Genomic DNA, 57671 nt, shown 5'->3' with positions numbered 1-57671 from the left:
CATTTTCTTGGGACCATAAGCTGTCCAAATTTTTGCTTCTGCATCCAAAACATTTGGTTCATCTGAAAACATATCCCAATAAAATATACCAATATTCCACCCAGCTTTAATCCATGCATCTGCTATATTAATATCTATACCATAGGTAGGGTCGTTTAATTTATAGTTAAATGTTTCTCTAAAATTCCTAATACCAGTGTCTTTCTCCCATCCATGTACATAAATTACAGTAGGTTTATTTGGGTCATAGTAAGGATTAACTTTACCTTCTTCAAATTTCACTGATTTATTGCCTAATCCAAACCAATATAATCCATAATCTGGTCTAGGTGCCTGAGCTGTATTATATGACAATTCCCCTGCTTTTGCATAATTGTAATTAATTATCTTAAAAGTAATTGTTACTACTAACATGAAAACCAGTAAGGCCTTATTTATCTTTCTAACATTCATTTCTCTATCTCATATCATCTAAACTCCGCAAAACTGCACAAGTTTAGATGGCTGGGGTACTTAAAATCCGCCCTTTTAAGACTGTCTCAGCCCCAGCAGGCGGTTTTTGAGACAGCCTTAACTTTTAGTCCATGAGAAAACATATTTTTGTTTAGACCTTACTGTTTAACAGAACCAAGTATACCCTGAACAAAATACTTTTGTAATCCAAAAAATACTATTATCATCGGCAAGGTTGCTAAAACAACTGTTGTCATAATAACCCCAAAGTCTGGGTTGTATCCAGATGAAAGAGTCGACACAAGTAATGTCATTGTCTTTTGTTCGTCACTCTGCAAAACAATCAAAGGCCATAGATAAGAATTCCAGCTCGTCATAAAAGAATATATGGCAGCTGCCGCATATGTTGACTTCATTGATGGAAATACAATTGACAAAAATATCCTTAGCTCACTTGCTCCATCAACTCTTGCAGCCATAATTATCTCTTTGGGATACAGCTTAAAACTTTGTCTAAAGAAGAAGATTAAAAACACTGAGGGTAACATTGGCAGGATAACGCCCCAGTGAGAATCTAAAAGATTAAAAGCTACCATTAATCTAAAAAGTGGCACCATTAAAGCAGCAAATGGAATCATCATTGTTGCCAGTAATATTGCGTATATCTTTTCACGAATCTTTGATGGATAAAATTCAAATCCATAAGCTGCCATAGATGATATTAAAAGTGATCCAATAACTATAGTTAATGAAATTTTAAAGGAGTTTATTATAATTCTACCTACTTCATAGTTACTAAAGAGATTATTGAAATTTTCTATTAATGCATTTCCAAATGTTAATTTACCTTTTATTATATCAACCGACTTGTTGGTCATCCCTACTATCATCCAGAAAAAAGGAAATACAGATACAATCGACATTATAATGAGAAAAATATAAACGATCAAATTTTTAATTTTTGTATCTTTCTTCATTCATTTTCACCTGCCAACTTAAATTGAATAAATGACAATATAGCAACAATTATCACTATGATATAAGAAATTGCTGCGGCATAACCAAAATTAGGCATATACTTAAAGCAAATATTATATATGTAAACAGAAGGCGTCAGTAGCGAATCTCCAGGTCCTACGCTCGAACCCGTAACAACACCTGCAGCTAAATTTATTGGTTCGTCGAATAATTGCAGAGTCCCTATTGTAGACATGATAGAAGTAAAAACAATAATTGGTTTTAGCATTGGAATAGTTATTTTGAAAAATTGGACAACTTTATTGGCTCCATCTATTTCAGCTGCTTCATATATCTCGTAAGAAATATTTTGTAAACCTGCCAAATAAAAAATCATGTTATATCCAGTCCATCTCCACGTTAAGGCAAATATAAGTGTTACTTTTGCCCAAAATGGATCCATAAGCCATGGTATAGGCTCTTTTATCAAATGCATTGATAATAATGCTTGATTTATTAAGCCGTCAGTACTAAACATCATTTTAAACAAGACCGTATATGCTACAAGAGATGTTACAGCTGGAAGGAAAATTGCAGTTCTAAAAAGACCTCTGAATTTTATTTTTTTGTCGTTAAGAATAACAGCTAAAATTAGAGCTAAAATTAACATTATGGGAACCTGAATTATCAAAATAATTAATATATTTTTTAGCGAAAGTATAAATGTGTTGTCTTTAAACAGTCTTATATAATTGCCTATTCCTACAAATTCTTGTACAACACCCTTTGTACTGAATGTAGAAAGATACAGTGAATATATGATAGGATAAAAAAGAAATAAACCTAATCCTATAATAGAAAATAAGCTAAAAAACCAACCCCATAAATCAATATATCTTTCATATGAAATTTTCTTCATACCTATCTGCCCTCCATTTTTGTAAGGGAGAGAAACAATACCCATGTAACAGGTATTGCTTCTCTCCAAATTTCTTAGACTATTGACCAACTTTATTCTTAAATTGTTCTTCTGCTTTCTTCAAAGCTGCATCCACTGATAATTTCCCTGAATATACATCTGGCATCACTGCCATAATTGCACTATCTGCTTCGTAAGTGTACAAGCCATAATTAACAGAAGGTATATTCTTCATCCAATTAGAGAAGTGTACAAATATTTTTTGGCCTCCAAAGAATGGGTCACTTGCTGTATAAGCTTTTCCTTTTTGAGCTGGTAAATATGTCCCTACTGCTCCTCTTTCAATCAAAATCTTTTGATAGAAGTCTATATCTTTAGCATATATTTGTTTAAGAAAATCTATTGCAATATCTCTGTATTTTGAATTTTGCAAAACATACCAACTTGACCCACCAAGATTTGATGCATTAACTGAACCTTTTATATTTAGACGTGGAACAGGAGCAACTGCCCATTTCCCACTTTGGCTCTTTTCAGCTTTTATTGATCCTATAATCCATACCCCTGTAACAACTGATGCAACTTCACCATTATTGAAGGATGCTACCCATTGATTCCATCCACTAACCTTTTTTGCAATACCTGAATCTACTACTTTTTTGTAAGAAATTAAAGCCTCTTTTAATACAGGGTTATTAGCAATATCAACTTTACCATTTTTATCAAAATACCATCTTCCAGCAGATTGCAACATTATTCTCATCAAGCCACCATCATAAGGATCAAATCCTACCATATACTTTCCAGTCTTTTGTTTTATTATCTTGCCCATCTCAATAAATTTGTCCCATGTAATATTTATTAAATCATTTGCTTTAAAACCAGCTTTTGAAAAGTAATCGCTTCTGTAGAACCAGCCAACAACACCTGAATCAAATGGCACACCATACACTTTTCCTTTGAGTGTCATTAAACTAACTTTATACTGTGCAAAATCTTTATAATTGAAATGCTTTGTTAAATCTGCAAAAGCTCCTGGATAAGAAGTTAGATACTTTTGAGCATTATAATCTTCGATTAAAACTATTTCTGGAAGTCCTGTTTTAACTCCTGATGCAAGCACAGTATTTAGTTTTTGTTCCACATCAGCTTTTGCCATATTAGCAATTTCAAATTTCACTTTTGGATTTATCTTTTTGTATCTATTACTTGCTTCATTCATAATTGCTATATTAAAGTTTGGGTCCCATGCCCAAATAGTAATTTTGCCTTCTTTAGTAGCAGCTTTTGTAACATTACCGCTATAAACTCCACCCACTAACACAAGTGATAAAATAACCAAACTCACAATTGCAATTGAAATTACTCTTTTCATTCTAAAATTCCTCCTTCTCACTATTTTTTTCATTCAAGACTCCCTATATATCACTTTTATGAGAACTGTGATGCTATTTCATATCATCCACCACCTCCTCCTTCATTAAAAGTTATAAAAATATTGAGGGCAAACTGATGGAAACAAAACAAAAAAAGTTCTCCCTTGGCATAAATTGCACACCGGCATTTTTGCCACTGGGAGAACTTCTCCTTCTTCTCCGTTCTCTCTCATTCAATTATTCTATATTCATTTTTTAATATAGGCAAAAATTTATACAAATTCTTAATGCTATTTGCTTGTTTGCTGCATTACTCTATATTTAATTTATTATTTTTGCGTATATTTTCCTTGCACCTTTGTTTATATTATAATATTTTAGTCCTACAATGTCAATATATTTTATCACATTTTCTCGAATAGGTGTAGAGATATTTACCACAGCGAAAAACGTGCACAAAAATGATGAAAAGTAAAGAGTTATAAAAAGAAATGCTATTTTCAAAAAACAGGAAAGATCAAACCAGATTAAAAAATGAACTCGCATATAGTAGAATGATAAATATTTTCTGATGATTCATGCTTGTTGGTATACAAAACAAAAGATAAATTTATGGAAAGAACTCAAAGATGGCAAGATACAAGGATATTTTCAGAAAAGTGGGTACTTTTTGCTCCTTATTTAGTAATGAATTGATGGTAAATATGTCCTCACCACATGCCTTTTATAACATTTTACTTATCATCATTTCATACATTTCAATTTCACAACATTTATTCTTGGTTGTATATAAAATCCCACAGTTTTTCAGCACTGGTAGACACTCCAACTGCACCTCTTCTTAGTGCTTCTAAAACTTCATCTTCTTCCTCTACCAAACCGCCAACAATTACTGGATAATTTACACTACTACAAATTTTTTCGGTTACCTTTGCAATAACACCTGGTAATATTTCTACAGCATCTGGATTTACACCTTTTATAGCTTTTTCAGCTGTTTCTTTTGCTTGACTATCAACTATGAAAATCCTTTGGATAGTAAACAAACCTTCTCTTTTGGCTATAGTAACAAGATTACTTTTTGTAGTAATTATCCCATCAGCCTTAACTTCTTGAGCAATAAATTTTACACCTATCTCATCCTTTCCAATACCTTCCATTAAGTCAATATGTATAAATACTTTTTTCTGCATCTTTTTCAAGTAACTAACAATATATTTTATACTCAAAATATCTCCTTTTAATAAAAACACCCACTTTACTGGTTTTTGTTGGAGGTCATCTATTTTTTCTAAATCTCTAATAGCAGCTATTATGGGGTTTTTAAATAAATCATTTAAAATACTCAATAATTTTCCACCTCTTATTAAATATCATTTGAAGAAAACTCATAATAAATCATCTTTTTTTCATCCTAGTATTATCAGCTAAATAATATCATGATAAAATCTATTTTTCAATATAAAGGTGTTGATTAAAGATATACTAATCGAATTAAATACGAAAGACAGCGATTAATTAAACCAAAAAGTTGTTAAATAGAAAATATAACTATTAATGTCAAAATAGTTATGGTAGAAATAAACAAATATTTTTATTCTTGAGATATTAAGGCTTAAAAACACACCAACCATAAGAGAAAAATAACACAATTTATGATATTATTAAACCACAAAAAAAAATTTTTGAAGATCCTTTTGTTGTCAAGAAAACAGCATAAAAAGTTTAGGGAGATATAGATTCAACATCTTTTAATTAAAATCAAGAATAAATATATTTTTTCATAGATGTGCTTATCTATAAACATTAAATGTTTTTGGTACATAGAATTATAAAATGTCCAGTAACTTTTAAATAAATAGTTTTCAAAACCAAATAAAAAAGGCTACCGCAACCAGATTTTTTGTTATGACAAACGGCAGCCTTTTTTACAAACACAAAATTTTATTCACACCACGCACGGCTAAGATAATTTTTGATTTCTTTTGCATCCTTCTTTTCGCCCACAATCTCAAATGTCCCTGTGAACTTTATGTCTTCTGAAGATGCTCCTACCATGACCTCAACAGTGCCAAGTGAAATTACCCTATTCATATCATAATCATAGTACGCAAACTGGTCGGGGAAGATTTCAAATACAACCTTCTTCTTTTCGCCCGGCTTTAAGTGTACTCTCTTGTAAGCTTTGAGCTCTTTTACAGGGCGGGTTACCAAGAACTCTTCTTTTCTTGTGTAAAGCTGAACTATTTCATCGCCTGCGTACTTGCCTGTGTTCTCAACCTCAACTGAGATTTTAATGCTCTCATCCATAGAAATCTTTTCTCTTTCTATTACAAAGTTTTTGTACTCAAAAGTTGTGTATGAAAGTCCATAGCCAAACGGCAAGAAAGGCTTTGTTGACATCTCAACATAGTCCCCATGCCAGCAGGACTTTCCACCAGACGGTTTGTGCCCGTAATAAACCGGAACCTGTCCTACATCCCTTGGGAAGGATATTGCAAGCTTGCCACCCGGGTTGTAGTCGCCGAAAAGAACATCTGCTACAGCCTCTGCTCCTTCTTCGCCCGGGAACCATGCTTCCAAAATAGCTTTTGCTTTCTGCCAGATGCCTTCCAGCGCAACAGGTCTTCCATTTACAAGCACAACTACAATATTCTCGTTCACCTTTGAAACCTCTTCAATGAGCTTTTCCTGCACTCCAGGAAGTTTTAAACTTGCCCTATCTCTTGACTCACCTGATGTGCAATCAAGCCTCAAACCTGCCTTGTCACCAACAACCAAAATTACTACATCTGCACCCTGTGCTGCCTTCTTTGCTTCTTCAAAACCAGATTCATCTTGAGTATTAACATCACAGCCTTTTGCATATACAACCTCAGCTTTGTTTTGAACTCTGTCTTTTATAGCCTCTAAGATAGATTTCATATTGATTACTTTTCTTACAAACTCTTCTTCATTGCCAACACCTTTGTCTTCCTTTATGAAGAACATCTCAAGTGTTGCTATGTGTGCTGGATACGAATAGTCACCCAAGAGGTTTCTCACAGAGTCTGCATTTGGTCCAATCACTGCAATCTTCTTTACATCCTTTGAAAGTGGCAGGAAATTGTCATTCTTCAAAAGTACCATGGACTCTTGAGCAACCTTTCGTGAAAGCTCTCTTTGTTCTTTGTTGTCAAAAAGCTCCAAAATACCTTCGGTTTTGATATATGGGTTGTCAAAAAGACCAAGCCTGAACTTCATCTCTAAAACTCTTTTTACAGCGGCATCGACAACCGCCATGTCAAACTTTCCTTCTTTTAATGCTTTTATAAACTCCTCTGTGAAACATTCTATTTTTGGCAGCTCAATGTCAAGCCCTGCCCACAGTGAAATGTATGCTGCCTCTGCATATGTTTTTACTGCCTTGTGGTAGTCAAGGATATTTCTTACACCTGCATAGTCTGAAACATATATGCCGTCAAATCCCCACTCACCCCTTGCAATGTCTGTCAAAAGCTTTCTATTTGCATGGCAAGGAATTCCGTCAATCTCATGATAAGCTGGCATGATAGATTTTAGTCCTGCAACCTTTACTGCAACCTCAAACGGGTAAAGATACACTTCTCTGAGTTCTCTTTCAGGAATGTGGACAGGCGCCCAGTTCATTCCGCCTTCTGACATTGCATACCCAACAAAATGCTTACCTGTTGCAACTATACCGTCTTTTATGTCATCACCCTGGATGCCTTTTACATAGCTCACAGCCATATTTGCAACAAGGTAGGGGTCTTCTCCAAACGTCTCTTCAACCCTTCCCCAACGCGCATCCCGTGCAACGTCAATGAGCGGAGCTAAAGCCTGGTGAGCTCCAACTGCTTTCATCTGAATTCTTATAACCTTTGCAAGCTCTTCAACAATCTCATTGTCAAACGTGCAGGCAACGCCGATGCTCTGTGGAAATACAGTTGCACCTTTTGCCATGAAACCTGAGCACGACTCTTCATGAATCATAGCAGGAATTCCAAGCCGTGTGTTTTCAACCAGAAACTTTTGAATTTCATTTGCAGTCTTTGCTGTCTCTTCAGGGCTCAAGTTGCTTGCGCCTGCAACTCTTGTTATTTGCCCAATTCCGTGTGGTATAAGCTTTTTAGCTTTCTCAGGCGAAAACTTGTCGTTTTCCATGATGTCCTGAACAAGCACGCTTGTGAGCTGATACACCTTTTCTTCAACTGTCATCTTCTGTAAAAGCTCGTTTACCCTTTTTTCAATTGACACCTCTATACACCTCCAATTTTTCTAAATCTTTTAAAAATTGTGCTGGGGGCAAAAAAAAGGCTTGTAATTAAAATAGAAAGCGTTTTCAATTACTTTCAAAAGAAAAGGCAACCTTTTTACATCTCTTGTTGCCTTTTGTATTTGATTTAATTATATCACTTCATATGATTCTTTTTCAACTATATTTTTTCTCAATGAATTGTATACCCTCTCAACAGAAAACTTATTATTCCTGTAACAAACGCCATGATGAGGGAAATTATTAGCGTTGTTCTCAAGACCTTTGACTCCTGGCCAATCGCATCAATTGCAGCAGCTGCATTTTGAAGCTTTGACGGTGATATTCCAGAGGCAAGCCCACCACCAAACGCAACAGCTGCAACCATCAAAAGCGGCGACAGCCCAAGCAAGTTTGAGGTTTCAATGGTATATTTTGCAAACATGGCAACGGTGGATGTTTCAGTACCTGTAATGAAACCGCCCAAGATGCCCAGATATGGAGCAACAAAAGCATATGCGTTTTTAAATCCTTTTGCCGAATATTCTGCAAGCACATACACAATGTTGTGAGTCTTTTGCAAAAGTTCATACCCGTTTGATGTCTTTTGATAGCCTGAGTACATCATGACATAAGCCATCAGGAAAAACACAGTTGAAGACCAGAAAGGTTTTGGAATTCTTGATTTTGTCTTTTCCCATACACTCTTCAGTTCCTTGCCATTCATTTTGAAGATGAAGATTGAAATAATTGTTGAGAGCAATATCCATGTGTATGACTGCCAGATTACCCTTGTGAAAATGGGCTTTATTTTTGGACCTTTCATTACTTCAACTGGCATTGAAAGTTTGTCATATAGAAACTCTCTTATAGGGGTAATAAGATTTGTAATTAGAATAAAGACAACCAGCAGTATCCACGGCGATGTTGCTTTTATTATCCCCATTGTTTTTTCAACTTTTCTATCTTCTTCTGTAAAATGGCTTGAGTCATATACTCTTTTGCCAAGAAGTTTGAGTATTGCCATCATGACAAGCATTATAAGAATCCCTGCAAAGATGCCAGTGATAACTGGTGCTTTTACCAAAATTGCTAGTTCTGCTGCTGCATAGGATGTAAGCCCGACAATTATAGCAGGCACAAACCCTCTTTTGACAAACTTGCTATTGCCAATTATAAAAAGCATTGCAAGAGATATTGTAAATGAAACAACTCCAACAAATGGCAAAAAGTATCTTGCTGACGTTATCAAATCCACATTTGCAATCTGTGAAAATACAACCAAAGGTGTACCAAGAAGAGCATATGTACACAGCGCATCAAACCCGACTGCAGACAGGGCAATTGCAGCAAAGGTGGAATAACCAAGACCAATCAAAATTGGTGGAAGCACAGTCACAGGGACCGCTCCGGTTGCTGCCAAAAATGTTCCAAACCCTACGTTCAGAATCAGTGCCTGGAACACCTTGTCATCCTTTGATAAGCCTTTTACAAACACAATAATTCTTTTCATCGCACCTGCTGACTCCATGACATTGAGCTGCAGGATTGATGTGACAACAACTAAAGAAACTGGAAGAGCAGCTAAAAATCCCATTATGGATGATTTTAACACAACATCAAATGAGGTTTTAAAATACACAATAGCAATTAAAGCTGTTGCCACCCATCCGACAAGCCCTGCAACATCTGCAGTCTTCTTTGCAAAGATGAGAAGAAATAAGACAAGCAGAATTGGTAAGACACTTAAAAATAAATCCATACTACCATCAATCCCCCTTCTACCATCCTACAGATTTTATTTTTTTGAAGACCAGCGCAAATCCTATTTGCAGCCGGCCATGCTACCAGTTCTACCTCATACTTCAAACATCTTTTCAATCAGGAAAAGTCCCATCGTGGTTTTAAAGTATTTGTGCTTTATACTCTTTATTGTTTCGATTTCCACAGAGTCTTCATATATATTTACAAGAAAATCTGCTTCAACAAGGATTTGAAAGTCAATGTCATCTATCTTTGAATATGAATGATGGTTGCCAATGAGAAAAAGTATTCTCTCAAGTGTGTCTTTTTCAATATTCATGGGCAACAAAATTTCTTTTGCAACCTCTGGTCCTTCAATCTCCTGCAGATGACCTGCTGTTGAGTCGTATTTTTGCTCACACACCTTAATACCAATATCATGCAAAAGCGCAGCAGCTTCTAAAACATACTGTTTTTTACTGTCCAAACCTTCCGCCTTTCCAATCAGCCTTGCAAATGAGAACACTTTGAGTGCATGGTTTATTCTTCTCACATCATTTTTGAAATATTTTATCATCTGTAAGGCAATTATATCAATAGAGTCCAACTTAAAACCCCCTGTTTGTAAAACTTCCCAGTAAAATTGCAAAACGGCCAATGGCACAATCTTCTGCCACTGGCCAGATGTCATATTCTGGATTATTAATAAGCGTACAGCTTTCCATATGGGCGTTTGTTGTAAGGAATTAGCTTGTAAAAAGGCTTTGACATTATATATTCTTTGCTATATCCAAAAAGCTTTACAAACTCTGTAACATATTTGTCAATGAACTTGTAATCCTCTTCTTCCATATCAACAACTTTAACCTCTTTCCCAAGCTGATATGGCTGCAGTTCTCCGCGAAGATACATTACACCACCATGCATACCTGTGCCACAGTAAAGCCCTGTTATAGGCTCACCATCTTTTAATGTAAGACCCAGCACAATTATCCTTCCACCTGCCATGTACTCACCAAGAAAATCCCCTGCTTTTCCACCCACAACTAAAACAGGAATCTTGTCTTGATACTCTTTCATGTGAATTCCAACTCTGTAGCCAACATCGCCTTTTATGAAAATCTCGCCGCCGCGCATTCCATAGCCTATAATATCCCCTGCAGAACCATGAACTATTATCTTGCCTGCGTTCATGGTGTTTCCAATACCATCCTGACCGTTTGCAAATACCTCAATTGTAAGGCCGTTCATGAACGCAGCCATGTCGTTTCCAGGGGTGCCATAGATGTTAAGTTTTCTATCCGGGAATGTCAATCCATCGCCAATGTAACGCTGGCCGTTTACGTTTACCAAATCTATCTCTTTATATCCTTCATTCAGAGCGTTTTCTATCATCTCATTCAATTCTTTGTAATGTATGCCTTTTGCATCTATTGTAAGCTTGTTGTGTGCCATTTTAAGCTTTTGCACCCCCTAAAATCTTCTCTTGCCTTATTTCCTTTGGCAAATCTAAATATCCAAAGTCCTCTTCAAGAAGCCTGTGTTTTATACTCTCAACGTTAAAGCCTTCTTTTATCATATTAGTTATCATACCTGCTCTGTCAATTGAGTTTATAAACATAAAGCCAACAACTCTGCCATTTTTGAGATATATCTTTCTGTAAGTATTCTTTTCCTTGTCATGTTTTACCAAGACTTCTATGTCACTTGATGTTGGCACAACAATTCCTGCTGTTATCATGTGCACATCAAAAAACCCTATTGAGTTCATTGGAAAACCTCTGTCAAATGTCTTTTCAACCCCTGCCATGTTATATCCTGCTGTCTCGCCCTGGTTATAAGCATTTGGCCAGATTGGAATTACCCTTTGCTGCTCAAATACAAAGTCGTATCCTTCTGCACAGTCACCTGCGGCATACACATCCTCTATATTTGTTTCCATTTTGTTGTTTACAACAATTCCGCGGTTGATTTTGAGTTCTGTGCCCTTTAAAAAGTCAATGTTTGGAACGACACCTATCGCAAACACAACTATGTCGGCATCTAAAACCTCACCATTTTTGAGCTTTACTTTTTCAACCTTGCCATCGCCTATTATCTCATCAACAGATGTTTCAAGCTTAAAAACTATACCATGCTTTTCAAGCTCATCCTGGACTATTTTTGACGCCTCCAAATCCAGTATAGAACCTAAAATCCTGTTTGCAAGCTCAACAACAGTTACATCTAAATTCCTTTTGATGAGTGCTTCTGCTGCTTTGAGCCCGCTCAGGCCCGCACCAATAACTACCGCCTTTTTTGCCCCATTTTTGATAGCCTCATCTATCGCCTTCACATCATCAAACTTTATGAATGTAAACACATTTTTGAGTTCAAACCCTTTTGTAGGCGGGATGAAAGGCTTTCCACCTGTTGCAATTAAGAGTTTGTCGTATTTTACTTTTTCACCGTCGTCAAGTATAACTTCTTTGTTCTTGAAATCAACTGCTACTGCTTTTTTGCCAAGTTTTGTTTCTACCTTGTTTTTCTCATAGTAGTCCTCATCTCTGATATACATCTTGCTCTCGTCAACTTTCCCGCCAAGGTAGTAAGAGATGAGCGGTCTTGAATATACCCTGTACTTTTCATCTGATATAACAACAATAGGGTTTTGCGCATCAACCTTTCTTATTGCTTCAATACATCCGCACGCAGCAACAGAGTTACCTATTATAACATACTTCATTGATAAGCTCTTCCCCCTTTTTACACCTCTTTGATTTCAAGGGCTTCATTCGGACAGTTCTTGACACATGCAGGCTCGCCGAGCTCCAAGCACAAATCACATTTTGATGCAGCTTTCTTGTTCTCACCTCTTCGCACAGCCCCGTGTGGGCATGCCATTATGCACGACCAGCACCCAACACACTTTTCCTCATCGCAAACTATCCTTCCATCTTCAAGCCTCTTCATTGCACCTGTGATACACGCCTTTGTGCATGGAGCATCATCGCAGTGTCTGCACTGTAGGGCAAATGTGGTCCAAGTTCCACTTTTTTCTTCAACCAAAATTCTCGGTGTTGGTTTTGAATCTTTATGCTTTATATAAAGCTTTACAAGCTCATGAGCCTTCGCATTTGGTTTTTTGTATTTAGAGTGAGCATACACACAGTAAACCTCGCACAGGTGGCACCCTACACACACATCTTCTTTCGGGAAAATCTTTTTTGCCAAAGCCTATACCCCCTCTCCTGCATGCTTGACACCTAAGATTTCCATCTCTTTCTCTGTAAGTCCAACTGCTCTGAGCATAAGTCTATTTCCTCTCAAGCTCTCCAGAGCATTTATTCCCATAAGACCCAGCATCTCTTTTATCTCATGGCTCCAAGCCTTCAAAAGGTTTGCTGCTCTTCTTGCTCCAATCTCAGGATTGAGTCTTTTTACCAAAACAGGGTCCTGTGTTGCTATTCCCCAGTTACACTTTCCTGTATGGCACTTCTGGCAAACATGACAGCCCAATGAAATGAGCGCCGCTGTTCCAATGTAGACTGCATCAGCACCAAGTGCTATAGCCTTCACAACATCGCTACTATTCCTAATTGAACCTGCAACAATGATTGATACCTGGTTTCTAATTCCTTCCTCTCTCAAGCGCGAATCAACAGCTGCCAAAGCAAGTTCTATTGGAATACCAACATTGTCTCTAATTCTGAGTGGTGCTGCACCTGTGCCACCTCTCACACCATCGATTGTGATAAAGTCAGCACCTGCTCTTGCAATACCAGAGGCAATTGCCGCAACGTTGTGAACAGCTGCAATTTTAACACCCACAGGTTTTGTATAGTTTGTTGCTTCTTTTAAAGCAAATATGAGCTGGCGCAAATCTTCAATTGAGTAAATATCATGGTGCGGAGCTGGTGAAATAGCATCAGAGCCAATTGGAATCATTCTTGTTCTTGATACTTCTTCGCCAACCTTCTCACCAGGCAAGTGCCCGCCAATTCCCGGCTTTGCACCCTGACCAATCTTTATCTCAATTGCCGCACCTGCGTTCAAATAGTCAACGTCAACACCAAATCTTCCTGATGCACACTGAACAATTGCTCTTTCTTTGTATTTATAGAGCTTCTGATGAAGTCCACCTTCGCCTGTGTTCCAATATGTTCCCACTTCAACAGCTGCTGCTGCCAAAGACTCACAGGCATTGAGCGATATTGAACCAAACGACATTGCAGAAAACATAATAGGTACTTCTAATTCAAGCTGGGGCGGAAGCTTTGTTTTAAGATTCCCATTTTCGTCAAACTCAAGCTTGTCAGGTTTTCTGCCAATAAATGTTTTGAGCTCCATCGGCTCTCTCAGCGGGTCAATTGACGGATTTGTAACCTGGCTTGCGTTTATTAAGAGCCTATCCCAGTAAATTGGTATTGGTTTATCATTTCCCATACCAGTTAAAAGTATTCCGCCTGTCTCTGCCTGTTTGTATATTTCATTTATATAAGAAGGTGTCCAGTTAGCGTTCTCCTTGAATGCATTTTCTGTCTTTTTGATGGTAAGCGCCTTTGTTGGGCACATAACAACACATCTATGGCATGCAACACACTTTGATGAGTCTGCAACTACTCTGTCTTCCTCTTCATCATATTCATGAACCTCATTTGCACACTGGCGAACACAAACTTTGCATCTTATGCACTTTGTTTCATCCCTTACAACCTCAAACTCATTTTCATATAGCGAAATCATACTATCACCCCTTCGTCCAAAGTAACATACACAGGCTCTCCGCCTTTTGGCATCCAGACCTTTTCCGGGTCTTTGCAGATTTCTCTTATTGCTGCCTCTTCAGATGCAACATATACAAAATCACCTTTTTGTGCAGCAACAAGCGGTCGCAGCTTAATTCTATCGTTAAGCGCTAATATTCCATTTGAAAATCCCAAGATTATCGAAAACGGCCCGTTCACCAAGCAAGATGCATACACTGCTCTTATTGCTTTGAGCTTTTCTCTTTCTTGTTCGCTCTGTCTGTCAATCACACTCCAAAACGGAGCTGCCAGGGCTTTGGCTGCAATCTCAACAGAAAGCTTGTGCTTTCTCAAAAGAAGGTCAAAAAGGTATGCCATGACCTCTGTGTCAGTCCTAAGTGTACACTTGTAACCAAACATCTCTAAGTATCTGTAATTTGTTCCATATGACGAAATTTCGCCATTGTGGACAATTGACCAGTCAAGCAGTGTAAACGGATGCGCACCGCCCCACCAGCCTGGCGTGTTTGTTGGGAATCTTGAGTGCGCTGTCCAGATATATGCCTTGTACTCGTCAATCCTGAAAAACTCGCCTATGTCCTCTGGATATCCAACCCCTTTGAATGCACCCATGTTCTTGCCACTTGAAAATACATACGCACCGTCAATTCTACTGTTTATAAACATTACACTGTCAACAACAAAATCCTCTTCTGTTTTTTCTGTATCTCTCAATCTTTTCTCAAGTGGCTTTACAAAATATCTCCAGACAATCGGGCTGTTTTGAATGCTTGAAACCTTTCTTGTTGGAATTACTTCGCTTTCCAATATCTCAAAGTTATGGTTTAAAAAGTGCTCTGTATCCTCTTTTGCCTTTATATCATCAAAAAATAGGTGAAAAGCATACCAATCTTTTCTGTCAGGATAGATTCCATACGCTGCAAATCCACCACCAAGCCCATTTCCTCTTTCCTTCATGATGGCAATGGAATTGATGATGTCTGTGCCAGAAATCCTCACACCTTTTTTGTTAATAAACCCCGAAATAGCACAACCAGACGGAATTCTAACTTGCCCTTCCCTTAACAATTTCTATACCTCCTGTGTATATAAATTGAAAATTATTTACTATTGAGTTTTTTACTTCTAAAAAAATAACATCTTTTGCATACAAAAAACAACATTTATACATGTATACAATGGGTTAAGTTTAATTATAGCAGCAAATTGTTAAACAATCAATAATAAATTGAAGAGAATTTTTTGTAAGCTGCAAGTTGAAAACAAAAAACTTGCAATTTTGATGTGAAGCTTGTAAACCTTTATGCAGGAAGATAAAAGATAAAAAATTTTGATTGTATCTTTTAATTGCAATGGTTATAGGGTAGAATTTAAGTATAACACAGTCAGACCGAAAAATGAATTTTTAGAGGTGAGAAAATGCCAAAGCAAAGTGGGGTATAGCTTATTACAAAAAAGGGCAGAAAAACATTGTAGAAAGGCATATGCATGACTGTGATGAGTACTATTTTGTGCTTGAAGGGAAGTTAAAGGTCATTTCAGAAGAGAAAGAATACATACTTGAAAAAGGTGACATGCTTTGGACCAAGATGGGCGACTTTCATGAAATAGTTGAGGCATTAGAAGACCCAACAATGTTCTGGCTTGAAGGACCATTGATGGGCAAAAGACGAAAAGGGCATCAGTATGAGCTATAAATATGGTATTGAAAAGAGTTTAGTTTTACTGTAAAATAATAAATAGCTTTTGGATAAAAACTAAAAATAGGTTCTGCTCTTTGTTAAAAGGGAGTAGCACCAAAAGCCTTGTCCTCAACATTCGCGAGAAAGGTATTTTAAAAGACCTTTCTCTGGGGATAAGGGCCCAAAATAGGGTGTGCGAGACTTTTAACATGTGATTCACCGTCACATGTTAAAAGTCTTTTTTATTTGTCTTTAAAAAGATTTTGCAAAACCCATAATAGTTTTTGTCAGCAGTTTTAAAAGCTCTTCAAAACACTTTTGAAGAAGGAGGGATTTGAGCTTGAATCAAAATTTTTCTGATTTTCACTCTAAAACTGTAGAGACCGTTTTGGAGAATCTTAAAACCAGTTTAAACGGACTTTCCTTTGAAGAGGCAGAAGAAAGACTCAAAGTATATGGAAAAAACGTAATTGAAGAAGGAAAAAAGAAATCCATATTTGCTCTTTTCCTGGAACAATTCAAAAATGTAATGGTACTTGTACTGTTTGCTGCGGCTATAATCTCAATTCTTCTTGGCGAAGCAGCAGATGCCGCAATCATCTTGGCAGTACTGCTCATCAACGCAGTCTTTGGAGTTGCCCAGGAACTAAAGGCTGAAAAAGCCATTGATGCTCTCAAAAAACTTAATATGCCATATGCAAAGGTTTACAGAGATGGCCACCTGATGCAGATTAAAACCGATGAAATAGTAGTTGGCGATATAATTGAGATTGAAGCAGGGGATATTGTTCCAGCAGACTTGAGGCTCATTGAAAGCTTCAATCTTAAAATTGATGAGTCAGCTTTAACTGGAGAATCTGTCCCTGTTGAAAAAGATGCAAATGACGTTCTTGCTGAGTCAACACCTCTTGCAGAGAGAACCAATATGGCTTTCATGGGAACAATTGTAACATATGGTCGAGCAAAAGGTGTGGTTGTTTCAACAGGCATGAAAACAGAGATAGGCAAAATTGCAAACTTTGTCAACCTCCAATCTGCAATTGATACTAAAACTCCTCTTCATGAAAAGTTAGAAGAAATCGGGAAATATCTTACAGTTGGAATTCTGGCAATTGCATTTATTGTCTTTGTGACAGGATTGCTTTATAAGCGAGATGTATTTGAAATGTTTTTGACAGCTGTGTCATTGGCTGTTGCTGCAATCCCTGAAGGACTTCCCGCTGTTGTAACAATTGTTCTGGCAATTGGTGTTCAAAGAATGGCAAAACGAAACGCTATAATAAGAAGACTTTCTTCGATTGAGACATTAGGAAGAGTAGAAGTTATTTGTTCTGACAAAACGGGGACACTTACTCAAAACAAGATGAATGTTGTGAAAGTCTATTGTAATGATAACTTGAGCGAAAATCTTGAACATGAAGATAATGCAACTAAAACCCTACTTCAGATAATGGCACTTTGTAATGACGTCAAACTTGATTTGGTTGATAAACAGCCCCAGTTTATAGGTGACCCTACCGAAATTGCCTTAGTAAAATTTGCTTATGAAAAGGGATTGAACAAGAACGCCATCGAAAAGGTTTTTAAGAGAGTATATGAAGTACCTTTTGATTCTGTCAGAAAAATGATGACAACTGTGCATGAGATTAAAAATGACCAAAAACTTCTGGTATTTTCCAAAGGCGCTGTCGATGTAATAATTAATAAGTGTAAGTTTATAATGGTAAATGATGAAATACTCCCACTTGATGAAAATATACGCCAAAAAATCCTGCAAGCAAACAAAGAAATGACATCAAACGCCCTGCGAGTATTGGCTTTTGCTTACAAAGAAATTGATAAAAATGAGTTAGAAGATAAAAATACCATTGAAGATAACCTCATCTTTATAGGACTTGTTGGAATGATTGACCCGCCACGCAAAGAAGCTTATGGAGCAGTTGAAGTGTGCTACCAAGCAGGAATCACACCTGTGATGATAACAGGAGACCATAAAGATACAGCTTTAGCCATTGCAAAAGAATTAAAAATAATTGATACAAGCAAAGATGAACTTTCACAAGTTTTGACTGGTAGCGAAATTGAGAAATTAGATGACCAACAGTTAAAAGAAAAAGTAAAAGAAGTGAGAGTATATGCAAGAGTCTCACCTGAGCACAAATTAAGAATTGTAAGCAGCTGGAAAAGTCATGGCAAAATAGTTGCTATGACAGGCGATGGGGTAAACGACGCACCTGCATTAAAAGCTGCTGATATTGGAATTGGTATGGGAATAACCGGAACCGATGTTACCAAAAACGTATCTGATGTTATTTTGGCAGATGATAACTTTGCCACAATTGTTGCAGCTGTTGAAGAAGGAAGAAAGATTTATGACAATATACGAAAAACCATACAGTTTTTGCTTTCTTCAAATATTGGAGAGGTTGTAACACTCTTTTTGGCAACACTTTTAAACTGGGTAGTATTGTATCCAATTCATATCCTGTGGGTAAATCTTGTGACTGACACGTTCCCTGCTTTAGCACTTGGTATGGAAAAAGCAGAAAGTGATGTAATGAAAAGAAAACCAAAGAAAACTTCAGAAAATATATTTGCAGGTGGGCTTGGCTTTTCAATTTTGTATCAAGGTTTTCTAAAAGGCTTGATAACATTAATGGTATTCTTTATAGGAAACAAATTATATGACCACAAAACTGCAATCACCATGACTTTCATGACGCTCAGCCTCATACAACTTACACATGCATACAATGTGCGTTCAAACATTAATTCGCTATTCAAAATGGGTGTATTTTCAAACAAATATTTAAATCTTGCTTTTATAGCCTCGTTTTTGCTTCAGGTTGTAGTGCTATTAGTTCCACCGCTGAGAGAGCTATTTAAGCTCGCATACCTTAACTTTTCACAGTGGGCAATCGTAATTTTTGCGTCACTTTCTATTATCCCTATTGTGGAAGTTGTAAAATATTTTACACGGCACTTCCATAAAGAATAATTCCAAAAGCTTTGTCAAGAAGAGGTCAGAAAGCATCCTCTTCTTGACACTTTTTATTTAAGAGTAGTATTCTTATTGAGAAACATTAACAAAAGAAAGGGATGACAAAATGGTAGCAGGATATATCTTGAAACTAATTATTTCTCTATTTGTTATACTTATGGGCTGTACCTTTTTTACAAACGCTGTTGAATGGTTCGGGAAAAAGCTAAACCTTGCCGAGGGAGCAGTTGGGAGCATTTTAGCTGCGGTTGGCACTGCACTACCAGAAACCATTATACCCATTATTGCCATTCTTTTTTCAAAGGGTGAAAGTTCAAATGAAGTTGGAATTGGTGCGATTGCCGGTGCACCTTTTATGCTTGGAACACTTGCTTTTTTCATAACAGGGCTGGCAGTTATAGTTTACACATTGCTCAAAAAAAGAACCTTAAAAATGAATGTTGACCTGAGCGTATTTGAAAGAGACCTTACCTACTTTATGATTGTCTATGGCATTGCTGTTGCTACAACTTTTATACAAAACCATAAGCTAATTAGAACAATAATTGCTATCACTCTTTTTGTTGCTTATCTTATCTATGTAAAAAAGACGCTTGCGGATGAGTCTGAAAATGAAGAAACTCAAGAGCTTGAAGAGCTGTATTTCACAAGGTTTTTAAAACTTCCAAACAACCTTCTTTGGATAAGCGTCCAGCTTATTCTGTCACTTGCTATAATAATCTTTGGTGCACACCTTTTTGTTGAATATGTCCAGAAAGTTGCAACTTTGATTGGAATCTCAGCACTTGTTCTTTCAATCATCATCACACCAATTGCAACAGAGCTTCCTGAAAAGCTGAACTCTGTAATATGGATTGGCAAGAAAAAAGACACACTTGCACTCGGAAACATAACAGGTGCTATGGTATTTCAGTCATCTGTTCCTGTTGTTTTTGGCATAATTTTTACACCATGGAACCTGAAAGGAATCACAATGGTCTCGGCAATTTTGGCTTTCTGCTCTGCTGTATTAAATCTTATTTGGGTAAAAGTTAAGAAGAATGTCAATCCCATTGCACTTTTGTTTGGTGGAGTGCTGTATCTTATATTTATAGCTTATGTTTTCTGGATATAATTGTATAGATTTTTATTCCTTGTTTGTGTTATAATTAAGAAAAACAAGCAAAGCTTTGAGGAGAAAAACAATGAGTGATAGGGAAATACTGGAGCTAATACTTGAAAAAGTAACTGCAGTTGACCAAAAGGTTGACAGGCTTGAAAAGAGGGTTGAAAGCCTTGAAAAGAGGGTTGAAAACCTTGAAAAGAAAGTTGAAGCCCTCGAAAGGAGAGTTGAAAGTCTCGAAAGAAGAGTTGAGAGTCTCGAAAGAAGAGTAGAAAGCCTTGAAAAGAGAATGGATTCACTTGAGGCGAGAGTTGAAAGGTTAGAACTTCAGGTTGCAGAAAACACCCAGATTCTAAAAGCCTTAGAGCACTTAGCGCAGGTAAACAAAGCGGAACATGACAATTTTACCCATCAGCTTGCACGGATTGAAGGGCTACTTTCTTCTGAGATATCAAAAAACAAAGAAGAACACCAGCTGCTTTTTGTAAAGACCGAGGAAAACTCTGAGAAGATAACAAGGCTTGAAAAAGACATGGTTGTAATCGAATCTGTTTGTGGGAAGAATATGCAAGATATAGCTTTTTTGAAAGGTGTAAAGAATTAAAGAGCATTCACATACAAAAAGCTGCCAATCTACGGGGCAGCTTTTTTATTTGCTTCTTTGCAATATTTTCACCTCTATCTATTTTTTTATTTAACAAATTGTTAACACATTGTGATATAGTTTATACTATAATTAAAGTTGAGCGTCTATATACTTTATTGATTTTGGAGGAGGGATAATTTTTGATAAAGGTCGAACACTTAACCAAAAAGTATGGCCAGCACTACGCAATACACGACATCTCGTTTGAGGTACAAAAGGGGGAGATTGTTGGTTTTTTGGGTCCAAACGGTGCTGGAAAATCTACAACAATGAATATAATCACAGGATACCTATCACCTACAGAAGGTACTGCATATGTGGACGGATTTGACATCTTAGAAGAACCAGAAGAAGTGAAAAAAAGAATAGGATATCTTCCTGAAAACCCACCGCTTTACATGGACATGACTGTGCAAGAATACCTTGACTTTGTGAGCGATATCAAAAAGGTGGATAAAAAAGAGAAAAAAAGAAGTATGGATAAGATAATGGAAACTGTTGGCATTGCCCATGTGAGAAACAGGCTCATAAAAAATCTTTCAAAGGGATACAAGCAGAGAGTGGGACTTGCCCAGGCTTTAATCGGAAATCCACCTGTTTTGATTTTGGACGAGCCAACAATTGGACTTGACCCAAAGCAGATAATTGAAATAAGGTCTGTTATAAAGAATCTTCGAAGCGAACACACAATAATCTTAAGCTCACATATCCTGCCAGAGGTCAGTGCTGTTTGCGAAAGAGTTCTTATAATCAACAAAGGAAAGATAGTTGCAAGTGACACACCCGAGAATCTATCCAAAAGACTTACTCACGGAAGCAAACTTCAACTGAGAGTATTAGGTCAAAGACAAAAGCTTTATGGAATACTTGAAAAGGTACCGGGTGTAAAATACATAGAATTTATCGGTCCAAAAGAACCAAACACTGTTGAGGTTATTGTTGAAGCAGAAAACGAGATGGATATAAGGGCAGATATATTCTATGCGCTGAGCGAGGCAAAACTACCTATTCTGATGATGAGAGCGGTTGACCTGACGCTTGAGGAGATATTCCTGCAGCTCACAACCGAGGAGAAGGAGGCTGAAGCTGTATGAGCGCAGTTTTGAAAAAAGAGTTAAAGATATACTATTCAACACCAACAGGTTATATATTCATGGGATTTTTCCTTTTGATTTCGGGATTTTTCTTTGCAGTGTCAAACCTGTTCCCAGCAAGCCCGAACTATACATCAGTGCTTGGTAACATAACATTCATATTCTTAGTTGTTGTGCCAGTTTTGACAATGAGACTTTTGAGTGAAGAGGCAAGAACAAAGACAGACCAGCTTCTTTTAACATCGCCATTGAAACTTACAGAAATCGTGCTTGGTAAGTATTTAGCTGCTGTTACTGTTTTTGTTATTACCATTGCTGTTACCATATTGTACCCCATAATACTTTCTTTTTACGGCGACATTCCTGTTGCAGAAACCTTGGGTGCATATATAGGATTTTTCCTTCTTGGATGTTCATTTATCTCAGTAGGTCTTTTTATATCATCACTGACAGACAACCAGTTCATTGCAGCTGTTGTGACATTTTCTGCGCTGCTTTTGACATGGGTTGTGGACTGGCTTGAATCTGCACTCCCAACAGACAGAGTTGCAGGATTTATATTTGTGCTAATTCTTGTTGGGCTAGTTAGCGCATGGATTTATCTTACGATAAGAAATATAATTATCAGCGTTTCAGCGGCAGCTTTAGGAACAGCAGCATTTGTTGCGGTGTACATCTTAAAACCAGAGTTTTATGACAATGCTATAGTTAGATTTTTTAAGTGGTTCTCGCTTTTGAGTAGATATCAAAAATTCACAAACGGACTTTTGGATTTGTCATCAATAGTGTACTATTTATCATTTATATTCGTGTTTATATTCCTCACAATAAGAGTCCTTGAGAAAAGAAGATGGAGCTAAAAAAGGGGGAAGAAATGGTGAAGCTTGATTTAAAGGCTATAAAAAGCTCATTTAATACAAGAAAGTTCAAATACGGCGGATATGCTGCTATGCTGACCGCATCTGTAATCGCTATCCTGATAGTTCTAAACCTTTTAGTTGGCCAAATTCCAGCAAAGCTTGACCTTACACACAACAGGCTATACTCACTTTCAAAGCCCACGGTTGACCTTTTGAAAAATCTAAAAAAAGAGGTCACAATCTATGCTCTTTTCCCAACTGGAAATGAAAATCCTGTGATATCTGAGTTTATCCAAAAATATGCTGAAAAATCCTCGCATGTAAAAATTAAATACATAGACCCTTACAAAAACCCAGGGTTTGTTAAAAAATATGATACAAGTGGCTCAGGCATTGATGAAGGTTCGCTCATTGTCGAAAGCGGCAACAAGTTCAGGGTAATAAACAGATACGATATGGTCGACTATTCATACGATGAACAGACAGGCGAGTCAAATGTCACCGGTCTTACAATTGAACAAAAACTGACACCTGCTATCCTGTATGTTACATCTGACAAAAGCCCTGTATTGTATGAGCTAAAAGGTCATGGAGAGGACACGCTTGTTGGACTTGGCATCTCAAGCGAGATTGAGGCTGCAAACTATGAGATAAGAGATTTAAACCTTCTTACTGAAAAGAGCGTACCTCAGGATGCAACAGCTGTGATAGTAATCTCTCCAAAGACAGACATCTCAGACATTGAGCTTAAAAAACTAAAAGACTATATAAATGGCGGCGGGCGTGTAATGTTTTTGATTGACCTACTGAAAGATGAGCTCAAAAACTTCAACAGTCTGTTTGAAAGCTTGGGAGTCAGACTCGAACACGGAATTGTCATGGAAGGTGACAACAACTACAACGCAGGAAATCCTGTGTGGATACTTCCAAAGTTTGAATCACACGATATTGTAAACCCAATTGATCTTAACAACATGTACATGCTCATACCAAATGCCCAGCCAATTGTGGAAACAAAGTTCAAAAAAAGAACAATCACCATCGAAAAGCTTCTTACAACAACATCTAACTCATGGCTGAGAAAGGATTTGAACTCAACATCTTTTAGCAAAGAAAAAGGTGATGAGAGCGGCCCATTCACTTTGGCTGTTGCAATCACCGATAAAGCTGATGCTCTCAACGCAAAATTAAGGCCAAGAGATGCAAAGGTTGTGATAGTTGGCAATGCAACATTTTTAAATGCTCAGTTTTCAAAAAGCGTTCCTGGAAACCTGAACTTTGTAATAAACGCTCTTAACTGGCTGCAGGACAAAAAAGACAATCTGCAGATCCAGCCAAAAGACCTTACAACCTTCAGGCTCAATATTAGCACAACACAGGCTATGATCTGGGCAGCAATTGCTGTTGTTGGAATACCTGTTGTTATTCTGGTATTAGGCCTTACTATCTGGCTGAGGAGGAGACATCTATGAGAAAGAAGAAGAATAGGCTTTTCACAATTGTATCGGTACTTTTAGTTTTGGTGCTTGTAATTGGCGCCTACTTTTATGTAAGTTATGTGAACAAGAAAAAACAAGAGGCTGAAGAAAAAAAGTCCTCTTCAGCCTCTGTTACTGTAACAAATTTTGATAGAAATAAGATTACAAAGATAGATATTAAGCATGACGATGTTCACCTTGTCCTTGAAAAGGTCAAAGATAAGTGGATTGTAAATGGAATCAACAACCCCCTTTATTTTGACCAGGACAAGATAGACGATATAGCATTTTCGTGCGCTCAAATGACAGCTGAAAAGGTTGCTGATACCAACCCCAAAGACCTCAAAAAATACGGGCTTGACAACCCAAAATCAATTGTTGAGGCAACTTTCAGCGACGGGAAAAAAGTCACATTTTATCTTGGGTCAGAAACACCCATAACTTCCACTTACTATTTAATGAAAAAAGGTGATCCGAAAGTCTATGTTGTGTGGACAAACCATGCAGAAAACTTTACAATAAAACCTCAGAAGCTTCTGAGTGTTAAAATACCAGAGATTGACACTCAAAATATCACCTATGTGAAACTTGTAAGAAAAGGTCAGCCGACAATTGAAATCAAAAAAGTTGACGAGAAAAATTCAAAAGAAAATGAATGGAAGTACTATGTAAGACTGTGGAACTTGGTTCAGCCATACAGCCAGCCAGTTGGAGTATCAAGCGATAAGTTTTCAGAGTTCATTGAAAATGTTCCAAACTTCAGCCCGGAAGACATAGTTGGCGAAGATGTCTACAATCCTAAGTATGGACTGCAATCGCCAAGGATAGAGCTTATTGTAAAGGACAACAAAAACACTTTGCACCTTTTTGTCGGCAACAATGCAGATGACTCAACTGTTTACTGCAAAATGGCAGACTCTAAAGTTGTCTTCACAATGTCGACTTATAAGACAGATTTCATGAACACCATAAAGCCTTTTGACCTTATAGAAAAGTTTGCTTATATTGTAAATATTGATTATGTTGACAAGATTGAAATCTTTACTAAAGAGAAGAAACATACACTTATACTTGACAAAAAGCTCATCAAAAAAGCTACAAGCGAAGAGGAAACTGATGAGTACAAATATAACTTCCAGGCTGACGGAAGAAAGATTGATGAAGACACATTCAAAAAGTTCTATCAAGAAATCATTGGCCTTCTAATTGACGGTGAAAACGACAAAAAGCCAACAGGCACACCTGAGGTCACCATGAAATTCTATCTTGTCAACAAAAAGGTTGATGTGATGGAGTACATTCCTTACAACGACGACTTTTACATGGTTGTTCGAAATGGAAAGTCTGATTTTGTGATTGCAAAAGAACAGGTTCAAAAGGTGTTGAAAGACTTAGAAGACTTGGTTGCAGGCAAGTACAAACCGCCAGAGAACTAATCAAAAAAGGAGCTGTCAAACCACGGCAGCTCCTTATATTTTTGTCATGTGGTTTGGCTTAATATCTTTATATCATTTTTAGTTTTTTGATATTGTATGTTCATCTGCTAATAAATTAAAATGAATAATGTATATAAAAACCATAGTTATTTTAAAAATGTGAGGTGAAATTCATGCTTGACAAAAATTTTTATCAAAATCCCAAAATTCAACACATAAATATGGAAGAGCCAAGAAGTTCTTTTATACCTTTTGACAATCCTCAAAAAGCTCTTGAAAATGAATGGGAACTTTCAAATTCTTTTAGGCTACTGAATGGAAAGTGGTATTTTAAACTTTTTGATATGCCCTGCATGGTGACAGAGGATATAATCTTGGCAGATCCAAAAACCTGCGATTTTGACCAGATTATTGTTCCCAGTAATTTTCAGATGTTTGGTCAAGACATACCAATCTACACAAATACCCGATACCCAATCCCTGTCGACCCACCGTTTGTGCCAGATATAAACCCAACAGGTGTCTACAAAAGAGATTTTTATATTTCTCAAGAAGACTTAGACAAAGAAATATTTGTTGTATTTGAAGGGGTAGACTCAGCATTTTATGTGTTCATAAACGGCAGCTTTGTCGGGTTTTCAAAAGGGCCACACATGATGCACGAATTTGACATCACAAGATTTGTCCAAGAAGGAAGGAACACCATCACAGTTGTTGTTCTAAAATATTCAGATGGAACTTACTTGGAAGACCAGGACAAATGGCGAATGAGCGGAATATTCAGAGATGTGTATCTTCTTTTGCGACCAAAGATGTTTGTAAGAGATGTGTATTTAAAACCAATTTTGAGTGATGACCTCAAAGAAGGATGCTTGACTGCTGAGATTGAAATTGAAAACAGAAACAATGACCAAAAAGAATTCAGCATAGAAGTGCAAATCTTCTTTGATAAAACTTTAATCAAAAGCTCAAACAAATCGTTAAGACTTTCTGCCTCTGGCAAGCAAGAGATCACTTTTGAATTTCAAATTGAAAGTCCAAGGTTGTGGAGTGCAGAGCTACCGAACCTTTACACATTTCTTGCAATCTTAAAGGATGTAGACGGAAACATTTTAGAAATTATCCCTCAGAGCTTTGGTTTTAGAAAGATAGAAATAAAGAACGGAGTATTTTATCTAAACAACGTACCTATAAAGTTAAAAGGTGTCAACAGACATGACATGCACCCAAGAGTTGGGTTTGCAGTGACAAGAAAGATGATGCAAGAGGACATAACTTTGATGAAACAGCACAATATAAACTGTGTAAGAACCTCACACTATCCCAACCATCCTTATTTTTTGGAGCTGTGTGACAGATTCGGCATTTATGTTATTGATGAAGCTGATTTGGAAACACACGGATTTGGAGCGGTTGGTGACTGGGGACTTCTGGCAAAAGATCCCATGTGGGAAGATGCGTTTGTGGAAAGGGCAAAGATGATGGTAAAGAGGGACAAAAACCATCCATCAATCATCATGTGGTCGCTTGGAAATGAGTCTGGCTATGGCCCTAATCACGATAAAATGGCTGAGTGGATAAGGTCATATGATAAAAGTCGCCCTATTCACTATGAAAGTGCCCGTGATGCTGAGGTTGTGGATATTGTAAGTGTTATGTATCCACCAGTTAATTATCTTGAAGAAGAGGGCAAAAAGCAAGAAAGACGTCCATTTTTTATGTGCGAGTATGCACATGCGATGGGCAACGGTCCTAGAAACCTCAAAGAGTACTGGGATGTGATATACAAATACCCACGTCTTCTTGGTGGATGTGTGTGGGAGTGGGCAGACCATGGAATTTTGACAAAGACACCTGATGGGAAAGAGTACTATGCATACGGCGGGGATTTTGGTGATGAGCCAAACGATGGTAACTTCTGTATAGATGGACTTCTTTTCCCCGACAGAACTCCATCGCCCGGGGTGATTGAGCTCAAGAAAGTTTACGAACCAGTGGTCATTGAGCTTTTAGACAAAGAAAGAGGAATTTTCAAGGTAACAAACAGGTATGACTTTGTTTCTTTAAACCACATTGAAGTTGAATGGGAATTGCTGTCAAACGGCAGGGTTGTGAAAGAGGGCGTCCTTGACGTGAGTGATGTTCTGCCCCACTCTTCAAAAGAGGTTAAAATTGATGAAGTCAAAGAAGTTTTGGAAGGCTACAAGGGAGAGCTTTTTATCACCTTCACAGCAAAGCTTAAAAATTCAACAGCGTGGGCAAAGAGGGGATTTGTTATAACAAGGTCACAGATTGCACTCAGAGAAGATACATCTCAAGAGACTGTGCAAAAAATTGAGAAGGCAAATTCTATCTTATCAAAGCAAAACAGGTTTGAAGTAGTAGATTTTCCTGACAAAGTAGCAGTTTTTGCAGGCAGCATATTGGCAGAGTTTTGCAGATGGACAGGTGATTTGGTAAGCTTGAGCTACAGTGGCCTTGAGCTTATAAAATTCTCGCCAAGGTTCAATCTTTGGAGGGCTCTAACAGACAACGACGTGCATATCAAAAACGAATGGATAAAAGCTGGATTTGACAAGCTTCAAAGAAGAATTGTAAATGTTAGCTTTGAAAAGCAAAGCGAGTACTTCAAAGTGCAAACAACATCGGTTTATGGCGCATATTCAGTAAAGCCTGTATTTGAAGTAACTACAAGTTACAAGGTTTTTAAATCAGGAATTATAGAAACAAATGTATATGCGCGGGCTCTAAGAGAACTTCCGCCACTTCCAAAGATAGGACTGCAGTTTATGATGCCAAAAGAGTTTGAGTATGTCAAATACTACGGAAGGGGACCTCACGAAAACTATCCTGATATCAAACAAAGCGCCATTGTGGGAATATATGACATGGCTATAAAAGACATGTACGTTCCATATATAATGCCCCAGGAATATGGAAACAGGTGCGACGTTAGATGGGCTTTTGTGTACAACATCTATGGAATAGGACTTTGTATTAAGGGTGTACCAACATTTAACTTCAGCGCAAGAGAATATACTGATGATATGCTAACAAGAGCAAAACACACATATGAACTGACAAAAGCAGATGGAATTGTTGTGAATGTGGACTTTAAGATAGGCGGTATTGGAAGCCAAAGCTGCGGCCCTGGCCCGTTGGAGAAGTATTTAATCAAAGATGACAAATTTGAATTTTGCTTTTATATGATACCTCTTAACAATAATAGCTTAAATATTGAAAAGCTGTGGTAAAAAGTCAAAAAGGGGGATGCTCTTTTATGCCTTGTTGCCAAAGAGCATACCCCCTGATTTTTAGCAATTTTTTAATTATCTTTTTTAACTTTATTTAAGCTGTTGAACATAATTGCTGCTTATCAAGTAAATTATAACAGCCACTTCAGCCCTTAAAGCATTATTCTGAGGTTTTAAACTACCATTGCTACCTTGTACGAATCCTTCTGAAACACACCTTTGTATACTTATTTTTGCTTTCACTCGGCAATCACATTAATTGTATTGTTCGGGCTCAAAATCTTAGCATAATCTGCTGTATCTTTTGTCCTGCATCTGTAAAACTCTACATTTTCACAATTGTTGAGTTCAAAAGCAGCACCTTCCTGGTTCATCACAGTAACATTTAAGAATTTAATGTTTTTCACAGTATTTATAACAAACCCTCTTTTCGCCATCGGCTCTAAATAGCTCATCATTGCTGGAAGTTCAGGCTCAGGGTTTTGTGCCATCTCAACTGTGACATTTGAAAATACAACATCTTCAATTGGCATCTCTGTAAGACCGTATAAAAACCCTGCTGCCGCTCTTGCTTCCCTTACAACCACATCGCTTATATAAATTCTTCTTACAATTGGTGTTGTATCATCAACAGGATAGGGAGATTTGTCCCAAACTCTCTTTTCTTTTCCGCCCTTGCCGCAGTGATAATACATATAAAACGCAAACGGACACATCACATTTTTCATCACAATATTAGAAACTCTTATATCCTCAACAACCCCGCCACGTCCTCTTCTTGTCTTTATTCTTATTCCTCTGTCTGTGCCCTCAAAAATGCAGTTTGAGATGACAACATTTCTAACACCACCGCTCATCTCACTGCCAATGACAACCCCACCATGACCGTGAGCCATAATACAATTTGTGATGGTGATGTTCTCACAGGGAATCTTTTGTTTGCAGTCCTCAGTGCCAGATTTTAACGTTACACAGTCATCACCTACGTCTATGTAGCAGTTTGATATCCTGACGCCCTTGCACGACTCCGGATTTATCCCATCTGTGTTTGGCGAGTCATAAGGGTTTTGAATTTTGATGTTGTGAACTGTGACATTCTGGCACTCTATGGGATTTACCGTCCAGCTTGGAGAGTTTATAATTTTTATTCCTTCAATAGTGACGTTGTTGCACTTATAAAAACAGATAGAACGAGGTCTTGGATATTTTAACTCTTTATTTCTGTGAAGACGCCACCACTTTTCGCCCTGCCCGTCAATTGTGCCAAATCCCACTACTGCAACGTTTTCAGCATTTTCAGCATATATCAAAGGAGAATAAACCTGCACCTCTTCGCCTTCCCATCGAGTATATACAAGCGGATAGTCCTCTTCATCCTGTGAAAACTTCAGTACAGCCCCACTTTCAATGTAAAGTGTCATGTTGCTTTTAAGTTGGATTGCACCTATATGATAAATACCTGCTGGAACAAAAATTGTGCCACCACCCTGTTTTTCACACTCTTCTATTGCTTTTTTAAAAGCTTCTGTGTCCTTGTCAATACCATTGCCCTTTGCTCCAAACTCTCGAACGTTTACAAACATCTTTGCTTTGTACCTCCTGTCATCAAAATTTACTTGAAAAGCCTTTCTATCCAAGCACTTGCTTTCAAGAATGCTCCAATGCCTTTTAGGTCATTTGTCTTTATTGGTTCACTGATGTAATATTCATATGACCCATCTCTGTAGGGATTTCCACCAAGGCCTGCCACCATACAAACCCCGTTGAGATTCAAAAACCCATTTTCATCCTCTTCAACAAACCTGTAGATTATTCCTTCATACGCTCTTTCAAGTGCTTTTATATAACTTGAGTCCAAATACCCCTTTTCTATACCCTTTGCAAGTGCATATGCAAACATGCATGAAGCTGAAGCCTCAGGATAATTTCCATTTCTGCCTATAAAGTTAACAACCTGGTACCAAACACCTGTCTCAGGGTCTTGATACTTTAAAACAGCGTCAATGAGCTGTTTAAAAATAGTCAAAATTGTTTCTCTTGACTGATGGTCCTGCGGCAGAAAGTCAAGCACATCAACTATTGCCATTGCAAACCAGCCCATTGCCCTTCCCCAGAAATTTGGAGAGCAGCCTGTGATTTTGTTCGCCCATCTTTGTTCTCTTCTTTCATCCCAGCCGTGAAAGTGAAGCCCTGTGATTGGATCTTTGGTGTGCTTTGCACAAAGTATGACCTGTTTTGCAACATCGTCAAATATCTCTTCAGCTTCATCCTGTCCTATCAAAGTTGCATACTCGGCGTAAAATGGTGAGCCCATATAGATGCCGTCAAGCCACATCTGATGTGGATAAATTTTTTTGTGCCAAAAACCTCCCTCAACTGTTCTTGGATGGGTCTTGAGCTGGTCTCGAAGAAGCTGTGCTGCTTTCTTGTACTTTTCTTCGCCTGTTTTTCTATATAAAAATAGGATTGCCTTCCCATTGTTTATGTGGTCTATGTTGTACTCATCTTTTGAATATTTCTTGATATTACCATTCTCATCAACAAAATAGTCAATGTTTTTCTTTATATACTCAAAGTACTTTTCATCAGAGGTATTTTCATAAATATATTCCAATCCTTTGAACACAACACCGTAGTCATACTGCCACTTGTCAGTAAGTTCTGGAAACTTTGCAAGGACACTGTCTGCCATTTTAACAGAATAATTCTTTTTAGCAAGATCCTTTAATTTTTTCATGAGGTATCTTCCTCTCTTTCAAGCTTCTTAATTAAAAGTAATTACTTACCACTCTTGTGATGGCTAGGTCAGAGTAGTCAACATTTATAAACGTTCCATTTTTGGTTATTGCATTTGTCCCTGTTACAAGAACATCAGCCAAAAGAGACTGGCGCATAAGGTTATAAAGTCCCCGAGGGCAATGCTTGAACCCTCGGGGATGAGTATGGAAGGGTTACCTTGCAAGCCAGCCACCATCAACGTTCAAAATACAGCCATTTACATATTCAGACGCATCTGATGCCAAGAACACAACAGCACCCTGCAGGTCTTCCGGTGTGCCCCAGCGCCCAGCCGGAATTCTGGATAGTATCTCAGCACTTCTTTGCGGGTCTTCTCTGAGCGGCTGTGTGTTGTTTGTTGCCATGTAACCAGGTGCGATTGCATTGACGTTTATATTGTACTTTGCCCACTCATTTGCAAGCGCTCTTGTGATACCTGCAACACCGCTCTTGCTTGCTGTGTATGATGGAACTCTAATTCCGCCCTGGAATGAAAGCATGGATGCGATGTTTATTATTTTGCCACCTGTTCCTTGCTTGATGAACTGTCTTGCTGCTGCCTGGCAGAAGAAGAATACTGTCTTTAGATTAATTGCAAGCACATCGTCCCAGTCTTTTTCTGTAAAGTCAATAGCATCACATCTTCTGATTATTCCTGCATTGTTCACTAAAATGTCAAGCTTGCCAAACTCCTGAATTGTCTTTTCAATAATCATGTTGATTGGTTCGATTGTCATTAAGTTTGCCTGAATCTCCAAAAACCTTCTTCCAATTGACTCTATTTTCTGTTTTGTCTCTGTACATGGGACATAATCAACACCAACAATATCAGCTCCAGCTTCCGCTAAAGCAATTGCCATCCCCTGGCCCAAACCTGTCGACGCGCCTGTTACAATCGCAACTTTGCCATCAAGCCTGAATTTATCAAGTATCATATCAAAAACACCTCCATTTTATTTTTTTAGATTTTATTTCAATTCCTTCATAGGAACAGGACTGATATCAGAATATGATTGGTTTTCACCAGCCATTGCCCAGATGAATGTGTAGTTTCTTGTACCAACACCCGAGTGTATCGACCAGCTCGGGCTGATTACCGCCTGTTCATTTCTCACAACAATATGTCTTGTCTCCTGCGGCTCTCCCATCAGGTGCAAAACAAACGCATCTTCTGGCATGTCAAAATAGAAGTAAACTTCCATCCTCCTGTCATGCAGATGGCAGGGCATCGTGTTCCATACATTGTTCGGCTCTAAAATTGTCATTCCCATCACAAGCTGGCAACTTTTTACCCCGTCTGGATGGATGTATTTGTAGATTGTCCTTTCATTTGACTCAGAAATCGAACCAAGATGAGTTGCCTCAGTTTGCTTAATATCAATCTTCTCTGTTGGATACTGCTTGTGAGCGGGTGTTGAAACAAAGTAGAACTTTGCAGGATTTGAAGGGTCATCGCTTCCAAATTCAAGCTTTTTGGTCGACATTCCAACATAAAGCCCATCTCTTTTGTCAAGCTCGAACTTTTGTCCATCTGCCACAACATATCCTTTGCTGCCTATGTTGATTATTCCAATCTCTCTTCTTTCAAGAAAATACTGAGCACCAATCTCTTTGCCATCTTCCAAGACCAAAACTTCTACTGTTGGCACAGCTCCACCAACAATCACTCTATCAACATGAGTGTAGACCATGTTGATTTTCCCGTATTCAAACAAGTTTTCAATCAAAAACTCTTTTCTTATCTCCTCTGTCGTAAGAGTTTTGAACTGGCTCGGATGCATTGCAAACCGAACTTCCATTTTAAGAATACCCTCCCTTGTTTTATCTTTTCATCATACCTGAGCTGTCTTGTAAAAGCGCCTGTTTTATTTCATCCTCAGTCACAATCAAACTGTCACCTTCAACTGTATGTTTTAAAGCGCACATGTATGTTGCAACCTCAAGCATCTGAGTGCTTTCAAGCCCTCTTAAAATGCTATATAGCACACCTGCGGTGAAAGCATCGCCTGCCCCAACCCTGTCAACAACTTCTATCTCGCGCTTTTTTGAAAATACAATGTTGCCATTTTCATCTTTTGTATAAGCAAAAAAGATGTTTTTGGAAGCAGATATGCTCCTTCTTGCAGCAAGAATTATTCTCTCTAAGTTTTGGTATTTTGCTTGCAACCTTTCAAACAAAACCTTTTGACCGTCTGTAGTAAGGTCAATTCCTTCAAAGTATTTGTCTTCCATATGAATCTTTAACACTCTTCTTACATGCTCTTCGTTCGTAATCAGGATGTCCACATACGGCATAAGCTCTGAAATCACTTCATTTGCTCTATCATAGCTCCACAGTTTTGACCTGTAATTGATGTCAAACGCCACCTTTGCACCTGCATTTTTTGCTGTCTTGAAAGCCATTTTTAGCTCGTTTAGCACATTTTGTGATAAAGCAGCGGTGATTCCTGTTGAGAAAAATATCTTGGTCTTTTTCAAGATATCTTCCCAGTCGATATCACCAGGCTGTATCTCATTTATGGCAGAATCTGCCCTGTCGTACACAACAGAAGATGCTCTCTGTCCCACTCCTTTTTCAAGAAAGTAAATTCCAAGCCTTTTACCTTTTCTTTTTATATAGCTTGTGTCAACTCCATATCTTCTCAGAAAGTTGACAGTAGCATCACCAAGAAGATTTGGCGGAAGAAGTGTAACATAACTTGTCCTCACCCCAATGTTTGACAGAGCAACAACAACGTTTGCTTCCGCCCCGCCAAAGTTGATGTCAAAACTTGTCGCTTGTAAAATCCTCTGATACCCTGGTGGTGAGAGTCTTAGCATTATCTCTCCAAAGCTTGTTACCTCAAACATCTTTCCTATACCTTCCCCTTTGCCATCTTTATTTTCTGGACAAACTGTCTGCAAACATCTTCCACTTTGCTAAAGTCTCCATCATTTGCATACTTTGTTATATTACTGCCCACACCTACAGCAAACGCACCTGCTTTTATCCACTCATCAACATTGTCAAGGTCAACTCCACCTGTTGGCATCAATCGCGCTTGTGGGATTGGTCCTTTGTATGCTTTTATAATCTTTGGTCCGAAAAGCTCGCCAGGGAAAATCTTTATAACATCTGCTCCGCATTCAAGTGCTTCAACAACCTCTTTTATTGTCATAGCACCGGGCATTGAAGCTATCCTGTACCTGTTACAAAGTTTTACCATTTCAGGATTGAGGTATGGACTTACAACAAACTTTGCACCCGCCAAGATTGCAATTCGTGCTGTTTCGCTGTCAAGAACTGTACCTGCTCCTATTATAATCTCATCTTCCTTGTATGTGCTTGTAAGATACTTTATTATCTCGTCAGCGCCAGGCACAGTAAAGGTTATCTCAATTGCACTCGCACCACCCTTTATACACGCCTCTGTAATCTTGAGAGCCTTCTCTTTCGACTCAGCACGAACAACAACAACAAGCCCATTGTCATTTATTCGCTCAAGTACCTGTTCCTTTTCCATCCTACTTACATCTCCTTTCCTTGATAATCTTTTTTTCCCTCGACATACCCAAGCCTGTGAGAAATCTTCTTTGCAGTCTCTACAACCTTCTGCGCATTCTCTTCATCTTTGTGAGGTTGCAGCACACTCGTTGGTGCTGAAATGCTAATTGCAGCAATCATCTGACCTCTGTAATCATATATGGGTGCGGCAATGCATCTAACACCTTCTTGGAACTCTTCATTGTCAACTGCAAAGCCTTTTTTTCGAACAAATCTTATCTCATCAACAAGCTTTTCTACATTTGTTATGGTGTTTTGTGTATATGGCTGCAGGGAAATTGTAGATAGCATCTTTTCAACTTCTTCGTCTGAAAATTTGCTGAGCATCACCTTCCCAAGCGCTGTGCAGTATGCAGGGACTCTTTTCCCAATTGAGGAGTAAAGCCTTATTGAGTTTACCTGTTCAATCTTGTCAATGTACACAACATCGCTACCGTCAAGAATTGCCAAGTGCACAGTGGCATTTAGCATAGCTACAAGCTCACGCAAAAACGGATGTGCTTCGGTTTTGAGCTCAATGTTGTTAAGATAAAGACTCGAAATCTCAACAAATTTTACACCAAGCTTGTAGCGCAATGTCTGAGGATCTTTTTGAACATACCCTCTGCTAAGTAATGTCTGCAAAATCCTGTGGATGGTAGCCTTGTGAAGAGAAAGTTTTTGGGAAAGTTCACTGATTGAAAGCCCTTTTGGCTCAACAGCCAAAGCCTCAATTATCTCAAACGCCCTTTCAATTGACTGAACAGAATTTTGCGCCATATCAGCCTCTCCTGTTTCGTATTATGAAACGCTGTTTCGTATTGTTCACAAAATACTATAGCATTGTTTTATGATTTTTAAAATAAACATTTTGGTAATTCTAAATGCTCCCTGCGGGACAAGCCTCTTCCCGCAGGGAAATACTTACCAAAAGGATATGTTTTATTATTTCTTGTTCAAGACCTCTTTATTGACAAGTGTTCTTGGAACTCTTCCCTCAATGAAATCTACTATATTGTTTGCTGCAAGCATTGCCATGTCAAGCCTCGACTCTTCTGTTGCAGAACCAATATGAGGAAGCATTACAACATTGTCAAGCTCAGCTAGTTCTGGCTCAAACTCAGGCTCTCTTTCGTACACGTCAAGCCCCGCAGCATAAATCTTCTTTTCTTTTAGTGCCTTGACTAAAGCCTTTTCATCTACAATTGGCCCGCGTGCTGTGTTAATCAATATCGCTGACGGTTTCATGAGAGAAAATTCTCTTTCGCCAATTAAATGTCTTGTCTGTGGTGTGAGCGGCACATGAATTGATATAAAGTCTGCTTCTTTCAAAAGCTCATCCAGCGATACAAACTGAGCGCCCATTTCCTTTTCAAAGCTTTCTTTTCTCTCAAAATCATAGTATAAAATCTTCATGTTAAATCCTTTTGACATTCTTGCAAAAGCCTGGCCAATCCTACCTGCACCAATTACACCAAGTGTCTTGCCTGTCACGCCCTTGCCTAAAAAGAGCATCGGACCCCAACCTTTGTAATGTCCGCCTCTCATGAACTTGTCAGCTTCAACTATTCTTCTTGCCGCAGCAAACAACAGCGCCCATGCAAGCTCAGCTGTTGCGTTTGTCAAAACGTCTGGCGTGTTTGTTACATAAACACCTCTTCTTGTTGCCTCTTCAATATCTATGTTATCGTACCCCACTGCATAGTTTGCAACAATCTTGACATTTGGTGCATGGTCGAAAAACTCGCTGTCAACTTTGTCAACAAGCTGGGTCAAAACTGCGTCCTTGTCAGCTATTGCTTTTAAAAGTTCTCCTCTTGTCATTGGTCTGTCGTGTAGGTTTACTTCAACCTCACCGTACTTTTTCAAAAGCTCAATCGCAGGCTCCATTATTCTTCTTGTCACAAGTATCTTCATATAAATTCTCCCTCCCGGTACTTGCTAAGTATTTTTATTCTGCTTATTGATTAAGAAAAATTTTTATAATCTTGCCCATGCTTCGTTCAAAACCCTCTTTGAACTTGCAAGCACAATTTTTGGGTCCTGCCCTGGCATAGGCGAAACTTCAAAACTCAAGATAGGTCTTTTTTCTGGGTTCAAAAAACCTATATCTTTCAATACTCTCAAAAATTCAATTACCTCTTCAACATCGTTTTCGCCGCCCTCTATTCCAAACATTGGATGTTTGTCACCATATGCTGGATGACTTTTGTCCTTTACAACAGCGTTGCCTATATGAACGTGTGTGAGGTAATCCTTTACTGGCAAGAGCGCCTGCTGTGCTGTTTCCCTTGTAAGTGGCAGATGGCTCAAATCCACAATAAGTCCAAAGTTGTCATATTCTTTTCTTATTCTTTCAGCAAACTTTGCTGCAAGGTCAGCAGGTCCTATCAAGCTCTTTTTGTCAATATCATAATCAAATACTTCAAGCTCAATCATGAAATTTCCTTTTGACTTTGCGTAATCACAAAGCTGCAGTGTTGTATCAACCAAAGCCTCAAAAGCCTCTTCTTTCCTTGCCTCATCATACTGTCTTGACAAAAATCCAAGCCCCTGAGCCCCAAGCTCAATAGCCTCATCAATTCGCTCTTTCAAAAAGTTTATAACCTGTTTCCTCTTTTCGCTGTCATAGTCGTTAGGATTGAGCCCTGTTCTCAAAAGTGTTGGCTGTGCACCGTATGCAACTGCCACATGTGCATCTTTTAGTATCTTTGCTACTCTTTTTCTTACTTCTGGGTCTTTTACCCATGTGATTTCCACTGCATCAAAATAGTCGTCTTCCAAAATAACCTTCAATGTCTCTTCGATAGGACCTTCACCGCCAATTACTTCTGGGAATGACATGAAATGAATTGTACCTATCTTTAAATATTTCTTAATTGGTTCATTCATTGTTTTTACACCTCCAGAAAAATTTTAAATCTCTATATTATGTAGCCTTTTGCAGAAACGCTCAAGATGAGCGTTATCAAGCTTTATATAGAATCAAAAAAGTCTGGACCCCCTCCTCATAGTTGTAGTAAAATATGTGTATATAAAACAAATTTTCTACTATGAGGAGGGTCCAAAATGTTCAAAAACAAACCTAATCAGCTTTCATTTTTAGACTTGTATTCCCACATAAAGGCCTCGGCTCTTTACAAGCCTGAAAGCCTCTTGGGCTTGTTCAACAAATTCATCGACTTGTCCAACTACATACCTTCTTCTTTCTACAAAGCCTACTACAAATACTTCGGTAAGCATAGATACTTCTCTTTAGAATCTATGCTTCTTTGCTTTTTTGTCCAAAAAATCCTTAAACTCAATACCTTAACCCAACTTCGCGCTGTCTTGCTTAACTCATATGAACTTCGCTCATTTTGTAATCTACATGGCAATGTCCCTTCTATCTCTACTTTCTCTCGCTTCAGAAAAATATTTGCAAGCGAAATCCAAAAACTTTTCCAAAATATCTCTATCCATGCACACAATATCTCTATCCAACAATGCCCTGAACTTGCTTCAATCCTAATCTTCGATACAACCGGTATTGTCCCAAAGGTTCGTGAAAACAACCCTAAATTCATTCAATCACTCTTGAAAAATACCTCAAAAGCTAACCCTGAGCTGTCTTCTGACAAAATCTACTCTCTTGTTTATTCTTCTTTGCCTAAAACTGCTAACGCTAATTCTAATATCCGCCTTATGTTCGTAAATGGCCATTTCTGCTGGGCTTTAAAATTTGCTGTCATTACCAACGCTCTCGGTATTCCTTTAGCTTTAGTTCCTCTGTTTGACTCTGATTCTCCTTCGTCAGACCCACTGCAACATAAAGCTATCTCTGACTCTAAAGCTTTAATTCCTTCACTCGAAACTCTATTCTCTTATCTACCTAAAAATTTCTCTACTTTCATCGCTGACAGTGCCTTGGATTCACACAACATCTACTCCACTTTAAAAAATTCTTTCAACTTCTCCAAAATTGTTATCCCTCTAAATACAAGAGCCTCTAAAAATACTACACCTACTTCAGACCCTAATATCGTTATATCTGAAGATGGTGTCCCAATCTGCAAAAAGTTCAATAAACCTTTTAAACCTGAAGGCAAATGTCAAGGCAAAAATCGCTCATTGCGCTTTAAATGGATTTGCCCTATGTCTTGTTACAAAGACGGCAAACGCATCTGCTCTTGCCCTCAGCCTTGTACTACCTCTAAATCGGGCAGAATGTTCTATACATACCCAGATAACTTTCGCTCTTTCCCAGGAATCAACAGAAATTCCCAAGAGTTTTTTGACCTCTACAAAAAACGTGTCGCTGTAGAGCAGACTATTTACCACCTAAAATCCTACATGGGCTCTGATACAACACAAACTCTTGATCATATTCCTATTTTCTCTGATTTCTTGCTCTCTGCTATTACTTATTCGCTCTTATTTATCCTTGCTCACAACATTAAACTCTATTGTTCTAAATTAACTATCAAAAAACTGAGCAAACTTAAAAAACTTATAGCTTAAAACTACAATTTTTCTTGAGTAATTAATCCACTAAAGTTAACCTACTAACTAAAGGTTTATGATTTTGTTTTTTATTTAACCTTCTAAAACTTAGAGTTTAGAAGGCTTAGGATGCTATTGTCTTTTTTGAACTTTTCAATCCTTGTCGTATATTTGCTCCTGAATACTTTTGTTATCATTGATAATATATGGTTTCAATCCTTCTCTTCTTTTTATATTTTAATTGTATTTCCTGTTTATACTGGCATCTTTTCCCTTCAATCACCACCTATTTTGCAAACGGCTATTTTAAATCTCTATATTATGTTGTAGCTGCCGAAAACTTTGAGTTTCTTAATAGCCTCATCACGAACAATCTCTCTTATTCTCTCAAAGATGGCTGGTGTCAAATCCTCTGTCTTGCTTACAAACTCTGGAAGCCGAGAATTTATAGCTAAGGTCAGGTCTGTAAAGATATTTACCTTGTTAATTCCATACTCAATGCACTTCTTGAAATCATCATCAGAAAGACCAGACCCGCCGTGAAGCACAAGATAGCAGTCAACCCTTTTTCTTATTTCAGAAAGCCTCTCAAAATCAAGCCGCGGCTGTCCTTTATAAACCCCATGCACAGTACCAATCGCAACAGCTAAGGCATCAACATTTGTCTGTGCAGCAAAAATCTCTGCCTCTTCAGGCTTTGTGTAAAACTCAGGGTTTTTAAAATCCCAGTCACCTCTTCCTACAACTCCAAGCTCACCTTCAACGCTCACACCAACAGAGTGTGCTATCTCAACAATTTCTTTGGTTCTCTTTATATTCTCTTCAAACGGTAAGCTTGACCCGTCAAACATGACAGATGTAAACCCAGCCTTTATTGCTCTGATGATATTTTTCAGACTCTTTGCATGGTCAAGATGAACACAAACTGGAACAGATGCCCTTTTCGCAAGGAAAATCATGACCTCTGCAATCATCTCAAAATCAAGCCTGTCAACAAACCTGTCTGCAACACCAATGATAATTGGGCATCTGAGCTGTTCTGCTGCATCAATCAATCCCTCATAAAAGTCGGCAGAAACCCCGTTGAACATCCCCACACCAAACTTTTTCACTTTTGTATAGCTTAATACCTCATTCAAATTTACAAGCAAAATAAAGACCTCCTAACCATCAATATTGAGAAAGTTTTGGATAAAGGCTGGAAACTGAACTGTAAAGCTGGTTGTATATTTCATACACTCTGTTATAAATCTCATGGTTTTTGCTGTCTGGCTGGTACTCAAAAAGCACTTCTCTTTTTTCCTCAATTAAGCTTTTCCTTGCACCAATTGCATACGATGCAAGAAGCATTGCTCCTTTTGATGCCGCCTCTTGTACCTTTTCAACAACAACCTTTTTACCCAAAATATCAGCTTTAATTCTGCTCCATACTCTGCTCTTTGCGCCACCCCCCATAGAAACTATACTCTCAGCTCTAAGACCCATAGACTCTAAAATCTCAATGCACGCTCTTATTTCATACGAAATCCCTTCAAGCACAGCTCTTGCAACATCAGCTCTTGAATGTGTCAGCGTCAGCCCAAACAGAACTCCTTTTGCATCAGGGTTCCATCTTGTCGCGCGGCTGCCCATGAAAAATGGTAAAAGCACAACACCATTTGCACCGGGGCTTGAACTTTCTGCCTCATTGTCAATCAGCTCATAAACGTTCTCGCCTTTTTCCTTCTCGCCCCTGTAAAAGTTGTCCCTTATCCATCGCAAAATTGTGCCGCTTGTTGTTATACCCTGCTCAATTAGATAATGGTCTCTTATTACATGGCAGGAACACACAACCCTTGGGTCAAGATTTTCTGGCACTTTATTTGACGACATTGAAACATTTGTGGCAGTCCCTGTTGACTCCATAACACGGCTTCCTACAATCCCTGCTCCTAATGCCTCCAAGGGCCTATCCCCACCACCGCTTACAACAGGTATTCCGCTTTTGAGCCCTAAGATTTTTGCAACATCTTCTTTCAAATACCCTATGATTTCATCTGCATAGCAAAGTCTTGGAAACTGAGAAGTTTTTACACCCACAAACTCAAATATGTCTTCCCACCACTGTCTTTTGTTTATGTCAAACATCATTGTTCTGCTTGCCAGCGAATGGTCTGTTGCAGCCTCGCCTGTGAGCATGTACCCAATAAACTCTTTTGGCTGCAAGAAAACATGAGCTTTTTGCAAAATCTCTGGCTGATGTTTTTTGAGCCACAAAAGCTTTGTTGCTGTAAATGTCGAGTCTGGAATCAAACCTGTTATTTTATGTATTGTGCTCTTGCCAAACTCCCGCGAAATTTCTTCTGCTTCAAGCCGTGAACGCCTGTCCATCCACGAAATAGCTCTTGACAGAACATTCCCTTGCCTATTAATTGGAACAACTGTCTCTCTTTGCGACGAAAGTCCAATTGCCACAATGCCATCTGCCCCTGCTGCTTGTGCTACTTCCTTGATGCCTTCCACCGCTTCATTCCACCAATCAAGAGGGTCCTGTTCTGCCCACTCAATCTGAGGCGTGTATGTGGGATACTCTCTGTTTGCTTTTGCCAAGATATTACCTTCCAAATCAAACACTATCACCTTGCAGGCAGTTGTTCCAATGTCTATGGTAAGAATCTTTTCCATATTAAGGTTTGCTCCTTTCAACATAAAAATCTCATCTTGGCTTTTTTGAAAAGTTACACCACAGTTATTTTCACGCCCTTTTGTCTGAAATTTTCCACAAGCTCACTGCTTATCTCGCCTGCTGTGATAATTTCAGATACTTTGCTGAGAGTTGCAAACGAAACCATGGCATTTTTCTTGAACTTGCTGCTGTCTGCAACAACTATGACCTCTTTGCTGCTATCTATCATAGCCCTTTTTACCTCTGCTTCAAACACATCAGAGGTTGTAAGACCTTTTTCAAGAGAAATGCCGCTTGTTCCTATAAAAGCTATATCAGCACTAAACTGTAAAAATGCTTTTTGAGCTTCTGGTCCAACTGTCGAAAAGTTAGAATTTTTTACTTTGCCCCCAACTAAAAATAAATTGATACTGTTATTTGTTATGAGCTCATTAACTATATTTATGCCATTGGTTATCACAGTTATGTGCTGAAAGCTCTTGAGCTTTCTTGCTATTTGTTGGGTGGTTGTTCCTGTATCCAAAATTACAACCATGCCCTCTTTTATTCTGTTTATCGCCTCAATCGCAATCCTTTCTTTTTCCTGGATAAACTCTTTTGAGCGCTGGGAAATTGGCGGAACTAAAGAAACCCCTTCTTTTAAAATAGCTCCACCGTAATTTTTCTCAATTAGCCCTTCCTGCTCAAGTTTTTTCAAATCTCTTCTGATTGTCTCGTCAGATACGTTGAAAATGTTGCAAAGCTCTGTGACAGTCACACTCTTTTTCTCCATCAATATCTCTTTAATTTTTTGCCTGCGTGTTGCTGATAACATAACTCTTCATCACCTATTCTTATATGTGGATTTGTGTGTCAGCTTACTAATATTCTACTCGATTTTTTGAGGAATTGCAATACAAAATTCAAAATGATTACACAAGATTGGTCAAACATTTTAAAGGTGAAAATAAAAAAGCAGGCATCTGCCCGCTCCTACTTTTTAATACTGTGTACGCTATATTTCTACTTTCCACTCTCCCAAAACATTTTCCCTTGTATACCTCTCAGCTTCTATTTCATCAAGTTGAGGTCTTTTGGAATTTTGTTTGCTGCTACCTGGACCAAAATTTTTATACTCAAAAAATCTCTCATTTTCAGGGCAAAAGCCGTGCATCTCGCACCAGCCATCGGGATGAATGTGACTATCTAAATAGCACTCTTTGAACACAACATTTACCCACCTGTGAGGGTCAGAAGATGGATGCCATGGTCTTCCAAGGTAGACACATTCTTTTTCTCTTATATTGGATATGAGCTTGCACCTTATAAACAAGAACCCATACTGGCTATCTGGTTTTGTACTTGCTGCGGTGACATATCCTTTTATTTTTCTGTCTTCCCTGTCAAGCGAAAATATCACACATTCTTCGAAAACGGCTTGTGCAGCCCCAAATATGAAGTCCACATCTCCCTCTATGTAGCATCTATAATAATACTGTCTTCCAAAATCAGCATAAAGAGTATCCTGGGTGCTTTTAAAAATGCAGTTGAAAAACATTAACCTGTCAGCCAACGCTTTCACTGCAACAGCCTGTCTGTGCTCAATCGGAACATTTCTATCAAAACCATTTTCAAATGTGATATTTTCAACAACAAAATCCTCTCCAGATATTGTAAAGGTAGCAGTGTTTGAAGTAGCTAAAATTCCTCCATTTTCTGCGGGAAGTCCTGCTGCCAACGAATAAGTCACAATGGTTTTGTTTTTGTCCTCACCAATTAGCATTACCCTTGACGAATCAATATTTACTTTTTCTCTGTAAATTCCATTTCTTATAAACACAGCTTTATATGAAGAGTTTTCTTTTTTAAGGATTTCGGTCAAGCTTTTTAAACTTTTGCAAAAAACTATACCGCTTACAACATCTTTGTCGCACCCCGCATAGTTTTGGTCAACTATTGCAAATGGTTTTTCCAGATATCTTATGCTTTTGTTCATAACATACTTGCAACCATCAAGATTTTCACCTTCAATCTGCAAGTCGTTTCTTCCTTCATTCAGTTCAACAACCGCGTCCAAAATCTCATCTTCTCTGAGAAATCTTTCTATTAGTTGTTCTTTGCCAAGAGATATCTTCACAAAAATATTTTCATTTGCATGCACTAAAACTTTCACATACTTTGACAAAGTAGCATCGGGAAGGTAGCTCTTTAAAGAAAACATTGCCTTTCTCACCTCAGTATTTTTTATTTCTTTAGATTCTATGATTTTTCTTTTAGGTTTTTCAAGGTCAAAAAATTAAGGAAAAGAGACTTTTATTTAGCTTCTTTAAAATTTCTAAAAAAGTGCACAAAATAAAAAAGACTGTCGCATATTTTGACAGTCTTGCATCCAAACTTAATGTTATTTTCAAACATAATAATCTTCTTCTTTTTTGAGCCTTCTTACAGCCACAATCTTATTCCCTTTTTGGTTCTGCTTGACCCTTTCACACAGAGAAGCAACTATCATAAGTCCTCGACCAAACTCATATAAATCTTCTATCTCGTCCTTTTCATCGTATGGGGTGTATTCTTTAAACACCCTATCAATATCAAATCCTTCTCCTTCGTCCTCCACGACAATGTAGCTAAGCTTTCTGTCTACTATTCCAACCTTTACTTTTACAGACTTTGAACTGTCTTCTTTATTGCCATGGACAACAGCATTTATTAGAAGTTCATTTACTATGAGCTTGAACTCCAAAAGCTCATCTGCTGATATATTAGCTTCCCTCATTAAAAATGATAGAATCTCTTTTTCTGCTACTTTGACAAGCTGGAGATTACTTGTAAACACAAGCTGTAAAAATTTGTTCTCCATCTCCTCCACGCAACCTTCTTTCCCAATTTTTTATAATATCCATCCTACAAAAATACCACAATCAATACCTCTTTTGTGCCCGAAAAATCTCTTCTACTTGATATATACCCTCAAATCTTCTGCTTTACACATCCAAGTATTAAAACTTACCTATTTAGAAAGCTTATCTTCGCTTTTCTTCAAAGAACCTTTTTAAAAGAAGTCTGCACTCATCTTCACATATTCCTCCTATCACTTCTACCTTATGATTTAAAAAAGGATGTTGTGAAAGATTAAAGCAAGACTCAGCAGCACCCATTTTGAAATCTCTTGCACCAAAATAAAGCCTTTTTACTTTACTCAAAACTATTGCACTCATACACATCGGGCATGGCTCTTTTGTCACAAACATCTCGCAGCTTCTCAGGTCCTTTGTAGAAAGCTTTGATGTGGCGTCAATTATGGCAAGAATCTCTGCGTGGTAAATGGCTTTTTTACTGTCATTTCTTTTGATACTAATAATTCTTCCATCCTTTACAACAGCCGCCGCAACTGGGATGTCATTTGAACGACTTGCATACTCTATCAGAGTTTTCATCACATTATATATATACATCAACTTATCACCTTTTTCTTTATCAATTTTTAACAAATTTTTTTGAACTTTTTTGTCATCAAAAACTGTCTTTTGAATGTTTAATTGCATCTCCATCTATAGATCAGATGAAACTTGAACACATTTTATAAAATTTGATATCTATTTCTCGTTTACATTCCTTATATAGTTCAGATAAAACTTAAAACACAACCCAAAGGCATCTTGCTGGTTTACTATTTACATTCCTCATAGTTCATAAAAATGTGTTCAAAAATAGAAACCCTCCTTAGCATGTTACGACTATATTTTAACCTACCAGTTAATTTCCTTCAACAAAAACAAATTACTGTGAAAGTGCAATTGGGTTTGGATGAAATTAGAAGGGGGGCGAAGAGGGAATGTCTAATGATGACTTGAAATAGTATTGACAACCCAATCATAACTGTATATACTGTATATATACAGTATGCAAAAGGGGAAAGGAAAATGTGTTAAAGCTTGTGATTTCGCAAACGTCAAACCAGCCTATATATGAACAAATCAAAAATCAAATAAAGAAACAGATAATAGAGGGAAGTCTTAAGGCAGGAGAAGCTTTACCATCAATCAGAGTTTTGGCAAAAGAGCTAAATGTCAGTGTCATAACAACTAAAAGAGCATATGAAGAGCTTGAAAAAGAAGGTTTTATTGTTACAGTGCCGGCAAGAGGAACATTTGTTGCTGAGATTGATAAAGAAAAAATTTCTAACCTTGGCGCAAAAGAGATTGAAGAGGACTTGCAAAAAGTTGTCAGGAAAGCAAAGCTTTTGAGAATTGAACTAAAAAAATTGATTGATATGATTGAAAAACTTTATAAAGGAGATGAAGCCTAAGATGATTGCCCTGTATGTCAGAAATCTTACAAAGACATACAAAAACTTTAAGCTCGAAATACAAGAGCTTACTTTAGAAAGTGGCTATATAATGGCGCTATTGGGGAGAAACGGTGCTGGCAAGACAACTTTGATAAAGTGCATTCTTGACCTTGTCAAAAAAGAAAGTGGGGAAGTTTTAATCTTTGAAAAGCCTTTTAACTGTGACGAAGTACAAATCAAACAAAAGCTTGGGGTGGTTCTGGAAAATCCAATTGTGCCAGGGTATCTAAAACCAAAAGAGGTAAAAGAAATAATGAAGGCATTTTACAAAACATGGGATAACAAGCTCTACAAAAAACTTTGCGACCTTTTTGAAATTGACCAGAACAAAAGAATTGCCCAGCTGTCGAAAGGAACAGTAATGAAGTTTTCAATTGCCTTAGCTTTATCCCACAGACCAGACCTTTTGATTTTAGATGAGCCAACATCTGGGCTTGACCCTGTTGCAAGGAACCAGTTTGTTGAGATTTTGCAGGAGTTTGTTCAATCAGAAGAAAAAGCTGTCTTTTACTCAACACACATCGTGTCTGACATTGAAAATGTTGCTGATTTTGTAACAATTATTGATGGAGGCAAGATTGTATTCAGCTCATCGCGTGAAAGTATTCAAGATGATTACTGCATAGTGAAGGGAGCAGCAAATGAATATGACAAAATTCCAAAAAGTGCAGTTTTATCTTTGAAGAAAAGCACACTTTCTTTTGAGGCACTGTGCCGCAAAAAAGATGTTAAGATTTTTCAAGATGAATTTGTGGTTGAAAAGCCCTCCATTGAAAAGTTCTATGTTATGCTCGTGAGAAGGGATGAGAATGATGAAGTACTGGAAGTTGTATAGAAGAAATATCTTATGGTTTTTCATTGTCCTTTCAATATATATTTTATATATGAGTTTAATTTTATTTGCTTTAGAAAAAAACTCTGATATTAATAGAATTGTTCATAAGTTTTTTAATTCTATTTGGACTGGCATTTTTGTTTCATTATTGATATCAGATTTTTATGGCAAAGATTATTATCAAAACGAATTATATTTATTGATGTTGTTACCAGTAAAGAAAATCAATATTGTTATTAATCAATTTATTAGATACATTATTATAGTTACCATCCCCATTTTGACATTCTCATTGGTTACTTTTTTGTTGTTTCACAAAAGTTCGTTAAATATGAATCAGTTTATTGATGAAGTTTTAGAATATCTATTTATTTGTATTAATACGGTAATAGCAATTCAACCTCTATTTATTTGGATGAGTGGTAAAAACAGGCATAATGTATATGTTTACATTTCTGTAACGTTTACTTATTTTTTGATTATAGCACTAATGGGAACAATACTAATTTTCAGCTTGAACTTAGAACCAAGCATTAAAGGTCATACATTCTTCTATAATTCACTTTTAATAAAAAACATAGTTATATCAATTGTCTACACTCTTTTAATCCTCATTTTATCTTTTTTTACTACTTACAAATTACTGCTTAAAAAGGAATTCTAAAAATCTTTTGAGGGGATGAAAAAAATGAAAGAATATTTTGTATATGTGAAAGGTACAAAAGTTATGATGGTAGTATTTATTTTCTTTGCTTTAGCATTTGCAGTCTTCTATGCCTTATTACATCAGCAAATAAAACCTGTATCACTCGGATATGCTTTTTCGCTTGTAACCACCATTGTGAGCCTAAATAAACTCATTTTCTATTACAGCGACGAAGGAAGCACCATAGCAAACCGAGCAAGGGCAAATTCATATTTACCTTTTTTAGTTCTACTTCCCACTAAAAAGTCATCAATTGTAATCTGGGATTTTCTGCACGATGTAGCTGTGATTATAATGTACATTGCCGGTTTTAACGTTGTTTTTGGGATTTTAAAATGGCTATTAGGTATCTCTCAACAGTACAATATCTACCCTCTTTTTATATCTCCACTTGCAACAACACTTTTTCTATTTTCTATCTACTGTCTACTGATGGCCGTAATCTCTCTTATACGTAACAGAACACTCACTTTGATATTGGCAACCGTCACAAATGTCCTTGTATTTATCTCCCTTTATGTTCCCCTGTTTTCCGCTACAGCCGACGATAAAAAAGTTGCAAGCTTCTTTACAAATCTGTATAATGATTCTATGGTATCAATTCCATTTTTGTTTATCTCGATATTACTGCTTTGCATTTCGCTCCTTGTAAACTTGAAGATAATTTACAGGCGTGAATTTTGATGTGCAAATCTTTTTTTGAGAAAAAACAAAACCACAGGAGGATGTAAAAATGGTAGAGCTGATTGAGCTTACCAAAGACTTTGGAAAGGTTTTGGCTGTTGACAGGCTGTCATTTAGAATTGAAAAAGGTGAAATTTTTGGAATCCTTGGTGAAAACGGTGCTGGCAAGACAACAACCCTCAGAATGCTTGCAACAATGCTCAAGCCCACATCTGGAACAGCCATCATCTCAGGGCTTGACATCACAAAAGAACCCGAAAAGGTAAGGCGAAAAATTGGAATCCTCTTTGGAAGTGAAAGCGGGCTTTATGCAAGGCTGACTGCACGAGAGAACATTGAATATTTTGGACTTTTGCATGATATGGACAAAGGTGAACTTAAAAAGAGAATTGATGAACTTTCTCAAAAGTTTGGTATGCAAGAGTACATTGACAGACCTGCAGGAACATTCTCAAAAGGAATGAAACAAAAGGTGTGTTTTGTGCGCTCTATCATTCACAATCCAGAAGTGATGCTATTCGATGAGCCAACAAACTCTTTGGATGTGTCTTCCGCAAAAGAGGTACATGACTTTATAAGACTATGTAAACAGGAAGGAAGAACAATCATATTTTCAAGCCATTCAATGAGCGAGGTTGAAAAGCTTTGTGACAGGGTTGCAATTATTCACAAAGGAAAACTTATTGCTATCGGAACAATTGAAGAAATCAAGCAAAGATTTTCTGGAGCTTCTTTCGAAGATATATTCTTAAGATTGGTAGGTGAGGAAAGATGAACATAAATTTTAAGCACGTTTGGATTGTTCTTAAAAAAGAACTCAAAGATGCTTTTAGAGATAGAAAAGCCCTGCTGGTAAACATAATTTTGCCAATGCTATTTATTCCTGTAATATTTATTATAGCCTCAGTTGCAGCAAAATCGGCATATGAAGTAAAGCCAGAGAAAACACATATCTGCGTTATTGGCAAAGAAAATTCTAAACAAATAGTGTTAATGCTTGAAAAATCAGAGTTTCAAATTGTTGATGTTGATAATCCAAAAAAGCAGCTTCAGGATGGAAAAATCAAAGCCATTTTGGTAATTCCAAAAGACTTCGAAAATTCTCTTTTGCAGGAGAAACAGACAAGCATTCAGATTTTAACAAACGAAGCAGATATGAAGTCGTCAAATGTCGGAAATATACTTAGCAATATGATAAATGAATATTCAAAACAGATAGTAAAACAGAGGCTTGTTTCAAAAAACTTAGACCCGTCAATTATTGAGCCAATTGTCATAAAAAAAGAAAACGTTGCACCACCAAAAAAACAATCAGCAACATTTTTGGCATTTTTAATTCCTATGTTTCTGACGCTGTGGGCAGCACTTGGTGGAATGAACGCTGCAATTGACATCACAGCCGGCGAAAAAGAAAGAGGAACTCTAGAGCCTCTTTTGACAACAGCTGCAACAAGGACATCAATTGTTACAGGAAAATATTTGGCAGTAAGTATCATGGCGCTTTTGGCAGGACTTTCTTCACTAATAGGTGTTATTGTTTCGTTTGTTCTTTTGCCAACAGCTTTAGGTGAAGGATTTAAAAATACTCCTTTTTCAGGGTACTCAGTATCACCAATTACAGTTTTGATAATGCTATTAGTTGTAATCTTGACAGCAATAATTTTTGCAGCAATTGAAGTGGCAATAGCCGCATATGCACGCTCATTTAAAGAAGGGCAAACTTATCTTTCACCAATAAGTATAATAGTTGTAATTCCGCCATACTTAACAATGTACAAGATGCCAAATGAACTTACAAACACCTATTTTGTCCTTCCGCTTGTAAATGCTATCTCTGTATTAAAAGAACTTATTTACGATATTGTCAATCTTGAGCATCTGGGACTTTTTATAATTTCTTCATTGGTTTACATTATAATCTCAATTAAGTTTGCAGCAAGAATGTTTGAAAATGAAAAGGTGCTATTTAGGAATTAAAGCAACAAAGGGCTTGCACACATCCCTTTTGTGCAAGCCCTCAAAAAAATCTCTTCTAGTATATTTTTTGGCAAGTATAAGATTAAAAGGTCAAACAAAAACTCAAAGCTTTTTATCTCTTTGCAAGATACTTTCTTATATCAAGAGCAACTGCAACACCAATAATAAGACCTTTTATAATAAGCTGCCAATAAGGGTCAACTCCAATGAATGTAAGACCATAATTTATAACTCCAAAAATCAAAACACCGGCAAGCACGCCTGGAACAGTTCCAATTCCACCTGTTGTTGAAACACCACCAACAACGCAAGCTGCAATAGCATCAAGCTCATACATATTACCATAGTTATTTGTTGCGCCACCTGTTCTTGCAGCCTCCAATACACCTGCAAGCCCGTACAAAAGTCCTGCAAATGCATATACAAAAATCAAAACTTTTGACACATTTATTCCAGAAACCCTTGCTGCATTTACATTTCCACCAACTGCATAGATGCTCTTCCCAAGCGCTGTTTTATTCAGCAACACCCAAACCACCAAAGCAACTATTAGAGCGATTATTAAAATATATGGAATTGAATACTCACCTGAAATTCCAATATAACCTGTTCCTAAGTTAGTAAAGTCAGGTCTCAGTCCACCTATTGGCTGTGAATTGTTAGGTGGCATGTTAAAGTACAAAGAGTTAGCACCATATATGATAACCATCGAACCTAATGTTGCTATAAATGGTGGTAAATTTAAACGAGAGATTGCAACACCATTTATGATACCGAATAATAATGTTATAGCCATAGCTATTAAAATTGGAACAATAAGTGGAAGCTGAGGAAGCTCAGGGAAAAATCTTCTTGCATAGTCAGCAGTTTGAAGCATTGAAGCAGAAACAACTGCTGCAAGTCCAACAGCTCTTCCTGCTGACAAATCAACCCCGCCAGTAATCAAAACAAGACTCATGCCAAGCGCAATGATTGCTCTTGTTGATGACTGCAAAAGTATGTCTCTAAAACATCTCCATGAAAGAAAGTCTGGACTGATAAATGCTATAACTATTATCAAGGCAAGTAAAATAAAATAGATTGCGTTTTGAGATAATATCTGTCTTGCTCTCTTTACAAATGACATTTTAAAAATGACCCCCTTAAAAAATTTTATGCTGAAAACTTAGTTGCAAGTTTCATAATCTCTTCTTCTGTTGCCTCATTTCTTTCTAAAATACCAGAAACTCTTCCTTCACACATCACAAGAATTCTGTCAGACATTCCTAAAAGTTCTGGCATCTCAGAGGAAATCATGATAATGCTCTTGCCTTCTGTCGCAAGCTGATTTATAAGGTTATAAATCTCAAACTTTGCACCAACATCAATTCCGCGCGTTGGTTCATCCAAAAGTAGTATTTCAGGCTCTGTCAAAAGCCAGCGAGCAATCAATACCTTTTGCTGGTTACCACCTGAAAGATTCTTTATCTGAGTTTTGTATGATGATGTTTTTATTCTCAATATATCTATAAAGTTCTGCGTATCAAGAAGCCTTTTTTTGTCATTTAAAAGTCTGAAACCATTTAAGTATTTTTTAAGACTTGCAAGAGTGGTATTTTCTAATATATTTAATTCTGGAATAATTCCAGTTAGTTTCCTATCTTCTGTGAGCAGTGCTATCTTGTTTTTTATAGCATCCTGAGGATTTTTGATAACAACTTCCTTACCTTTGATAAAAATTTTGCCTTCTTTAATACTTCTCAATCCAAAAATAGCTTCTATCAGCTCTGTTCTTTGAGCCCCTACAAGCCCTCCAATTCCTAAAATCTCACCTTTTCTTAGTTCAAATGACACATTTTTGAACGACTTTGGGTCAACAGAAGTTAAATTTTCAACCCTCAAGATAACCTCAGAGGGTCTATTTGTTTTTTGTGGAAATCTGTCTGACATCTGTCTTCCAACCATGTTTGCAATCATCATATCAGGTGTAAGTTCTGATATAGTCCACGAGCCTACAACTTTACCATCTCTCATAATTGTAACTTCATCAGCTATTTCAAAAATCTCTTCCAGTTTATGAGATATATAAATTATCGAAACTCCCTTTGCTTTCAAATCTCTTATTATCTTAAACAAATGTTCAACCTCATTTTCTGTCAAAGAAGAAGTAGGCTCATCCATCACAATTACCTTTGAATTGTAGGAAACAGCTTTTGCAATCTCAATTAGCTGAACCTTTGACACAGAAAGCTGCCCAACAATCTCCTTTGGATCTACATCAATCTCAAGTCTTCGTAAAAGGTTTTTAGTATCTTCATACATTTTTTTATGGTTGACAAATTTAAACGGACCTAAGTTCACACGTGGAAATCTTCCCAGCCAGATGTTTTCCATCACATTGCGTTGATTGACTGGCTGAAGTTCTTGGTGAATCATTGAAATCCCAAGCTTTATAGCGTCAATTGGACTGTTTATGTGAACATGTTGACCATCTAAAATTATCTCGCCACTGTCAGGCCTATAAATTCCGAACAAACACTTCATTAACGTCGATTTCCCCGCACCATTTTCGCCTAAAAGAGCATGAACTGTTCCTCTTTTTATTTTTACAGTGACATTATCAAGAGCTTTAACTCCCGGAAACTCCTTTGTAATACCATTCATCTCCAAAATATACTCTGTCTTTGCCATTGCAATTGCACCTCTTGAACAAATTTTACAGCTATGAAAAATCAAAATTAGCGCCACCTTGTCATCAGATATATTTGAACTTTCTTGACAAGGTGGCGAAATGTGCCTTATAAATCTTTACTCATTTACGTATTTCTTCATCTCTTCTAAATTGTCTTTTGTAACCTTTTGATACGGAACCCAAATATATTTTCCATCTGTTATGTCAAACCCAACATTCTCTTTTGTTGGCTTTTCTCCCTTTGCAAGAACATATGCCAAATTGAACGTAGCTTTTCCTTGAGCCTTTGCGTCGTTCAAAACAGTACCTAAAAGTGTTCCTTCCTCAAGCGCCTGAAGACCTGGAGTTGTTGCGTCAACACCCACAACTGGAATGTATTTGCCATCCTTGAAATACCCTGCAGCTTTTAATGCCTCAATCGCACCAAGTGCCATGTCGTCGTTGTTACAGAATACAGCTTCAATCCTATCGCCAAATGATGCCAAGAATGCCTGCATCTTTTCCTGGCCTTTTACCCTGTCCCACATAGCTGTGTCTTGAGCTAAAGCTTTTGTCTTGATACCTGCTGCCTCAACAGCTTTGATTGAATACTCTGTTCTCAAGATTGCATCCTGATGCCCAGGCTCACCTGTGATCATAACATATTCCATAATTCCGTTGTGGTTTTTGTCAGCTTCCGGATGTGATTTCCAATACTCTGCCATGATTTCTCCTTGTAAAGTTCCAGATTGCTCAGCTTTAGCGCCAACATAGTAAACCTTGTCCCATTTCTTCATATCTTCTGGAAGTGGCTCCCTGTTGAAAAATACAACTGGAATATTTGCCTGTTTTGCCTTGTCGATCAAAACACCTGCTGCTGTTCTATCAACAGGGTTGATTGCAAGAGCGTCGACTTTCTTTGTGATGAACAGGTCAATCTTATCATTTTGAGTTGACTGAGAGTTCTGGCAATCAACAAAGTCAAGTTTTGCTTTGTCCTGTCCTTCTTTTGCAATTGCATTTCTTACACCCGTCATAAATGTGTCATCAAACTTGTAGATAGCAACACCAATATAGGGCTTGTTTTCTACTGATGTTCCATTTGAACTGTCGCTTGTGCTCTTTTTACCACAACCAACAAGAACAAGTGAAATAATCAAAACCATTGATACTAAAACCACCCAAAATTTCTTTTTGTTGAACATTTACCAAAACCTCCTCATGTTATTTAGTTTTTATATAAATTTTGATTACACTATCAAATTTAAATCAAAATTAATAGCAAATCACTAAACTTTTTTGTCAAGTTTTTAAGTTTTTGAACAAATGAAATAAAAAATTTACTGCAATTTTTTGTGGTCAATTTTTTGCTGTATATTGGAGTTTAACTTGATAACTTCAGATGTTAAAATAGTTTTAAAGGAGTGTGTAAAAAAATGTCCTCAACAAAAAATTTCATATTGAAATACTTAATAATAACAGTTTCTCTCTTGCTTCTGCTCATTTTGGTGTGGCTATCAGCAAGTGACTTTTTAGTCATTCGTAAAATGGGCAATTTAAATAACTTTTCGCAAAATAATTATATAAACTGCGCTGTTATATTACCTAAAAATGAAATGTACTGGAAAGAATTTTTGGGTGAGTTTGAACAGTTCGCTCAGGCACAAAAGGTTTTATCAGAAACCATCTTCTATGAATCTGAACAAGAGGAGGTTTTTGGCTTAAAATTGGCTCTTTTTTCAAAGTTTGATTTTGTCATACTTTGCGATTTGTTTCACAGCAGTGAAATTAAATCTTTAATCGACCAGTTAAAACTACAAAAAATTAAAGTGATATCTATTCTCAACAGCAACCTTAAAGATTTTTTTGACACAACGCTGGGTTTTGACTATTTTCAAAAAGGTAGGCTTGTTGCAAGTAACATTGAAATTGTAGCAAAACAAAAAAATTTAGATAGACTCAAAATTGCAGTCATAACAAATACAATCAACAAGAGTTTATCAGGCAATAGTGAAGTTGAAGGTATAAAAAGCTATTTAAAAGAAAAAGGAATAGAATTTTCTGTAGATTTATTTTCAATTGAATATGGAAATGCTGAGTCAGAAAAACTTTTAAATAACATAATAGCTGCTCAGCAATACAATTGTTATTATACAACTGAAGAGCTTGAGACTTTTGCATTTATCGATAGTTTTGTCAAATCTCCAAAAGACTCAAATTTTATCTTTATCGGAGCAGGAGATGATTCACGACTTTTAAGATACAGAGATGAAGGACTTATTGACAGGCTTGTTATGCCAAATTACGATGAACTTGCTATCAGGTCTATTTTAATTATGAAAGACTTTGAAAAGTTATCTTCTAAGAGCCAATTTATTCCTATATCTATAATTGTTAAATAGGTTGGGTGATGAAAATGATGCTATCATTCAAAACATACAAGGCAAAGCTTATATTCTTTATTTTAACCTTCATCCTTACAACAATCGCAATAAACCTATTAATTCAGCTCAATGTTAATTTTCTTCACAACTACTTTGATAAGACTTATCATAACATTGAAAGTATTAATACGATAACAAATAACTTTGGAACAATAAGTAGAAGTATTCAATCTTATGTTATTTCTGGAGATTCAGATTCAATCTTAAACGTTTACGACAGTTTAAATTCTATATCTTATGAACTAAACCAACTTACTTGCCAGAGTGAAGATGAAATTGTTTATAAAAGAAGTATTACCAACATATATAAAACAATAAATAATGATATTGACATGGTTATACTTTACAAAAAGCAAGGAAAAGATTACACAAAAAAGCTTTCAGACACAATAGAAAGCTTAGATTATGCAAATTATTTTCTACAGAAATTTACTCAAAGTAAAATAAATCATAGCGTTGAGTATTATAACAGTTTAAAAAGCTCCATTCGAAAGATTACAAATACAAACTATGTGGTGATAGCACTGTGGTTTATACTTTCAATAATAGTTAGCCTTCTTTTCACAAAAGAGTTAACAGATCCAATATCAAAACTTGCAAAATACTCAAACAAAGTAGCAAAAGGAGAATTAAATTTTTCAATCCCAAAAGTTGAACCTGCAGACGAGCTAGGGATTTTAAATAATTCTTTTAGTGACATGCTTGAAAACATCAAAGATATGCTGAAAAAACTTGAAGATAAGGCTGAGCTTGAAAAGGAACTTGCAATGAAAGAAATAGAAATGGTAAAGTATCAACAAGCATTGCAAGAGGCAGAACTAAAATCGCTTCAAGCTCAGATAAATCCACATTTTTTGTTCAATACATTAAACACACTTGCTCAAATGGCAATGTTAGAAAATGCGGATAAAACTTATGATATGCTTATAAAAACTTCTAATTATCTTAGATACTGTGTTCAAAACATCAATAAGCTTGTAACACTGAGCGAAGAGGTTGAAAATGTGAAGAATTATATATTTATTCATAATATAAGATTTAGAAACAAAATTAATCTTGAAATTGATATTGAAAAAGAGATTGAAGATGCAAAAATACCAAGTATGATACTTCAGCCTATAGTTGAAAATTCCATTGTTCATGGATTTGCAAAGAAGAGAGAAGGAACCATTAAAATTATTGCTAAAAGATATTACACCAGCTATGTGAAAATCCAAATTATAGACAATGGTAGCGGTATAGACCCTGAGGTTTTGGCAGAAATTACCAAAAAGTCTTTTGTTTCTAAGACTTCTACAGGTATCGGTATTGAAAACATCACAAAAAGGCTTGAGTTTTTCTTTGGAATAAAAGAGCCTATTTTTATTGAGTCAAAGAGAGGCATAGGAACAACAGTGACAATTACTATTCCTTATATAAACTAATTATCATAAAGAGGAGCTGAAAAAAATGAAAAAGATTCTTATATGTGACGACGAGTCTATCGTAATTGAATCAATTTCGCACATATTAAAAAAGAACTTTTCAGAACAGATGACCATTGACGAAGCTTATGACGGAGAAGAAGCACTGCAAAAGTTGATGTTTGAAAAT

The 57671-nt window shown here is 37.2% G+C and carries 52 protein-coding genes (2 of these 52 only partly in view); 19 read left to right on the top strand and 33 right to left on the bottom strand.

Features of this window, described 5'->3' with window-relative positions:
- The 13 genes from OTK01_RS00900 to OTK01_RS00840 form a co-directional block, all read right to left on the bottom strand.
- A protein-coding gene (locus OTK01_RS00900; protein ID WP_051129953.1) for an alpha/beta hydrolase family protein crosses the window boundary here: on the bottom strand, positions 1 to 453 show its 5' portion. The gene continues 729 nt to the left of window position 1, outside the view; the window shows 453 of its 1182 coding nt (coding positions 1-453); it begins with the start codon at positions 451 to 453; its stop codon lies beyond the left edge, outside the window.
- Between the two features lie 158 nt (positions 454 to 611).
- Positions 612 to 1430, bottom strand: a complete 819-nt coding sequence (locus tag OTK01_RS00895) for a carbohydrate ABC transporter permease (RefSeq protein WP_029228451.1) — start codon at positions 1428 to 1430, stop codon at positions 612 to 614.
- Positions 1427 to 2329, bottom strand: a complete 903-nt coding sequence (locus tag OTK01_RS00890) for a carbohydrate ABC transporter permease (protein ID WP_029672059.1) — start codon at positions 2327 to 2329, stop codon at positions 1427 to 1429. Before OTK01_RS00890 ends, OTK01_RS00895 begins: the two co-directional genes overlap by 4 nt.
- A 79-nt stretch (positions 2330 to 2408) precedes the next feature.
- Positions 2409 to 3704: an ABC transporter substrate-binding protein gene (locus OTK01_RS00885; protein ID WP_029228453.1), complete on the bottom strand. Its 1296-nt coding sequence runs from the start codon at positions 3702 to 3704 to the stop codon at positions 2409 to 2411.
- A gap of 774 nt (positions 3705 to 4478) precedes the next feature.
- The gene (locus OTK01_RS00880; protein ID WP_029228454.1) at positions 4479 to 5054 is read right to left on the bottom strand and encodes a glycerol-3-phosphate responsive antiterminator; all 576 of its coding nucleotides are present in this window, start codon (positions 5052 to 5054) and stop codon (positions 4479 to 4481) included.
- A gap of 595 nt (positions 5055 to 5649) precedes the next feature.
- A complete protein-coding gene (locus tag OTK01_RS00875; RefSeq protein ID WP_029228455.1) occupies positions 5650 to 7962 on the bottom strand; it encodes a glycoside hydrolase family 3 N-terminal domain-containing protein in 2313 nt (770 codons plus the stop codon).
- A 191-nt stretch (positions 7963 to 8153) separates the two neighbouring features.
- Positions 8154 to 9722: an L-lactate permease gene (locus OTK01_RS00870; RefSeq protein ID WP_029228456.1), complete on the bottom strand. Its 1569-nt coding sequence runs from the start codon at positions 9720 to 9722 to the stop codon at positions 8154 to 8156.
- 96 nt (positions 9723 to 9818) lie between these two features.
- The gene (locus tag OTK01_RS00865) at positions 9819 to 10310 is read right to left on the bottom strand and encodes an HD domain-containing protein (RefSeq protein WP_029228457.1); all 492 of its coding nucleotides are present in this window, start codon (positions 10308 to 10310) and stop codon (positions 9819 to 9821) included.
- A gap of 95 nt (positions 10311 to 10405) precedes the next feature.
- Positions 10406 to 11158, bottom strand: coding sequence for a GltB/FmdC/FwdC-like GXGXG domain-containing protein (locus OTK01_RS00860; protein ID WP_013433554.1), 753 nt, complete (start codon positions 11156 to 11158; stop codon positions 10406 to 10408).
- 1 nt (position 11159) lies between these two features.
- Positions 11160 to 12428 (bottom strand): NAD(P)/FAD-dependent oxidoreductase, encoded by a 1269-nt coding sequence (locus OTK01_RS00855; RefSeq protein WP_013433555.1) that lies wholly within the window; start codon positions 12426 to 12428, stop codon positions 11160 to 11162.
- 20 nt (positions 12429 to 12448) lie between these two features.
- Positions 12449 to 12916, bottom strand: coding sequence for a 4Fe-4S dicluster domain-containing protein (locus OTK01_RS00850; RefSeq protein ID WP_014041759.1), 468 nt, complete (start codon positions 12914 to 12916; stop codon positions 12449 to 12451).
- A 3-nt stretch (positions 12917 to 12919) separates the two neighbouring features.
- A complete protein-coding gene (locus OTK01_RS00845) occupies positions 12920 to 14428 on the bottom strand; it encodes a glutamate synthase-related protein (protein ID WP_029228458.1) in 1509 nt (502 codons plus the stop codon).
- Positions 14425 to 15519 carry a class II glutamine amidotransferase gene (locus OTK01_RS00840; protein ID WP_029228459.1) on the bottom strand — a complete coding sequence of 365 codons (1095 nt, stop codon included), beginning with the start codon at positions 15517 to 15519 and terminating at the stop codon, positions 14425 to 14427. The genes OTK01_RS00845 and OTK01_RS00840 overlap by 4 nt, the downstream gene beginning before the upstream one ends.
- A 371-nt stretch (positions 15520 to 15890) precedes the next feature.
- On the opposite strand from OTK01_RS00840, the gene OTK01_RS00835 reads away from it, so the two are divergent.
- From OTK01_RS00835 to OTK01_RS00795, 9 genes are all read left to right on the top strand, one after another.
- Complete coding sequence (locus tag OTK01_RS00835) at positions 15891 to 16148, top strand: cupin domain-containing protein (protein WP_269011810.1); 258 nt, start codon at positions 15891 to 15893, stop codon at positions 16146 to 16148.
- Positions 16149 to 16473: 325 nt separating this feature from the next.
- Positions 16474 to 19131 (top strand): calcium-translocating P-type ATPase, SERCA-type, encoded by a 2658-nt coding sequence (locus OTK01_RS00830; protein ID WP_029228461.1) that lies wholly within the window; start codon positions 16474 to 16476, stop codon positions 19129 to 19131.
- 109 nt (positions 19132 to 19240) lie between these two features.
- Positions 19241 to 20248 carry a sodium:calcium antiporter gene (locus OTK01_RS00825; RefSeq protein WP_029228462.1) on the top strand — a complete coding sequence of 336 codons (1008 nt, stop codon included), beginning with the start codon at positions 19241 to 19243 and terminating at the stop codon, positions 20246 to 20248.
- 70 nt (positions 20249 to 20318) lie between these two features.
- Positions 20319 to 20840: a nucleopolyhedrovirus P10 family protein gene (locus OTK01_RS00820; RefSeq protein WP_029228463.1), complete on the top strand. Its 522-nt coding sequence runs from the start codon at positions 20319 to 20321 to the stop codon at positions 20838 to 20840.
- 182 nt (positions 20841 to 21022) lie between these two features.
- Entirely contained in the window at positions 21023 to 21976 is a 954-nt protein-coding gene (locus OTK01_RS00815) for an ABC transporter ATP-binding protein (protein WP_013433562.1), read from the top strand.
- On the top strand, positions 21973 to 22836 hold the full coding sequence (locus tag OTK01_RS00810; protein ID WP_029228464.1) for an ABC transporter permease: 864 nt from the start codon (positions 21973 to 21975) through the stop codon (positions 22834 to 22836). Before OTK01_RS00815 ends, OTK01_RS00810 begins: the two co-directional genes overlap by 4 nt.
- A gap of 14 nt (positions 22837 to 22850) precedes the next feature.
- Entirely contained in the window at positions 22851 to 24308 is a 1458-nt protein-coding gene (locus OTK01_RS00805) for a GldG family protein (protein ID WP_029228465.1), read from the top strand.
- A complete protein-coding gene (locus OTK01_RS00800) occupies positions 24305 to 25750 on the top strand; it encodes a DUF4340 domain-containing protein (protein ID WP_029228466.1) in 1446 nt (481 codons plus the stop codon). The genes OTK01_RS00805 and OTK01_RS00800 overlap by 4 nt, the downstream gene beginning before the upstream one ends.
- A 173-nt stretch (positions 25751 to 25923) precedes the next feature.
- The gene (locus tag OTK01_RS00795) at positions 25924 to 29004 is read left to right on the top strand and encodes a glycoside hydrolase family 2 TIM barrel-domain containing protein (protein WP_029228467.1); all 3081 of its coding nucleotides are present in this window, start codon (positions 25924 to 25926) and stop codon (positions 29002 to 29004) included.
- 90 nt (positions 29005 to 29094) lie between these two features.
- Here OTK01_RS00795 and OTK01_RS00790 read toward each other — a convergent pair whose 3' ends face one another.
- From OTK01_RS00790 to OTK01_RS00740, 11 genes are all read right to left on the bottom strand, one after another.
- Complete coding sequence (locus tag OTK01_RS00790; protein ID WP_156844444.1) at positions 29095 to 29247, bottom strand: S-layer homology domain-containing protein; 153 nt, start codon at positions 29245 to 29247, stop codon at positions 29095 to 29097.
- Positions 29244 to 30587: a glycoside hydrolase family 28 protein gene (locus OTK01_RS00785; protein WP_029228468.1), complete on the bottom strand. Its 1344-nt coding sequence runs from the start codon at positions 30585 to 30587 to the stop codon at positions 29244 to 29246. Before OTK01_RS00785 ends, OTK01_RS00790 begins: the two co-directional genes overlap by 4 nt.
- A gap of 29 nt (positions 30588 to 30616) precedes the next feature.
- Entirely contained in the window at positions 30617 to 31741 is a 1125-nt protein-coding gene (locus tag OTK01_RS00780) for a glycoside hydrolase family 88/105 protein (RefSeq protein WP_029228469.1), read from the bottom strand.
- A gap of 31 nt (positions 31742 to 31772) precedes the next feature.
- Positions 31773 to 31898 carry an LUD domain-containing protein gene (locus tag OTK01_RS00775; RefSeq protein ID WP_148222726.1) on the bottom strand — a complete coding sequence of 42 codons (126 nt, stop codon included), beginning with the start codon at positions 31896 to 31898 and terminating at the stop codon, positions 31773 to 31775.
- A gap of 57 nt (positions 31899 to 31955) precedes the next feature.
- Complete coding sequence (gene kduD, locus OTK01_RS00770; protein WP_013433178.1) at positions 31956 to 32717, bottom strand: 2-dehydro-3-deoxy-D-gluconate 5-dehydrogenase KduD; 762 nt, start codon at positions 32715 to 32717, stop codon at positions 31956 to 31958.
- A gap of 33 nt (positions 32718 to 32750) precedes the next feature.
- On the bottom strand, positions 32751 to 33581 hold the full coding sequence (kduI, locus tag OTK01_RS00765) for a 5-dehydro-4-deoxy-D-glucuronate isomerase (RefSeq protein ID WP_029228470.1): 831 nt from the start codon (positions 33579 to 33581) through the stop codon (positions 32751 to 32753).
- A 22-nt stretch (positions 33582 to 33603) separates the two neighbouring features.
- Positions 33604 to 34632 (bottom strand): sugar kinase, encoded by a 1029-nt coding sequence (locus tag OTK01_RS00760; RefSeq protein WP_029228471.1) that lies wholly within the window; start codon positions 34630 to 34632, stop codon positions 33604 to 33606.
- Positions 34633 to 34637: 5 nt separating this feature from the next.
- Entirely contained in the window at positions 34638 to 35285 is a 648-nt protein-coding gene (locus tag OTK01_RS00755) for a bifunctional 2-keto-4-hydroxyglutarate aldolase/2-keto-3-deoxy-6-phosphogluconate aldolase (protein ID WP_013433181.1), read from the bottom strand.
- Between the two features lie 5 nt (positions 35286 to 35290).
- Positions 35291 to 36085, bottom strand: coding sequence for an IclR family transcriptional regulator (locus OTK01_RS00750; protein ID WP_013433182.1), 795 nt, complete (start codon positions 36083 to 36085; stop codon positions 35291 to 35293).
- Positions 36086 to 36250: 165 nt separating this feature from the next.
- Positions 36251 to 37222, bottom strand: a complete 972-nt coding sequence (locus tag OTK01_RS00745; protein WP_029228472.1) for a 2-hydroxyacid dehydrogenase — start codon at positions 37220 to 37222, stop codon at positions 36251 to 36253.
- A 63-nt stretch (positions 37223 to 37285) separates the two neighbouring features.
- Entirely contained in the window at positions 37286 to 38197 is a 912-nt protein-coding gene (locus OTK01_RS00740) for a sugar phosphate isomerase/epimerase family protein (protein WP_029228473.1), read from the bottom strand.
- Positions 38198 to 38374: 177 nt separating this feature from the next.
- Between OTK01_RS00740 and OTK01_RS00735 the strand changes: the two genes are divergently transcribed.
- Positions 38375 to 39805 carry a transposase gene (locus tag OTK01_RS00735; protein WP_269011518.1) on the top strand — a complete coding sequence of 477 codons (1431 nt, stop codon included), beginning with the start codon at positions 38375 to 38377 and terminating at the stop codon, positions 39803 to 39805.
- A gap of 296 nt (positions 39806 to 40101) precedes the next feature.
- On the opposite strand, the gene OTK01_RS00730 is transcribed toward OTK01_RS00735, so the two are convergent.
- From OTK01_RS00730 to OTK01_RS00705, 6 genes are all read right to left on the bottom strand, one after another.
- Entirely contained in the window at positions 40102 to 40938 is an 837-nt protein-coding gene (locus OTK01_RS00730) for a class II fructose-bisphosphate aldolase (protein WP_029228955.1), read from the bottom strand.
- A gap of 19 nt (positions 40939 to 40957) precedes the next feature.
- Positions 40958 to 42451, bottom strand: a complete 1494-nt coding sequence (xylB, locus tag OTK01_RS00725) for a xylulokinase (protein ID WP_029228954.1) — start codon at positions 42449 to 42451, stop codon at positions 40958 to 40960.
- Positions 42452 to 42504: 53 nt separating this feature from the next.
- On the bottom strand, positions 42505 to 43266 hold the full coding sequence (locus OTK01_RS00720) for a DeoR/GlpR family DNA-binding transcription regulator (RefSeq protein WP_029228953.1): 762 nt from the start codon (positions 43264 to 43266) through the stop codon (positions 42505 to 42507).
- A 180-nt stretch (positions 43267 to 43446) separates the two neighbouring features.
- A complete protein-coding gene (locus OTK01_RS00715) occupies positions 43447 to 44652 on the bottom strand; it encodes a pectinesterase family protein (protein ID WP_029228952.1) in 1206 nt (401 codons plus the stop codon).
- 186 nt (positions 44653 to 44838) lie between these two features.
- Positions 44839 to 45291: an ATP-binding protein gene (locus tag OTK01_RS00710; protein WP_029228951.1), complete on the bottom strand. Its 453-nt coding sequence runs from the start codon at positions 45289 to 45291 to the stop codon at positions 44839 to 44841.
- Between the two features lie 163 nt (positions 45292 to 45454).
- Positions 45455 to 45886: a nucleoside deaminase gene (locus OTK01_RS00705; protein ID WP_029228950.1), complete on the bottom strand. Its 432-nt coding sequence runs from the start codon at positions 45884 to 45886 to the stop codon at positions 45455 to 45457.
- 470 nt (positions 45887 to 46356) lie between these two features.
- Between OTK01_RS00705 and OTK01_RS00700 the strand changes: the two genes are divergently transcribed.
- From OTK01_RS00700 to OTK01_RS00680, 6 genes are read left to right on the top strand one after another with little or no spacing between them, the layout of a single operon-like run.
- Complete coding sequence (locus OTK01_RS00700; protein ID WP_029228949.1) at positions 46357 to 46740, top strand: GntR family transcriptional regulator; 384 nt, start codon at positions 46357 to 46359, stop codon at positions 46738 to 46740.
- Position 46741: 1 nt separating this feature from the next.
- Positions 46742 to 47617: an ABC transporter ATP-binding protein gene (locus OTK01_RS00695; protein ID WP_029228948.1), complete on the top strand. Its 876-nt coding sequence runs from the start codon at positions 46742 to 46744 to the stop codon at positions 47615 to 47617.
- Positions 47586 to 48281 (top strand): ABC transporter permease, encoded by a 696-nt coding sequence (locus OTK01_RS13300; protein WP_084694645.1) that lies wholly within the window; start codon positions 47586 to 47588, stop codon positions 48279 to 48281. The genes OTK01_RS00695 and OTK01_RS13300 overlap by 32 nt, the downstream gene beginning before the upstream one ends.
- 24 nt (positions 48282 to 48305) lie before the next feature.
- Positions 48306 to 49007, top strand: a complete 702-nt coding sequence (locus OTK01_RS00690; protein WP_029228946.1) for a hypothetical protein — start codon at positions 48306 to 48308, stop codon at positions 49005 to 49007.
- A 49-nt stretch (positions 49008 to 49056) separates the two neighbouring features.
- Positions 49057 to 49782, top strand: coding sequence for an ABC transporter ATP-binding protein (locus tag OTK01_RS00685; RefSeq protein WP_029228945.1), 726 nt, complete (start codon positions 49057 to 49059; stop codon positions 49780 to 49782).
- On the top strand, positions 49779 to 50984 hold the full coding sequence (locus tag OTK01_RS00680) for an ABC transporter permease (RefSeq protein ID WP_029228944.1): 1206 nt from the start codon (positions 49779 to 49781) through the stop codon (positions 50982 to 50984). The genes OTK01_RS00685 and OTK01_RS00680 overlap by 4 nt, the downstream gene beginning before the upstream one ends.
- 112 nt (positions 50985 to 51096) lie before the next feature.
- Here OTK01_RS00680 and mglC read toward each other — a convergent pair whose 3' ends face one another.
- The 3 genes from mglC to OTK01_RS00665 form a co-directional block, all read right to left on the bottom strand.
- Positions 51097 to 52110, bottom strand: a complete 1014-nt coding sequence (mglC, locus tag OTK01_RS00675) for a galactose/methyl galactoside ABC transporter permease MglC (RefSeq protein ID WP_029228943.1) — start codon at positions 52108 to 52110, stop codon at positions 51097 to 51099.
- A gap of 26 nt (positions 52111 to 52136) precedes the next feature.
- The gene (locus tag OTK01_RS00670) at positions 52137 to 53654 is read right to left on the bottom strand and encodes a sugar ABC transporter ATP-binding protein (protein ID WP_029228942.1); all 1518 of its coding nucleotides are present in this window, start codon (positions 53652 to 53654) and stop codon (positions 52137 to 52139) included.
- 117 nt (positions 53655 to 53771) lie between these two features.
- The gene (locus OTK01_RS00665; RefSeq protein WP_029228941.1) at positions 53772 to 54839 is read right to left on the bottom strand and encodes a galactose ABC transporter substrate-binding protein; all 1068 of its coding nucleotides are present in this window, start codon (positions 54837 to 54839) and stop codon (positions 53772 to 53774) included.
- A 231-nt stretch (positions 54840 to 55070) separates the two neighbouring features.
- On the opposite strand from OTK01_RS00665, the gene OTK01_RS00660 reads away from it, so the two are divergent.
- The 3 genes in view from OTK01_RS00660 to OTK01_RS00650 are tightly spaced (at most 25 nt apart) and all read left to right on the top strand, a layout consistent with a single transcriptional unit that may run on beyond the window.
- Positions 55071 to 56036 (top strand): substrate-binding domain-containing protein, encoded by a 966-nt coding sequence (locus OTK01_RS00660; RefSeq protein ID WP_029228940.1) that lies wholly within the window; start codon positions 55071 to 55073, stop codon positions 56034 to 56036.
- Between the two features lie 17 nt (positions 56037 to 56053).
- Positions 56054 to 57502, top strand: coding sequence for a sensor histidine kinase (locus OTK01_RS00655; RefSeq protein ID WP_232841709.1), 1449 nt, complete (start codon positions 56054 to 56056; stop codon positions 57500 to 57502).
- A gap of 25 nt (positions 57503 to 57527) precedes the next feature.
- A protein-coding gene (locus tag OTK01_RS00650; RefSeq protein ID WP_029228938.1) for a response regulator transcription factor crosses the window boundary here: on the top strand, positions 57528 to 57671 show its 5' portion. Its footprint extends 1392 nt past the window's final position; 144 of the gene's 1536 nt are visible here — the first part of the coding sequence; the start codon lies at positions 57528 to 57530; the stop codon falls past the right edge of the window.

The sequence above is a fragment of the Caldicellulosiruptor acetigenus genome (genome assembly GCF_026914305.1).
Classification (GTDB): domain Bacteria; phylum Bacillota; class Thermoanaerobacteria; order Caldicellulosiruptorales; family Caldicellulosiruptoraceae; genus Caldicellulosiruptor; species Caldicellulosiruptor acetigenus.
This window is presented reverse-complemented; position numbering and strand designations above follow the sequence as displayed.

Bases quoted from the DNA above. Each gene is read 5' to 3' on its own strand.
- OTK01_RS00895 (WP_029228451.1), bottom strand. From the start codon at position 1,430: ATGAAGAAAGATACAAAAATTAAAAATTTGATCGTTTATATTTTTCTC.
- OTK01_RS00890 (WP_029672059.1), bottom strand. From the start codon at position 2,329: ATGAAGAAAATTTCATATGAAAGATATATTGATTTATGGGGTTGGTTT.
- OTK01_RS00885 (WP_029228453.1), bottom strand. From the start codon at position 3,704: ATGAAAAGAGTAATTTCAATTGCAATTGTGAGTTTGGTTATTTTATCA.
- OTK01_RS00870 (WP_029228456.1), bottom strand. From the start codon at position 9,722: ATGGATTTATTTTTAAGTGTCTTACCAATTCTGCTTGTCTTATTTCTT.
- OTK01_RS00860 (WP_013433554.1), bottom strand. From the start codon at position 11,158: ATGGCACACAACAAGCTTACAATAGATGCAAAAGGCATACATTACAAA.
- OTK01_RS00855 (WP_013433555.1), bottom strand. From the start codon at position 12,428: ATGAAGTATGTTATAATAGGTAACTCTGTTGCTGCGTGCGGATGTATT.
- OTK01_RS00845 (WP_029228458.1), bottom strand. From the start codon at position 14,428: ATGATTTCGCTATATGAAAATGAGTTTGAGGTTGTAAGGGATGAAACA.
- OTK01_RS00825 (WP_029228462.1), top strand. From the start codon at position 19,241: ATGGTAGCAGGATATATCTTGAAACTAATTATTTCTCTATTTGTTATA.
- OTK01_RS00820 (WP_029228463.1), top strand. From the start codon at position 20,319: ATGAGTGATAGGGAAATACTGGAGCTAATACTTGAAAAAGTAACTGCA.
- OTK01_RS00810 (WP_029228464.1), top strand. From the start codon at position 21,973: ATGAGCGCAGTTTTGAAAAAAGAGTTAAAGATATACTATTCAACACCA.
- OTK01_RS00805 (WP_029228465.1), top strand. From the start codon at position 22,851: ATGGTGAAGCTTGATTTAAAGGCTATAAAAAGCTCATTTAATACAAGA.
- OTK01_RS00800 (WP_029228466.1), top strand. From the start codon at position 24,305: ATGAGAAAGAAGAAGAATAGGCTTTTCACAATTGTATCGGTACTTTTA.
- OTK01_RS00795 (WP_029228467.1), top strand. From the start codon at position 25,924: ATGCTTGACAAAAATTTTTATCAAAATCCCAAAATTCAACACATAAAT.
- OTK01_RS00785 (WP_029228468.1), bottom strand. From the start codon at position 30,587: ATGTTTGTAAACGTTCGAGAGTTTGGAGCAAAGGGCAATGGTATTGAC.
- OTK01_RS00780 (WP_029228469.1), bottom strand. From the start codon at position 31,741: ATGAAAAAATTAAAGGATCTTGCTAAAAAGAATTATTCTGTTAAAATG.
- OTK01_RS00775 (WP_148222726.1), bottom strand. From the start codon at position 31,898: ATGCGCCAGTCTCTTTTGGCTGATGTTCTTGTAACAGGGACAAATGCA.
- kduD (WP_013433178.1), bottom strand. From the start codon at position 32,717: ATGATACTTGATAAATTCAGGCTTGATGGCAAAGTTGCGATTGTAACA.
- kduI (WP_029228470.1), bottom strand. From the start codon at position 33,581: ATGGAAGTTCGGTTTGCAATGCATCCGAGCCAGTTCAAAACTCTTACG.
- OTK01_RS00760 (WP_029228471.1), bottom strand. From the start codon at position 34,632: ATGTTTGAGGTAACAAGCTTTGGAGAGATAATGCTAAGACTCTCACCA.
- OTK01_RS00755 (WP_013433181.1), bottom strand. From the start codon at position 35,285: ATGGAAAAGGAACAGGTACTTGAGCGAATAAATGACAATGGGCTTGTT.
- OTK01_RS00750 (WP_013433182.1), bottom strand. From the start codon at position 36,085: ATGGCGCAAAATTCTGTTCAGTCAATTGAAAGGGCGTTTGAGATAATT.
- OTK01_RS00745 (WP_029228472.1), bottom strand. From the start codon at position 37,222: ATGAAGATACTTGTGACAAGAAGAATAATGGAGCCTGCGATTGAGCTT.
- OTK01_RS00740 (WP_029228473.1), bottom strand. From the start codon at position 38,197: ATGAATGAACCAATTAAGAAATATTTAAAGATAGGTACAATTCATTTC.
- OTK01_RS00735 (WP_269011518.1), top strand. From the start codon at position 38,375: ATGTTCAAAAACAAACCTAATCAGCTTTCATTTTTAGACTTGTATTCC.
- xylB (WP_029228954.1), bottom strand. From the start codon at position 42,451: ATGGAAAAGATTCTTACCATAGACATTGGAACAACTGCCTGCAAGGTG.
- OTK01_RS00720 (WP_029228953.1), bottom strand. From the start codon at position 43,266: ATGTTATCAGCAACACGCAGGCAAAAAATTAAAGAGATATTGATGGAG.
- OTK01_RS00715 (WP_029228952.1), bottom strand. From the start codon at position 44,652: ATGTTTTCTTTAAAGAGCTACCTTCCCGATGCTACTTTGTCAAAGTAT.
- OTK01_RS00710 (WP_029228951.1), bottom strand. From the start codon at position 45,291: ATGGAGAACAAATTTTTACAGCTTGTGTTTACAAGTAATCTCCAGCTT.
- OTK01_RS00705 (WP_029228950.1), bottom strand. From the start codon at position 45,886: ATGTATATATATAATGTGATGAAAACTCTGATAGAGTATGCAAGTCGT.
- OTK01_RS00695 (WP_029228948.1), top strand. From the start codon at position 46,742: ATGATTGCCCTGTATGTCAGAAATCTTACAAAGACATACAAAAACTTT.
- OTK01_RS13300 (WP_084694645.1), top strand. From the start codon at position 47,586: ATGAGAATGATGAAGTACTGGAAGTTGTATAGAAGAAATATCTTATGG.
- OTK01_RS00690 (WP_029228946.1), top strand. From the start codon at position 48,306: ATGAAAGAATATTTTGTATATGTGAAAGGTACAAAAGTTATGATGGTA.
- OTK01_RS00685 (WP_029228945.1), top strand. From the start codon at position 49,057: ATGGTAGAGCTGATTGAGCTTACCAAAGACTTTGGAAAGGTTTTGGCT.
- OTK01_RS00680 (WP_029228944.1), top strand. From the start codon at position 49,779: ATGAACATAAATTTTAAGCACGTTTGGATTGTTCTTAAAAAAGAACTC.
- mglC (WP_029228943.1), bottom strand. From the start codon at position 52,110: ATGTCATTTGTAAAGAGAGCAAGACAGATATTATCTCAAAACGCAATC.
- OTK01_RS00670 (WP_029228942.1), bottom strand. From the start codon at position 53,654: ATGGCAAAGACAGAGTATATTTTGGAGATGAATGGTATTACAAAGGAG.
- OTK01_RS00665 (WP_029228941.1), bottom strand. From the start codon at position 54,839: ATGTTCAACAAAAAGAAATTTTGGGTGGTTTTAGTATCAATGGTTTTG.
- OTK01_RS00660 (WP_029228940.1), top strand. From the start codon at position 55,071: ATGTCCTCAACAAAAAATTTCATATTGAAATACTTAATAATAACAGTT.
- OTK01_RS00655 (WP_232841709.1), top strand. From the start codon at position 56,054: ATGCTATCATTCAAAACATACAAGGCAAAGCTTATATTCTTTATTTTA.